This window comes from Parafrankia colletiae, assembly GCF_001854655.1.
GTDB lineage: Bacteria > Actinomycetota > Actinomycetes > Frankiales > Frankiaceae > Parafrankia > Parafrankia colletiae.
Genome location: NZ_MBLM01000159.1, coordinates 1 through 48780, shown reverse-complemented (window position 1 = coordinate 48780; position 48780 = coordinate 1). Strand labels below are relative to the sequence as shown.

Here is a 48780-nt window from a genome sequence, read left to right as displayed (position 1 = left end):
CGGCGCATGACGGTGTTGCGACAGTCCGGCTCGAAGACGATGCGACGGCAGCGAGGATCCAGCTCGAAGACACTGCGAATCAACTGCGGTAGCAGTCGTGGGCCCACACCCTTGTTCACCATCGACGTCACCGCGATCGCGGCGTGCATGCCGATGTCGTGCGCGTCCGCGTCATACGTACCGGCGATCTGGTCCTTGGTCGTACGGTAGATCTCCAGGTAGGCAACCGGCGTGCCGTGGAACTCGGCGATGTGGGGGGCGGGGTTGAGTCGCGTGGCCGGGTCGGGACCCCTCCCGGACTCATGAGTGCACCCTGGAACCGGCACTGATGGCCCTGGGAGCGGACGGYGGCGCCGCTATGACTCGGATACCCGCTGTACCGACAGTCGAACTATCAGTACCGGCAGTCGAACTATCGGCCGCGAAACACAGGCTCCTGCAGTGGCCGCGGAACTGCCAGACATTTGTAGGTACGCAGCGCCGGGTTCTGCTCCATAGCCGCAATGATTCTTTCGTGTGATGCTGTGCGCATGGCCGATCTGCCGTTCCCAGGTTCCCAGCCCGGCAGTCCAGAAGCCGCCCGCAGGCAGCAGGACAGCAACCCTTTCCGTAGCACCGCCCGCGGCCGCGGGACGTCGGCCCCCGCTCACCTGCACGAATCTCACGAACACGATCACGGAAATTACCATCACGCCGATCACAGTCACGCTCACCCCGAACCCGCTCACCACCAACACAGGTCTGACGCCGGTAGTACAGGCCGCGTCCGGTGGCTGACAACACGGATGGCGCACCTGCTCCGCCCGCACTCGCATGACGTCGCCGATCGAGTCGACTCCGAGATGGAAGCCTCCGCGGAAGGAATGCGCGCACTCTGGATCTCGCTCGTTGTCCTCGGGCTCACAGCGCTCTTCCAGACCGTCGTCGTGGTCGCCTCGGGATCCGTCGCCCTGCTCGGCGACACGATCCACAACCTCGCCGACGCGCTGACCGCCGTCCCCCTGGCCATCGCCTTTCTCCTCGGCCGCCGCCCAGCCACCCGTCGCTTCACCTACGGATATGGCCGGGCAGAAGACCTCGCCGGAATCGCCGTCGTGCTCGTCATCGCCGCGTCAGCGGGTGTGACGGCCTACGAGGCGGTCGAGCGGCTGATCCATCCACGGGACGTGTCGCACCTTCCCACTGTGGCGATCGCGGGCCTCGTCGGCTTCGTCGGCAACGAATGGGTTGCCCGCTACCGCATCCGCACAGGCCGCAGAATAGGGTCAGCCGCCCTCGTCGCCGACGGCCTGCACGCCCGAACAGACGGCTTCACCTCACTCGCCGTCCTGGCCGGCGCCGGCGGCGTCGCCGCCGGCTGGCGGATCGCGGACCCTCTCATCGGCCTCGTGATCACAGCGGCGATCCTCGCTGTCCTCCGCCACGCGATCCGAGAGATCTACCAGCGGCTGATGGACGCGGTCGACCCGCGCCTGGTCGACGCGGCGGAGGCAGCCCTGGCCGCAACGGCCGGAGTCCGCGAAGTCGGAGCCATACGGCTCCGATGGATCGGCCACCAACTCCGCGCGGAAGCAGACATCGTGGTAACCGCCGACCTCACCATCGTCCAGGCACACGCCATCGCCGTCGATGCCGAACACGCACTGATCCACGCAGTCCCGCGACTGATCGCCGCGACGGTCCACACCGACCACGCCCCCACACTCGCAACCAGCGCACACAAGGCACTGGCCCACCACTCCACCTAGTCGGTGGTGGCCAGGGCAGGCGGACGAACCGAGGGCGCTCTCGGCTGGGAGCCCGACCAGCCGGACCGGGGCCGGGGACTCACCCATGTGCAGGGGGTCGGCGACCTTCGGCGCGGCCCGCGCGATCAGAGGGAATCTGGTTCGAATAAATCTGTAGGTCCGAGTGTCAGATGTCCATCGGCGAAGTCGCGACCAGGGCGTTGACGTCTTTATCGTGGATCTGTCCGCATCTTGTTTCTCGCAGATCTGTCCATTTCCTCGGCTGGCCTGGCCGCGTGGACGGCTGTCGGTGCTGGTTGGCCGGGTCTGCCGCACCGCGCCGGTCGCTGGCGCCTGCCTGTTGATCATGCTGGGCCCCGCTCGAAACGGGTCGACGGCACCACGCGGCGCGTGCTACCAATGACCACACAGGCATCGCCACCCGGTCGGAGTCGGGTGGGACGCGACCGACCGGACAGAGGAGAGCGTGAACCTCAGCCTAGGTGTATTCGACATCTTCGCCTACTCCGTTCCCGGCTCGCTGTATCTCGCGCTACTGCTGTACGTCCTGGACCGGGCGTCGTGGATCGATCTCGGGCTGGTCGGCGACCTCAACTCCACCGTGCTGATAGCGGGCGGGATCGTCGCCAGCTACCTGCTCGGCCATCTGACCTACGCCCCGCGCCGGTTCCTGGGACGACGGATGCCGCTGTGGCTGCGCCCAGGACGCGGCGCTCGTCGGGAGTTTCTCGACCGCTTTCCCCGCGCCCAGTCGATGGCGTTCGTCCGGGTCGACCCGGCGGTCGTCTTCGCGGCCATCGAGGTCAAGGCGCCCGACTCGGCGGTGGAGATAAGCCGGCTGCGAGCCAGCGGAATAGCGCTGCGCAACGCTGGGCTTGCCCTCCTCCTGTCGGCGGGCGTCGCAGCCATAGAGCTAGTCCTCGGCCACGAACGGGGTTTGGCGGCGTTCTGTGCGGGCGCCTTCCTCGCGGGTTTCGCCGGTGCGACGCGGGCCGGGCACGAGCTGTCCCGGTGGGCCGCCCTCAAAACCCTCGAAGTGGCGTTCTGGCTGCCCGACATCGAAGCAGCGCTGGCCACGACACCGCCGTCTCCTCCGGAACCACCGCCCGAGCCGCCGGCCCCGGCCGGAACGTCGTAGCACGTCCGTCCCGGTGGCCGCTCTCCCACCGACCTGTCCGATGGGAAAGGCCGAGGACACCATCTGTGGGAAATGGCCGTCACATGAGAACCTACAAAAATCTTACTTTCCTGGTCTCGTGGCCCCGAGATAGTCGTCACCCGTCCACCTGTATGGGGCTGTCTTCACCACTTTATTGCGTCCCGGGGCGGTGATCATCTACCCGTTTACGATGTAGATCGCGACACGGTGGATGTTGGTGGCGGTGCCGTAGTAGACGAGGTCGCCGATCTGGAGTGGTTCCCGGGCGCGACCACGGGCCCGGCTTCGTATCTACAAGTGGCGTGCCRGTCCCTTTGTCAACGACACATGTCCCACACATGTCCCACACGTGTCCAGCACGTGTCCCGACCGGCAACCCTCGCRACCAGCGCTGATCCGACAGACGGGGCGAACCTGTCAATCCTCGAACACGCCGAAGCCCTGCCTCGGCCGGGGTCTGGTTATTTCGCGTGTGCTCGATAGGTCGATGACCAGTCCGCGCCACCACCTCGTTTCCTCGGCAAATACCTGCCGGATTCAGAACCCGGCCCTCGAAGCATCTCGACGCGGGTGYCCTGCCGCGCCGCGGGGTTCGCGGCGTCGTGCTGCCCGTCCGCATCCGCGACGTCGTCGGGACCATCATCGCCTCCGGTCTGCGGATCACCGGCGCGTGGTCGGCGTATCCAGACCGCGTGCTACCGCGAGTCCGGAGCCGCCGTGACAACGCGACAGAGGTTCGCCCGGTGTCCGGGTGGCGACAGGGCGAGTCGATGAACGGGCGCAGAGACAGCCTCTGAACAGGCTTTCTTGTCCGCTGGCAGATGGACCGACACAGTGCGGTCAGCTTGCGTGTGGACGAGGCCAGGCCGGGGAGCAGCCGAACCTCGTAGCCACAAAAGAGAATGTGTGTTCCAATAGGAACGGCTGTGGAACGAAGGAGTTCCGGACCGGTGCAATGATGACGACGGGATCCGGTGTCCGGCGGAGGGATCTTTTTAGTGGACGCGCACCGTTCTCATCCCACCCACGAGATCGCCTGGAGTGAGGTCGCCGATGACTTCGTCACGGAGTGCAGCAGGCGGGTGCTGATGTCGCTACCGCGCCGTGACCAGCGAGAACGCGGCGAACTCTATGTTTCTGGGCTGCTGTCGCTCACCGGACGCAAGTCGATGCGGTCGATAGCGTCGATCACCGGAGGTGGTGCGGCCGAGCAACGGCTGCACCACTTCATCAGCAAGTCGTCGTGGGACTGGGTTCCCGTACGCAAGGCGCTGGCCTCCCATCTGGACCGAGCGCTCGATCCGCGTGCATGGGTAGTGAAGCCGATGGTCGTGCGGAAGGCGGGAAGACACACCGTCGGTGTCGCCGAGTCGTTTGTCCCGCACCTCGGGCAGGTCGTCAACAACCAGCGCTCCTACGGGGTGTGGCTCGCGAACGACGGGCACAGCGCACCGGTGAACTGGAGGCTCCTGCTGCCCGGGGACTGGCTGGGCGACGCCCGCCGCAGGCGGCGCGCGGAGATACCGGAGTCAGTCGGTGTCGGTGACCGGGCCTCCTTGCCCGCGGCGACGGCGACGGCGACGGCCCTTGAGATCGCGCGGGGGTGGGGGCTGCGGCGCCGGCCGATCGTCATGGACGCGCGAGACGAGAACGCGGTGGCGCTGGCAGGAAGCCTGTCTGCCGCCGACGTCCCGTTCGTCCTGCGCATCAGCGGGGCGACGCGGCTGATCGGCGTGGACGCAGCGCGGGCTGGCGGCAGAGTTCAGCTGGCCACGGCGCAGCGCCTGGCCGAGGCGGCCGGCCGGGCCGGGCAGGCAATGCAGTGGATGCACCGCGCCGGCCCCGGGATGCCCCCCACCCAGGTCGTCCGAGCAGAGGTCATGCTGCCGCCCGGGGCCGGCGTCTGCGGCCCGCTTCTGATAATCGGGGCGTTGCCTCCGGGTGAGCCCCGGTCGCAGGAGCTCTGGCTGTCCAACATGACGAAGGTGCCGGCGACGGTCGTCCTGCGCCTCGGCGGCCTCGTCGAACGCGTCAACCGGGACTTCTCCGAGATCAGCACCCGGGTGGGGGCGATGGATTTCGAAGGCCGGACGTTCGGCGGCTGGCACCGCCACATCACGCTCAGCTCGGTGGCGCAGGGCATCGTGACCCTCTCGGCCGTCCGCAACAAGGCCGGCGATCCGGCCCTCGGCGATCTCCAGCTCGCCTGACCGCCCGCGCGAGAGCCCGGATCTCGCCGGAACACGGACGAAAGGACCCCGAGCCATCGTGGACGCAGGCTGGGCAGGCGACCCGGTAGCGGATCCCGACGTCGTGATCGTCGGCGGAGGGCCGGTCGGGATGTTGCTGGCCGCCGAGCTGGCCCTGCACGGGATTCGGACGACGGTGCTGGAGAAGGAGCGCGTTCCGTCAGACGAGTCGAAAGCCGGCACCCTGCACGCCAGGACCGCCCAGTCGTTGCACCGGCGCGGTCTGCTGGAGGCTGTGCAGCCGGGCGGATATGTCGCGAGCCGCGCTCCACAGGCACACACACGTTTCCATTTCGGTGGTCTTTTCGACCTCGATCTGGCACCGGTGGTCGAGGAGTTTCCCGCGATTGTCGGTAGTCCGCAGGCGTTCGCGGAGGCCGTCTTCGCCGATCGCGCGCTGGCGCTCGGCGCCACGGTGCTGCGGGGCGCCGAGGTGATGGACGTCCGCGAAGCCCTGGAGCATGTCGAGGTGACGATCCGTCGACCCGGCGGCCGGCCCGCGTCCCTGCGGGCGAGCTGGGCTGTCGGCTGCGACGGGGCCCGCAGCGTGACGCGGGCGAAGTCCGGGATCGCCTTCGCCGGAACGCCGCCCACCATGTCGTGCCTCATGGGCGAGGTCCGCCTGTCCGACCCGCCGTCCATTGCCGCCGGCTGGCAGCGGACCGCCCGTGGCTGGACCATCGCCTGGGTTGATCCGGGTGGCCACAGCCGCATCGGGACGTACGACTTCCGGGGCTCGCATCCCGACCGCACCGCGCCCGTGACCTTCGAGGAGTTCCGGTCGGAGGTCGAGCGCATCACCGGCCGTACCGTACCGATGCGCTCCGCTCGGCACCTTTCGCGGTTCAGCGACGCGGCATTCCAGGCCGAGCGGTACCGGTCGGGGCGTGTTCTGCTGGCGGGGGACGCGGCCCATGTGCACTTTCCCGCTGGTGGGCAGGGCCTCAACACCGGCCTCCAGGACGCACTGAACCTGGGCTGGAAACTTGCCGCCTGCGTCCGTGGCCAGGCCCCGGAAGGCCTGCTCGACAGCTACCACAGCGAGCGGCACCCGGTCGGGGAACGTGTGCTCGCCAATGTGAGCGTGCAGGTTGCTCTGATGAACCCGGACCCGTCCAGCGACGGACTACGCTGTCTGTTCGCCGACCTCCTACGGATGGATCAGGTCAACGCCTATCTGGCCGGCATGGTCAGCGGGACGGACATCGTCTACGACTGCGGGCGGCCCAATGATCCGTTCGCCGGGAGGTTCGTCCCGGAGACGCGGCTGCGGACGGCGGGAGGTGCGGTGAGTCTGGCGGCCCTGCTGCACGCGGGGCGCCCGGTGTTGCTGGACCTCGCCGGCCGGGCGGAGCTGCGACAGGCCGCCGCGCCGTGGGCGGACCGGGTGGACGTCGTGCAGGCCCGGGCGCAGGAGCGGCTCACCGCGGAGGCGCTGCTGCTGCGTCCGGACGGCTACGCGGCCTGGGGCGCCCTGGGCGGGGCACGCGACGTCGAGGACCTGCGTGCGGCACTGGGACGCTGGTTCGGGGACCCCGCCGAGGTGGGCCTGCCGGAATGACCGCCAGCCGGGGGCGGGTGCGGATCGGCTCCGGGCCCGGCCCGACGCCCTGCCACGAGGAGGGTCAGTCCAGCACGGCCAGGGCGAGCCGGGCGGCGGCCTGGAGCCGATCCGCATCCGGTGCCGCCCGCGCTACGACACGGACGCCCTGCATCACCACGAGCAGGAAGTTGGCGATCTCGTGCGCGTCCCTGTCGGCGGCCAGCTCGCCCTGGGCCTGGGCCCGCAGCAGAGAGGACAACAGCGCCGTCTCCACCACGGTCCAGCTGACGGCCACCTGGCGGGCGACCTCGGGGTCGCGTGGGGCGAGCTCGACGGCGGCGTTCACCACCAGGCACCCTCGCTGGTCCGGGTCGGCGAGGGCTTCGCTGACCCAGCTCTGGACGAACGCGCGTACGGCCGACAGGGCGGGGCCGGGCTGGGCGAGGGCGCTGACGAAGCCCGCCTCGCTCCCGCGCAGATAGCGCCGCATGGCAGCCAGATACAGATCGTGCTTGCTGCCAAACGTACCGTAAAGGCTGGCCCGGCCGATCCCCAGATGCTCGACGAGGTCCGCCATGGAGGTGGCTTCGAAGCCTCGTTCCCAGAAGAGGTCCATCGCGCGCTCGAGCATCACATCGGGATCGAATTCCTTGGTCCTGCCCATGACCTTGAGGCTAACAAGACCGGGCAATCAAGAAAAGTCCGTTGCGACAGGGGTGGGGACTGGTTTGTTCGGTCGACTCGGTTATGGGTTGCCTGGGCAGCGCCGGGCACCGCGAGCCCCGGACACCGCGCGGCGCGGACGGCTGTGACGCGGGCCCTCGCGGCGCGGGCGGGATGTCACGTGGGCCCTCGCAGCGGGGGGGGGAACGGGTCGCTCAGCGCCCCGGCGGGCGGATGGACTGGCTGTGCCGGAAGAAGTCGCGCGGATCCCAGGCCGCCTTCACCCGCTGCAGGCGCGGATAGTTCTCCCCGTAGTACAGCGTGGTCCAGGGCACTCCCGACCGGTTGCGGCGTGGATCGCTGAGATCGATGTCGGGGTAGTTGACATAGCAGCCGTCAGTGATCTCGCCGGCTACCGGTACGCCGCCGGTGTCGGCGTACACCGCTTCGTAGATCTCCCGCAACCAGGCGATGTTGGCGGCATCCTCGGCAGCCGAGTGCCAGTACGTCTGGTAGAGCAGCTTGAACGCCGAGTCACGGTGCACCGAGGCGGTGGCTGTTCGCGACAGTGCGTTCACCGCCGCGCCGTAGGAGCTCAGCAGCACCATGGCGGCTGGGTTGGCGAAGTCGGTGCGGGTCAGATGGTGGTAGATGGTGGCGATCTGCCGCTCCGGCATCGAGCGGCGCAGGTAGGCCGACTTGTAGTCTCCGCGAAGTGTCGGGTCGACCAGCACCTGGTTGGTGACACCGAGGTAGCGCGTCGCCTGCAGCCAGGGAAGCCGCTGCGGCGTGCTGAACTCGGGCATCGGCCCGTGCTCCCCCATGGCGTTGGTGACCGGCCCCCGCGGTACGCCCACCCCGTCCGAAACGGCGCGCAGGAAGGCGTCGAGCAGGCCCTCCGCGCCCGGGACGGTCGCGTCCATCTGGGTCAGCAGGCCGATCTGGCCGTTCGACCGGTGGTTGAGGTTCAGGTTGGCAGCCAGCCCGTCATACGGACCACCGGCGGCGGCGTGGGCTTCGTGCCAGCCGCCGTAGTTGCGGACGAGGCGGATGAAGGCCCGCTCGGTCATGGCCTCCCAGGGCCAGGAGACCGCGCTGAGCAGCACCTCGGCCGGCGGCCTGGGCAGCTGCGCGCCGGGGGCACGGCCCGAGGTGCCGCGGGAGCGGAACCAGTACCGCGTCACCACGCCGAAGTTGCCACCGCCGCCACCGGTGTGGGCCCACCACAGCTCGTGGTTGGGGCCGCCGTCGTCGCTGGTGGCGATTACCGTCCGTGCCCCGCCGTGCGCGTCGACCACGACGACCTCGACGGCGTACAGGTGGTCCACGATCAGGCCGTGCCGGCGGCAGAGCAGGCCCCAGCCCCCGCCGCTGACGTGACCGCCCACCCCGACCGAGTAGCAGACGCCACCGGGGACCACGACCCCCCACACCCTGTACAGCCGCTCGTAGACGTCCATGAGGATGGCGCCGGCCTCCACCTCGAAGGCCGAGCGTTCCGGGTCGTAACGCACCCCGGTCATCTCGGAGAGATCGATGACCGTCTCGACCTCGCTGTTGAAGACGAAGTCCTCGTAACAGTGGCCGCCGCCGCGTAYGGTGACCCGGCTGCCCGCATCGACCGCCTGCTGGACGGCGTTGCGCACCTGGTCCGCGGTGGCGACCAGACGGACGGAACCAGGCCGCGCGGTCCAGCGCTGGTTCATGCCGCGTACCAGGTCGGGGTAGCGGGCGTCGCCCGGGCGCACGGATACCGCAGGGAACGGGCTCGCGCCCACCGAAGCCGTAGCGGTAGCCGCGGTCATCCCGGTGGCTGCGGCTGCTCCGCCCGGCACAGCGGCCGCGGCGAGCGCGGCGGCGCCGGTCACGACGCGGCGGCGCGACCAGCCGCTGGCCGGGTCCTCCGGCCGGTCTCCTACGCCGGGAGTGGTGCCAGGGGTCATGGTCGCGCCGCCTGAATCGACAGAGAGTGGGCGAAGAGGTTCTTCGGGTCCCACTGGGCCTTCGCGGCCTGCAGCTTCGGGTAGCCGGCCTTGAAGTACAGCTCGTGCCAGGGGGTTCCGGAGGTGTTGTGGACCGGGTCGGCGAGATCCGCGTCGGCGTAGTTGATGAAGCAGCCGTCGGTGTCGGGGCCGGGAGCGGGTACGCCGCCGGTCGCCGCGTACACGTCGCGGTACAGGGAGCGCACCCAGTTCAGGTGCGCCGCGTCCTCGGCGGGATCGGTCCAGAAACTCACGTAGTGGAGCTTGAGAACCGAGTCGCGCTGCGGCACCGCGGTGTCCGCGGCGGGCACGGTGTTGATCCGGCCGCCGTAGGAGGTGATCATCACGAGTGAGGCGGGATGCGCGTAGTCGGTCCGCGTCATGTGCTGGTAGAACGCCCTGAGGTTGGCGTCGCTGAAGCCGCGTCTCATGTACGCCGACTTGCCTTTGAACCGTGTCGTGGTGTCTGTGCCGGTGAAGCCCGGCCACTGGGTGGCCGCATGCAGCCACGAGATCGTGCGGCGGTCGTCGACGCGGTAGCGGACCCCCGTCCCCTCGTTGACGGCGGCGAGATAGGAGTCGAGCAGAGCGCCGGCCCGCGGCACCGACGCGTCGATCTGCGTCGTCATCGAGAAGGAACCGGCGGTAGCGTGTTGAGGCTTGAGCTGGCTGAACAGCGTGGCGTACGGCGAGTCGGGGGAGCTGTTGGCCTCGTACCATCTGCCGAAGTTGCGCAGGATGCGGCTGAAGGACGCCTCGTTCAGGTCACTCCACGACCAGGTGACGGTCGCGACGATGACCTCCGCCGGAGGCCTGGGTAGCTGGTCGGCCGGGCTGGTGCCGGTGGCGCCGGGCGACCGGAACAGATATCGGGTGACGACGCCGAAGTTGCCTCCGCCGCCACCGGTGTGCGCCCACCACAGGGCTCGGTTCGGGTCGTCGCGCTCCCGGGTGGCGACCACGGCGGACGCCCGGCCGGCTCGGTCCACGACCACCACCTCCACGCCCCACAGGTGGTCGACGATCAGGCCGTGGCGCCGCGACAATGGACCGTAGCCACCGCCGGCGATGTGGCCGCCGGCGCCGACGGTCGGGCAGCTTCCTCCGGGCAGGGTGACGCCCCACTGCCGGTACAGCGTCCGGTAGATGTCGCCGAGGCGGGCACCGGGCTCGACGGTGAACACCCGACGGGCCTCGTCGAAGCCGACCCTGTTCAGCCCGGACAGGTCGAGGACGGTGCGGACCCGCCGGTTCGAGACGAAGTCCTCGTAACAGTGGCCGCCGCTGCGGACCGCGAAGGCCGTGCCACTGTCGACGGCGCGCTGGACCGCGGCCTGGGCCTGCTCCGCGTCGCTGATCAGCTGGATGGTCTCCGGAGAGCCCACCCAGCGTTGGTTACTGCCCCAGTTCAGGTCCGGGAACTGATGATCGCCGGGCCTGATCACGACCGCCGCGCCCCCGGGTGCCGGCGGCGCGGCGGCCGCCGGGCGGGTCGTGGCGGCAGGCAGAACTGCCACCGCGCCACCAGCGAGCGCGACACCTCGGAGAAAAGCGCGACGGGAGTCGCCTGGCATCGTGGGGTACTCCCTCATCGGGTTTCGGCTCATCGGGTTTCGGGTGATCGACTGGTGCGTGCGCCGGCGATCAGCGGGTGCAGCGCTGGACGAGGCCCTCGACGATGAATCGGAGGGCATCCGAGAAGTAGCGCTCCGTCTCGTGGCGGAAATAGCGGGTCTGTTCCGCCTTCTCCACCCCGGCCGGGCTGAGGGTGACGCGGAGGCTCAGGGTGGGAAGGCCCTCGTCGTCCCGGCCGAGCTCGTTGACGATCTTGGCGATGCACGGGTCGTTGAGCGGCTGGAAGACCACCCGCCTGTGATCCTCGAAGGTCACGCGCTCCCGCACCCGCTCCGTGTCGCGGACGGTGATCTCCCGGAGGAAGCCGTCCGAGTAGCGTTCCAGAACGCGGCAGGCGGTCACCGCGGGCACGTACGGGCTCGGGTGCTCCGACTTGTGAACCAGCCCTTCCCAGACCTGGTCGGCGTCCGGCCTGAACGGGTCGTCACCCGGTCCGGCGACGGCGAGTGTCCAACTGAGCGTGGCCATGCGGCCCTGCCTTCCTGCTCTCCCAGTGACGTCAGGAGTCTTTCGCGGCCGGCAGGGCCGGCACATCGCATGAACATGCGATGCCGGTGGTCCGCCCGCCAGGCAGGATGCGGGCGGATGGGGCCCTGTCGCGACAGGCCCGCATGGCTCTCTAGACCGATCGTTATAGATCGTGATAGCTTGCGATCACCGTCGCCCCAGGGAGACCGCACCGCATCGCGGCCCCATAGTGGAATGGATGGTCTACTATGGAAACCCTCACCGCGGACGCCTCATCCGGCACGGCTCCACCGAGTACCTCGCGACCCAGGCTGTGCTTCGTGATCCTTGGCGCCGTTCAGATCGTCCTGATCGCGACCATCACCGTCATCACCGTGGCGCTCCCGGCGATCCAGCACGATCTGCGCCTGAGTGACACCGACCTGGTGTTCGCCACCTCCGCCTACAGCCTCTCGTTCGGTGGGCTGCTGGTCCTCGRCGGCCGGCTGGCCGATCTTCTCGGGCACCGGGCGGTGTTCATCGCCGGAGTGATCGCCTTCGGCGCCGCCTCACTCGTCGCCGCGGCCGCCACCACGCTGTGGGTCCTGGCAGCCGCGCGCTTCGCGCAGGGCGGTGGTGCCGCCCTCGCCGCGCCGTCCGCCATGGCACTGCTCAGCTCCGTCTTCCCGGACCAGGCCCGCCGGACCCGGGCCCTGGCGGTCTGGGGTGTTCTCGCGAGCATCGGCGCGAGCTCGGGCACCGTCCTCTCCGGGGTGATCCTCTCCTGGGTGCACTGGCGCTGGGTGTTCGTCGCGCCGGCCGTCGTCTCCGCGGTGATCGTGCTCTGCGCGCCGTTGCTGCCGGCCGGCCAGAAACGGCAGGGTGGTCGGCTGGACGTGCGTGGTGCTCTGCTCATCACCGCCGGGCTGACCTCGTTCATCTTCGGCCTCGGTGAACGGGAGTGGCTCTGGATCGGTATCGGCGCAGCCGTGCTCTCCGTGTTCGCGGTGACCCAGGCGCGGTCACCCCACCCGCTCGTTCCCCCCGTGCTGCTGGCCTCGACCCGGCGGCTGACTGCGCTGCTCGCCATCTGTCTGACCGCCGCCGCGATGGCTTCCTACTTTTTCATCCTGGCGTTGTTCTTCCAGCGGACGCTGGGCTATTCACCACTGCGCACCTCGGCGGCGTTCATCCCGCCCGTTCTCGCGGTGCTGTTCACCGCGGCGACCGGCGGCTGGGCCGCACGCCGGTGGGGGACGGACACCCTGACGGCCGTCGGGCTTGCCCTGGCGGCTGCCGGGATGGGCCTGCTGAGCCGGCTGGAGGAGACCTCCTCCTACGCGGGCCTGCTGGCAGTCGGCATGACGCTCATGCCGGTCGGCGCGGGCTTCGCCTTCTCCGGCGCGACCGTCTGGGCCGTGTCGGGGACGTCGGCGCGGGAGGCAGGCCTGGCGGGAGGCATTGTGAACACCGCCATGGAGATCGGCCCGCCGATCGGGCTGGCGGTCCTCGTACCGCTGGCCGCCGCGCATGCGGCCGGAACCGGCGGTGGTGCGAGCGCTCGTGGCTACGGCTTCGCCTTCGGCGTCGCGGCGATCACACTGCTCGTCGCCTCCGGGCTTGTCCTGCTCCGGCGCAGGACCGTCGCGGCCGGAATCAGCTTACCCGGCTGAATCCACCAGCACCGAATCCGTGTCACCTGCCTCCTTTATCACCTGCCTCCTTTATCACCTGCCCGTTTTTTTCGTCAGCCCTACCAAGAAGGAGTTGCGCCATGGCCGCACGTTTCACCGACAAGGTAGTTCTTGTCACCGGTGCCGGCGGGGTACTGGGCCGGACCGCCGCCCTGTCGTTCGCGAACGAGGGCGCGACCGTCGCCGTCGCCGACGTCAACGAGAGCTCCGCGAAGGAGACCGTCAGGCTGATCGATGCCGGCGGCGGGAAGGCCTCCGGCATCGTCGTCGATGTCACCAGCTCCGAGAGCGTGCAGGCCATGGTGGACACAGCGGTCGCCCGCCACGGTCGCCTGGACGTCGCGTTCAACAACGCCGGCATTCTCGGCGGCGGCACACCGGTCGGCGAGCACGACGAGGACGTGTGGAACCGGGTTCTTGCGGTCAATCTGACCGGCATCTTCCTCGCCCTGAAGTACGAGACCGCGTACCTGGCCGCCAACGGCGGTGGCACCATCGTCAACACCGCCTCCAACCTGGGCGCCCACTGGCGCCTGGCCGGGATGAGCGCCTACTCGACCTCCAAGGCGGGAGTCAGCTTCCTGACCCGCACCGCCGCGCTGGAGTACATCGGGCAGGGGGTGCGTATCAACTCGATCAGCCCCGGCCCGATCGACACCCCGATGTCCTACCTGCCGGGCGAGAACCGCGAGCAGCGTGACGCCCGCCTCGCGCCGACCGTGCCGCTCGGTCGGGTCGCCGACCCACAGGAGATCGCCAACGCCGTGCTGTGGCTGGCCTCGGACGAATCGAGCTACGTCGTCGGTCATGACCACGTGATTGACGGTGGCGCCACCGCCTGATCGCCCGGTCGGCCTCGTGCCGACCCACCTGGCAGGTCAGCCGCCCTACCGGCTGGACAGAGGGGACCCGGATGGCCGGGGTCCCCTCTTTTCGTCTGCCCGCCCGGCCCCGACCCGGGCCTGCCTCACCGCCGGGAAACCTGACGAGGTCCACCCCGGGTGACATTCTCCGCCGGCGTCCAGAAAATCCGGGCGGAGCGCCGACAACCCCCTGCTCCGGACGCGGTCCAGCACAGCCGGCCTTCTTTCGTGGAGATAGTGATTCTTCCGACAGCTGATGTTGTCGGAAGGTCCTGACCTTGTCTGCCGGCCCTGACTAGGTCGGCCCTTCGGTTTTGCCGTCGCGCCGACCGCAGGGCTAGCATTTCGGTAGCGGTACGAAATAGACGAAAAACCTACCGTAAGAGCCGGAACAGTGGTCTGACCTTGTATCTCCTGAAGAAGGAAAGCGGCTCCATGCAGAAATTCAGGGCGGCCCGACGAACACATCCGAACCAGCCTCGGTCAGGCTGGGGCTCTCTGACGCCAGCCGAACTGCAGGTGGCGCGTCTGGTCGCGCTTGGAATGAGTAACCGCGCCGTAGCCGAGGAACTGGCGATCTCGCCACACACCGTGAACACGCATGTACGCAACGCGTTCRCCAAGCTCGATGTCTCCAGTCGTGTCCAGCTGACCCGGCATGTGCTGCTCCACGACGAAGCGCCTCCTCTGACCGTCCGCCTGCGTTGAGCGAAAGGACCTGATTCCTATGTGYGGCCTTGCCGGCTGGGTGAGTTACGGACGGGATCTGACCGGCGCGACTGTCCTGGCCTGGGCRATGACCGAGACGATGGTCTGCCGCGGTCCCGACGCGGGCGGCCTGTGGACGTCGAGGCACGCGCTGCTCGGCCACCGGCGGCTCGCAGTCATCGACCCGGCGGGCGGAYGGCAGCCGATGGCAGCCGCCGACGATGGCGGGCAGCCGGTCATCACCTACACCGGTGAGGTCTACAACTTTCGGGAGCTGCGGGACCAGTTGCGTTCCCGGGGCCACCTGTTCCACACGTCCAGYGATACCGAGGTGGTGCTGCGTTCCTACCTCGAGTGGGGTGCTGCCTTCGCCGAACGGCTCAACGGCATCTACGCGCTCGCGATCTGGGATCCGCGCATCGAGGAACTGCTGCTGGTCCGCGACCGCATGGGCGTCAAACCGCTTTACTACTATCCCACCGCCGACGGAGTGATCTTCGGTTCCGAGCCGAAGGTGATCCTGGCCCACGACGAGGTCGAGGCCGTCGTGGATGTCGACGGCCTGCGAGAGATCTTCAGTATCGTCAAGACGCCCGGGCAGGCGGTGTTCCGCGGTATGCACGAGGTGCTGCCGGCCACGGTGCTTCGTTTCTCCCGCGCGGGCAGCAGCGCGCAGGCCTACTGGACGCTTGAGGCGCGAGCACATACCGACGACCTGGACACCACGGTGACGCGGGTGCGGTCACTGCTGGAGGACATCGTCGAACGGCAGCTCGTCGYCGACGTCACCGTCGGCACGCTGCTCTCCGGAGGCCTGGACTCCAGCGCCGTCACCGCTCTCGCCGCGGCGGCCCGCGCCAGGCGCGGCATCACGGAGCCCCTCCAGGCCTACTCCGTGGACTTCGTCGGGCACGAGCAACGCTTCGAGTCGAATGTGCAGTGGGAGGATCCGGACACCCCGTTCGCCGTCGAGGTGGCCGCGAAGGTCGGCGCCGAGCACGTCATCGTCGAGCTGCACAACGAGGACATCCTCGCGCCCGAGGTCCGCGCCGCGGTGCTGCGCGCCCAGGACCTGCCCGTGTCCACCGGCGACATGGAGTACTCCCTGCTACTGCTGTGCCGCGCGCTCCGAGAGCGCATGACGGTGGCGCTGTCGGGTGAGGCGGCCGACGAGCTCTTCGGCGGTTACACCTGGTTCCACGATCGCGAGGCCGTCGAGCTCGACAGCTTCCCCTGGCATCACCCCTTCGAGCAGGCGGGTGGCATCGGCGCGCTGCGCGAACTCGGGCTGTGGGACCGGCTGGACCTCACCAACTACGTCAAGCTGCGCTACACCGATGCGCTGGAGGAGGTGCCCCGGCTGCCCGGAGAGACCGGACTCGAGGCCCGGATGCGGGAGCTCAGCTATCTCAACATAACGCGCTGGGAGAATTTCCTCCTCGACCGCAAGGACCGGATCAGCATGGCGGCCAGCCTGGAGGTCCGGGTGCCGTTCACCGATCACCGGCTGGTCGAATACGTCTACAACGTGCCCTGGTCGATGAAGACCTTCGACGGGCGGGAGAAGAGCCTGCTGCGCGCGGCGATGCGCGGAATCCTGCCCGAATCGGTTCTGGACCGCAAGAAGAATCCCTACCCCTCTACCCAGGACCGGAACTACGAACTGGCCCTTCGCCAGAAGGCCGAGGCGATTCTCCGCCCCGGCGCCCCCGTGCTGGGCATTGTTTCCGAGCGCGAGGTGCGCAGGCTGCTCGACCGACCCGTCGGCTCGTACGCGATGGGAGGTCCCTGGGGCGCGCGCGCCGTGCTCGAGCGGCTGATCGAGTTCAACACCTGGGTGACCGAATACGGCGTCCGGATCGCCTTCTGAGAGATCGGGCCGACCGCCGGGCGTAATGGAGGAACAGCCAATGGAGGACAGGAGCGCCCTGGTCACCGGTGCGGCCGGAGGCATCGGCGAAGCCGTCGTGCGCACCTTGGCGGAACGCGGCGTCCGGGTGGCCGCGCTGGACGTGAACACCGCCCGGCTGTCGGAGTCCGTGGGGAGGCTGCGGGCCGAGGGACTACGGGTGACCGGCGTGTCTGTCGACGTCACGTCGAGCGCCGATGTCGAGCGGGCCGTCCCGGAGGCCGAGGAGAGYGTCGGCCCGCTGGACTACCTGGTCAACGCCGCGGGTGTGTTGCGGCTGGGGGAGGCCCGCAAGCTCACCGACGAGGACTGGGCCGAGACCTTCAGGGTCAACGCCACCGGCGTCTTCTACATGTCCCGCGCGGTGGTCAACCGGATGGTGCCACGGGGCGGCGGTGCGGTGGTCACGATCGCCTCGAACGCGGCGGGCACCGCCCGTGCCGAGATGGCCGCGTATGCGGCATCCAAGGCGGCGGTGAGTGCTTTCACCAGGTGCCTCGGCCTGGAGGTCGCCCAGTTCGGTATCCGATGCAATCTCGTCGCCCCGGGATCCACCGACACGCCGATGCTGCATGGCATGCATGACGGCGACATGGCCGTGCGCGCATCGGTCACCGGCACCCCCTCGGCCTTCCGCGTCGGAATCCCCCTCGGCAAGGTCGCCCGGCCCCACGACGTCGCCGACGCCGTCGCCTTCCTGCTGTCCGACGAGGCCAGCCACATCACCCTGCACAGCCTGACCGTGGACGGTGGGGCGACGCTCGGTGTCCACTGAGGAGAATCCGGTGAAGAACAGCACCCGAGGCATCCCGCCCATCGACGCCTATCCGATGCCGACCGAAGGCGACCTCCCACCGGTCGCGGTCTCCTGGGTTCCCGACCGACGGCGTGCCGTGCTGCTGGTGCATGACATGCAGCGCTACTTCCTGCGACCGTTCGCGCGTACCGAGTCACCCGGGGGGCCGCTGGTGCGCAACGCGGCTCTGCTGCGCGAACGGTGCGTCGCGGCCGGGATCCCCGTGGCCTACAGCGCCCAGCCCGGCGGCATGAGCGAYGAACAGCGTGGCCTGCTGCGTGACTTCTGGGGATCRGGCATGCAGACGTCGCCCGAGGACCGGCAGGTGGTGGACGAGCTTGCGCCCGCCTCGCTGGACTGGATGCTCACCAAGTGGCGCTACAGCGCGTTCCTCCGTACCGATCTCCTGACCCGGATGCGCGCTGCCGGTCGTGACCAGCTCATCGTCTGTGGCGTCTACGCCCACGTCGGGGTCCTGATGACCGCGGTGGACGCCTTCAGCCATGATGTCCAGCCCTTCCTGGCCGCTGACGCGGTCGCGGACTTCTCCGCCGACTACCACCGGATGACGCTGCGCTACGCGGCCGAACGTTGCGCCCGGGTGGCGACGACCAAGGAACTACTCATGGGCATCGAGGCCGACCGGTGATCGGCCGGGCGCCGGGCGCCGTCGCGGACACCGGGCTGCTGGACAGGATGCTTGCCGAGCGACCGCCTGCCTTCGCGCTGCTGTACCGGCCGGACACCACCGGCCCCGGTGAGGTGGACCTGCTGATCGGGGAGGTCTCCGAGTGCGACTCGCTGGTCGGCATACCGCTGGTGGACGAGGCTTACCGGGGGGTGGGTACTCGGCATGAGGTACTCGTCCTCGTGCCCTACCGGCAGATTGCCGAACGCGGGTTCACCGCCATCGATGACGGCGAGTCACTGCTGATCCTCCGGGTACGCGAGCAGGGTGTACTCCCGCTCGCCGAGATCCGGCGCCGGTTGCCCGATATGCCGGTGTCCTTCTCCGGGGGCCGTTTCGACACGGACGACGAGGCCTACGCCTCGGTGGTGCGCCGGGTTGTCGCCGACGAGATCGGCACCGGCAAGGGCGCCAACTTCGTCATCAAACGGTCGTTCACCGCGGACATCACTGATTTCACCCCTGCCGCGGGCCTGGCGTTCTTTCGGCGCCTGCTGGAACGTGAGGTCGGTGCCTACTGGACCTTCCTCGTCCACACCGGCGCCCGCACCTTTGTCGGGGCGACCCCCGAGCGGCATGTGAGCCTGCGCGACGGTACCGCCGTGATGAACCCGATCAGCGGCACCTACCGCTATCCGGCCAGCGGCCCGACGCTGGCCGGAGTACTGAGCTTCCTCAACGACCCCAAAGAGACCGATGAGCTCTACATGGTCGTCGACGAGGAACTGAAGATGATGTCCCGGATCTGCGAGGCGGGTGGCCGGGTGACCGGCCCCCACCTCAAGGAGATGGCGCGCCTCGCCCACACCGAGTACTTCATCGAAGGCCGCACGACGCGCGATGTGCGCGACATTCTGCGGGAGACCATGTTCGCGCCCACCGTCACCGGCTCCCCGCTGGAGAGCGCGGCGAAGGTGATCAGCCGGTACGAGTCGGCCGGCCGGGGCTACTACAGCGGTGTCGCGGCCCTGATCGGCCGCGACGAGGCAGGGTCCCGCTCCCTCGATTCGGCGATCCTGATCCGTACTGCCGACATCGACCGCTCCGGGCGGATGCGGATCAGCGTCGGTGCCACGCTGGTGCGCCACTCCCATCCGGATCACGAGGTCGCCGAGACCCGGGCGAAGGCGGCCGGGCTGCTCTCGGCGCTGGACGATGCCGGATCGCCCGGYTTTGCCACGTCACCGCAGGTTCTCAGCGCGCTCGCGCAACGCAACGAGTCCATAGCGCACTTCTGGCTGCGGGATGCCGGACGCCCCCGCGAGCGAACCGTCGACGAGCTGGCCGGGCGCAACGTGCTCGTCGTGGACGCCCAGGACACCTTCACCTCGATGATCGCGCACCAGCTCTCCTCACTGGGCATGCGGGTGACCGTGCGTCGGTTCGACGAGCCGTACGACATCGAGGCCCACGACCTGGTGGTGATGGGCCCCGGTCCCGGCGATCCCCGCGTGGCGGACGACCCGAAGATCGCCCATCTGCGTGACACGATCGACCGTCTGCTGGCCGCAAGACAGCCGTTCCTCGCGGTGTGCCTGAGCCATCAGATTCTCGCCACCCTGCTCGGACTGCCACTGGTCCGCCGCGATGTGCCCAACCAGGGAGTGCAGCGCGAGATCGACTTCTTCGGGCGGCGGGAACGGGTCGGCTTCTACAACACGTTCGCCGCGCGGTCCGACGCCGACAAGATCGAGCATCCGTCCCGCGGAATCGTCGAGATCTGCCGTGACCCGGAGACCGGCGAGGTGCACGCAATGCGCAGCAACGGCCTTGCATCTCTGCAGTTCCACGCGGAGTCGCTGTTGTCCCGCAACGGGGTGGACATCACTGCTTCGCTGGCCATCGAGGTGCTGCGTTCATGCACGCGGTGATCGTGTGGTGGGATCTCGCCGGCTCCGGCCAGACAGTGGAATCCCTGCGGACCTACCTGCGGGATGAGGCGGTGGATCGGTTCAGCCGTGTTTCGGGACTGCGGCTGAAGATCTGGATCTCGGACACGGCGCGGCAGCGCTGGGGCGCGGTGCTCCTGTGGGAGACCGCCGAGGCCGCCGCGGCGCCGCTCACGCCGCGGGCCGCTGAACTCATCGGCTTCCCCGCGACCTTCGGTGGTGCCTTCGACGTCGAAGCAACGGTGGAAGGCCCGCACCCGCTGGCATCCCTCCCGGGACGCGGGCTCGCTCTGGAAGGTTGAACCAGGAATTTGCCCGCGGAAAACACGAAAGGGACTTCTAGCACACCATGACGAGGATCATCGTCGCCGGCGGCGGCATCGGTGGGTTGGCCGCCGCGCTGAGCATCGCGCGCAACGGCCACCAGGTTGTCGTCCTCGAACGTCAACCGGCCTTCGAAGAGCTGGGCGCAGGCATTCAGCTGGCACCCAATGCGTTCCGGGCACTGGATTCTCTCGGCGTGGGATCAGCGGTCCGCGCCAGTGCCGTCTACATCGACGAGCTGCGTTTCATGGACGGTACGACCGGCGAGTGTGTCGCCCGCATGCCGCTCACCGAGGCGTACCGCGCCCGGTTCGGGAATCCATACACGGTGGTTCACCGCGGTGACCTGTACGAGGCCCTCCTACGCGCCTGCCGGGCCGCGCAGCAGGTCGAACTGGTATCCGGTGCGGCGGTGACCGGCTACGCCCAGAGCCTGTCCCAGGTCACGGTCAGAACACAGGATGGTTCCCCCATCACCGGCGACGCGCTGATCGGCGCGGATGGCATCCGCTCGGTGATCCGAGCGCGGCTTGTCGGCGACGGCGAGCCCCGGGTGTCCGGTCACACCATCTACCGCTCCGTGATCCCCATGGCGAAGGTGCCCGAGGATCTGCGCTGGAACGCTGTGACGCTGTGGGCCGGTCCCAGGTGGCACTTCATCCACTACGCGATCGGAGGCGGGAAGTACCTGAACCTGGCCGCCGTCCGCGATGACGGTGCAACCCAGGTCGTGTCCGGTGAGCCGGCCGAACGTTCGCAGGTCCTGGGGGAGTTCCCCGGTCTGGGCAGAACGAGCCGCCGGCTGCTGGAGCTCGGGCAGGACTGGAGAACCTGGGTTCTGTGCGACCGTGATCCGGTGAGCACCTGGACCGACGGCCGGGTGGCCCTGCTTGGCGACGCCGCCCACCCCATGCTGCAGTACGCGGCTCAGGGCGCCTGCATGGCTCTGGAGGACGCCGTCATCCTGGGCGCGTTCCTCGACTGCGACGGTGAGAACATCGGCCCACSCCTGGAGAAGTACGCCGCCGAGCGCCGTGACCGCACAGCCAGGGCGCAGCTCGTCGCACGCGAGATGGGCACCCGCCTGTACCACCCGGCTGGAGACGAGGCTCGCGCCCGCAACGCCGTCCTCTCCTCCTTGTCCGTCGCCGACCTGTACGACCGGGTCGACTGGTTGCATGGCTTCTCTCCGCAGTCAAGCCGATAAAGAAGTTCAAGCCGATAAAGAAGTTCAAGGCTCGCCGTGTATGCGCGGATCCGGGCGGCGGGCTTGCGTTCGCGTTCGCGGCGCTTGCCTCAGGCTCGGCGGCAGACCAACGAAACGATGCCACCGCCGAACAGACCGATCGTGCCCAGCAAGATCCCGAAGGCGGTGCTGCGGAGGGTTCGGTGCCCGGGATCGTCCTCGCTGCGGTGTCGCTGGTGGTGATGCCCTTCCTGTCCGCCGCCCAGCGCCGCGCCGGCCGGGAACTCGGTTCCGCGTCGGCGGTGGCGGATTCGAAGCAGACGCTGCTGTGTACCTGTCTCTCCGCGGTCCTGCTCGCGGGTCTACTCCTCAACGCCACTCTCAGCTGGTCGATGACCTGGGCCRCCACCGAATGCGCGCCGGGGCCGATGTTGAGCCTGAAGAACGGAAGGTCGAAGGTTCGCCCCCGCCTCGACCTGTGCAGCAGAGCCCCCGGATAACGGCGTCGGCCATGCCGCGTTCGCCACGTTCGTTGGGGTGGACGGAGGCGGCGGGGTTGAGGGGAAGCAGCGGCTCAATCCAGCGGGTGTTCCTCGCCGAGCAGGCCTCGTGGCCGACGGAGGGGGTGTAGGTGTCGATGTACCGGGCACCGGCCGTGTCCGCCTGCCGTTGCAGCATCGTGTTGAGCTCCAGCTCCTTCTGTCGCAGGTAAGTGATGTCACCGTTCGCGAGTCCCATGGTGCGTGCACAACCGAGGCCGTCGGCAGGGAGGATCGCTGGATATCCCACGAGGTAGACGTCGGCGTGCGGCGCCCGGCGTGGGATCTCATCGAGTGCGACGGCCAGCTTCTGCCCGGCTGCCCGGATCTGCTCGCGCACCCTGTCGGTTCCGGAGGCGACGTACCTCCTCTTGCAGGGCGCGTCGTTCGAGACACCGCCGGCGAGCGCGTTGAAGAGCACGCCAGCCCGGACACACTGCTTGATCAGCGACGTGAATCCGATGTCGTTGCCGCCGATACCGATCGTGACCAGTCGCGTTTCGGCGGAAAGGGCAGTGAACTGGGCCGGGTTGACACCGTCCCTGGTGGTCTGAGGTGAGGACAGGTCGGCGATTGTTGCCCCGGAACAGCTCACATCTGCGAAGTCGCCTTTACTGATATCCAGTTGCTCGGCGATCAGCGCCGGGTAGTTGCGGTCCGAGCGATCGCAGCCGCCGGGTTCGCCGATCTGACTAGGAATTCGAGGGCCGGCGGTGTAGGAGTCGCCCATGGCGACGTATGCCCCAGCTGCCAGAGCTCGAGCCGGTGTCCGAGTCGACACTGCCGGCGTTGTCGCCTCCGGATCCGCTGCCGTCGTTTCCTCCGATAGCGCCGCGGCTCCCGCTATGGGATCTGAACTGTCGTTGTAGTGGCCGGGGCTGACCGCGGCGATCAGGGTGCCGCACGCGAGTACGCAGACCACACCGGCACGCAGAAGAACGTTCATCATTGCCTCTTTCCTTCGTCCCACAAAGATCTTCTCGGAATTGGATCGTGGGGATCCCAGGATGGCTGGAGAATTCGAGTCCAGTTCGCCGTCTGCGGCGTCGACGGCATCGGAATGATGATTCTGGCCGCGCACGAACGGATGCGTCGGCATGAGTCAAAGCGAGAAGGTGAACCAGCAGGACCGGATCAGATGTCGTTCTCGTTGCGTCACGCGACGGCAACGACCCGCACAGGTGATCGAGAGGATGGTCATGAATGACGGGATGCGGGCCGGAAGGAAGGCCGATCCCAGGAGGGCCTCACGGGTGTTTGCGGGAAATGGCCGGCCGATCGAGCGCGCGGTGGCGGAAAACCGGTGCGAGACTCTGCGGCAGTCAGTCTGGCGGGGTGCGTTGTAGCAGGCCGGACTGGTAGGCGATGACGACCAGTTGCGCCCGGTCACGGGCATCGAGCTTTGCCATGGCCCGGTGGACGTGGGTGCGGGCAGTCAGTGGGCTGATCACCAGGTGACGGGCAATGTCCTGATTCGAGTAGCCTTCGGCGACCAGCACCAGGATCTCGCGCTCCCGAGCAGTGAGCGTCGCAAGGGCAGCGGGGATGGCCCGGGCGGTCGCTGTGGGTGCGGGGAGGGCGAGGAACCGGGTGATGAGCGCGCGGGTGGCCGTGGGGGAAAGGAGAGCGTCACCTTCGGCGACGGTTCGGATGGCAGCGAGGAGTTCGTCCGCCCCGACGTCCTTGCCGAGGAAGCCGCTGGCCCCGGCGTGAAGTGCCCGGGCGACATACTCGTCGATCTCGAATGTGGTGAGGATGAGGACGCGGGTGGCAGCCAGGGCCTCGTCGCCGCAGATGGTGGCGGTGGCGGCGAGTCCGTCAGTGCCGGGCATCCGGATGTCCATGACCACGACATCCGGACGATGCTCGCGGGTCGCGGCAACGGCATCCGCCCCGTCCGCCGCCTCGGCTATGACCTTCATGTCGGCGCATGAGTCGATCAGCATCCGGAAGGTCGCCCGTAGCAGGGTCTGGTCGTCGGCGAGCAGGACGCGGATAGTCATGAGCCTTCCACGCCAATCGCGTTTCTGGGATGTAGTGGCAGGACAGCGGTGACGTGGAAGCCGACTTCGGGATGGTATCCGGCTTCGAGATGCCCGCCGATGGACAGTGCCCGCGCACGCATGTTGATCAGGCCGAATCCACTGTTCGAGGACGGTATCGAGCTCATGACGTCCCGTCGGCCGCCGCCGTGCGCAGGCCCTTTCCCCTCGACATCATTGATGACCATCAGGGTCACGCTGTTGGGTGCGTAGGTGATGTCGACACATGCGTTGTCGGTGGTGGAGTACTTCGCGGCGTTGGTGAGTGCTTCCTGCGCGATCCGGTAGGCCGTGAGGTCGACGCCCGGGGAGAGAACGGGTCGGTCGCCCCGGATGTTGACGGTGACGGTGAGTCCGGCGGCGGTGAACGCGCGGGCAAGGCCGGGGAGCTGGGCGAGTGAGGGGGCTGGCTCCAGAGGGGCATCGCCCCCGTCCCCGTCGCGGAGGAGCCCGACGGTGRCATTGAGGTCGCGCAGGGCTGTCGAGGTCGTGGTGGTGATGTCGGCGAGAATCTGTTGGGTCTGGTCGGGGCGCGTGCGGGCGAGGTGTGCGGCGGTGCCGGCCTGGGCGTGGGCGAGGGTGATGTGGTGGGCGACGACGTCGTGGAGTTCGCGGGCGATGCGGGTGCGTTCGGCGGCCACCTGGCGGTGGGCTTCGGCCTCGCGGGTGCGGTCGGCGTACTCCGCGCGGGTCTGGACGGCGTCGAGATAGTCCTGCTTGATCCGTCGTGCGCCGCCGAGTGACGCGGCCATCAGTATCCAGGCGGTCGGGCCGATGGTCTTGAGCTCCACGGGGTATTCGTCGGGATCGGCGATCAGCGCCGTTGCGACCATCAGCACACAGGTCGGGATGACGAAGGTCAGGGTGGTTCTGCGGTCGGTCTGGACGGACAGCCAGTAGACAGCCACCATCGCCGGGGCGATCATCAGCGAGGTGAGGAGATAACCCAGGCCAGCGAGGACAAGGGTGCAGGCGATAGCCACCGCGGCGGTGGCGCGGGGGTGGCGTTCGTGCCAGAACAGCGCCGTGCAGGCAACGGCGGCGAGGATCACCTCGGGCCACGGGACAGTGTCATGGCGCACGTATCGCGGATTGAGTACACCGGCGGGACCGGCGGCGAGAAAGGCCAGGAAAGCAATCACCACGGTGCGTGTGCGGTGGTGATTCTGGATCTGCCGCCAGCGGCTGGCGATCGCCATAACGGGCTCCTATCGGACGCCGGGCCGTGGCGCCCCCGCTACGGGCCCTGCCCAGAGGGTCGCGGTGTCGCGCAAGGATGATCTTCGGAAGGAAGTGCTCACCTTACGGTGCGGATTCCAGGGCGGCGCGGCCCGCAGGGCTGGCGGCTGTAGAGGGGGCCGGCTGGCGCAGTTTTTCGCCTTCGACGTCGATGTGGGGCAGTACCCGGTCGAGGCGGCGCGGAATCCACCAGGCCCGGTCGCCGAGCAGGGCGAGGACAGCGGGGACGAGGGTCATGCGGACGACGAACGCGTCGAGGAGTACCGCGGTGGCAAGGCCGAATCCGATCATTTTGATCATGGGTTCGCTGGCGCCGATGAAACCGGAGAAGACCGCCATCATGATCAGCGCGGCGGCGGCCACGACGCGCGCGCTGTACCCGAACCCGGAGATGATCGCGTCCTCGGCGTTCTCACCGTGGACGTAGGCCTCGCGTATCCGGGCGACGAGGAAGACCTCGTAGTCCATCGCGAGTCCGAAGACGATGCCTACCATGAAGATCGGCATCAGGCTCATGATCGGCCCGGTCTGGTTGAGGCCGATGAGGTCCGAGAACCAGCCCCACTGGAAGACCGCGACCACTGCTCCGAGGGCGGCGAGGACCGAGAGCAGGAATCCGGAGGCGGCCTTGAGGGGGACGAGGACCGAGCGGAACAACACGAGCAGAAGCAGGAACGCCAGGCCCACCACGACCGCGAGGTAGGGGACGAGCGCGTCCTGCACCTTCTKGGCGACGTCGATGTTCACCGCGGTGGAGCCGGTGACCTGGAAGGTTGCGCCGGTCGCGGAGGTGCTCGCGGCGCGTCCGGCACGGATGGTGTGGACGAGGTCCTTGGTCGCCGCCTCGCTCGGGCCGGTAGCGGGTACGGCGGTGAACACCGCGGTGTCACCTGGGCTGTTGAACYGGGCGGCCGAGACGGAGACGACACCCGGGGTGGCGCCGATCTGCTGGGCGATCGTCGTGACCGCCGCCTGCGGGTCGGTGGAGCCTGCCGCGTCGACCACGATGGTCAACGGGCCGTTGAAACCCGGCCCGAAGCCGCGGGCGAGGTCGTCGTAGGCGCGGCGCTCGGTGGTGGAGGTGGGTTTCGCCTCGTCACCGGCGGTGCCCAGACGCAGGTCCAGGACCGGCAGAGCGATCGCGCCCAGGGCGAGTACGGACAGGATGAGGACGGGCACGGGGCGGCGTAGGACGAACCGCGCCCAGCGGGTGCCCAGGTTCGGCCCGCGGCGCGAGACCCGCGCGCGCCCCGTGCGGACAGACCGCGGCAGGACGGCACGCTGGAAGAAGCCGAGCAGCGCCGGGACCAGGGTCAACGCGACCAGGACGGCGATGCCCACCGTGCCGGCGGCGGCCAGGCCCATCTTGGTCAGCGTCGGTACCCCGACGATGAACAACCCGGCCAGGGCGATCACCACGGTGAGGCCGGCGAACACCACCGATGACCCGGCGGTGCCGGTCGCGATCGCCGCAGCCTCGTCGGGCCACCTCCCTCGGGCGCGCTCCTCGCGGTAGCGGGAGACGATGAACACGGCGTAGTCGATACCGACGGCGAGGCCGAGCATCATCGCGAGCGTGCTGGTGGTCGAGGACAGACCGAGCGTGCTGGCCAGGGCCATGATCGAGGCGATGCCGACACCGACACTGACGATGGCCGTCAGCAGCGGCAGGCCGGCTGCGGCCAGGGAACCGAAGGTCAGCAGCAGGACGAGCGCGGCGACCGCGATCCCGACGACCTCGGTCGCTCCGCCTGCCCCGGGCCGGGTCGTCAACGCGTCTCCGCCGAGCTCGACCGTCAGGCCCGCGGCCTGCCCATCCGCAACCGCGTCCCGCAGGCTGACCTTGGTGGCGTCGGTGAGATCGTCACTGGCCGCCGTATAGGACACCGTTGCGTACGCGGTCGCCGCGTCCTCGCTGACCGCCCCGTCCTGGAAGGGGCTGGCGACGCTGGCGACCTGCGGGCTGGTGGTTGCCTCGGTGACGACCTTCTCGACCGCCGCGCGGTTCTCGGGCGTGGTCAGCGTCTGCCCCGGTGGGGCGACCAGCACGATACGGGCGACCGCCCCATCCACCCCGGTGCCCGGAAAGCGCTGATCCAGCAGGTCGAACGCGCGTTGGGATTCGGTGCCCGGGATGGAGAACGCGTCGTCCGGAGCGGCTGGAGCCCTGGYCGCGCCGAAACCGACAGCGGCCAGCACCCCCACCCAGAGCAGGAGAACATAGCGGCGCCGTTGAAAGGAGATCCGGCCCAGTCGATAAAGAAAAGTCGCCACGGATGGTTCTCCACATCTTCTCGGGTACCCGAGAAGACTGCGCGAGCCCGGTGGGTCCCGTCGTCGTCCGCATGCCGGCACTTCCGGCTACGAAGAACGCAGTACTGCGGGCCCGTCTCCTGCAGTCAGGGAAGCAGGCCCGGCGCGCCGCAGCCCATCCGGCGACCCTGAGGACGAAGTGAGCGCACTGAGTGACGACCATTCGCAGTAGGCGGAGGTCGTCCTACTGAATCTGCAGTAGCTCGGACTGCCGGCCTCCGGCCGATGCGGGTACCGCGCTCATCGGCAGGACGCGCGGGCGGTCACCCCAACGGCGCCTGAGGCGACGCAGTCCTGGCTGCTRCGGGTGGCGGCAACAGATGGCAACAGCTTGCGGTGCGGCTGTGCTGACGGCCGAATGGGTTCGGCATTGTCGGCCGTCCCGTCGGTGTTCACGGATCGGCTTCCGATCCGATGTCGACCGGTGTCGACGATGGCCAGGTTGCGCCGGAAGTTCTCGCCGGTGAACCGCGGGTTGGTCCTGCGCCAGTCGTCATCGGCGAAGTCCTCGACGGAGCGGATCTGCCCGGTCAGCAGGCCGTGGCCGAGCGGCGAGTAGGGCACGAAGCCGATCCCGAGCTCGCGCAGCAGTGGAAGGATCTCCGCCTCCACGTCGCGGGTCCACAGCGAGTACTCCGTTTGCAGCGCCGACACCGGCTGCACAGCGTGCGCACGCCGGATCGTCGTCGGCGACGCTTCGGAGAGCCCGAAGTGCCCCACCTTGCCTTGGGCGATCAGGTCGGCGACCGCCTGCGCGGTCTCCTCGATCGGCGTGCCGCGATCCACTCTGCGCGAGACCGGCGCGGACATGAAGGACAAGTACAAGGAGACCTCCCGCGGCGGCCTCGCCGTGAACTTCATCGAATGCTGACGCGCCCGATCAGACGGCGCCGCCCGCGTGAGACGGCGCCGTCCGTTCAGCTACGTCATCCGATCATCAGTGTCACTTGCACTGGCCGGAGCGCGGGCCGGCCACGGTGTTCCCGACCTGCTGCAACGTCGGTTCGTTCCCGCTGCAGCTGAGCGGGCCGGTGATCTGGTTGTAGCTGAAGCCGGGCACGGCGTCGCCCGGCAGCAGGCCGCTGCCGCTGTTGTCGGTGACCTTCGCGGGTCCGCCGACCGTGTTGCCCGAGGCCTCCAGGCCGCCGGAGTTCCCGGTCAGGGTCAGTGGTCCGCTGACGGTGTTGCCGGCGCAGGGGACGGCATCGCCCGGGCCGGCGCCGAAGAGCACGAAGCCGCTGCTGTTCCTGATCGTCACCGGGCCGCTGATCGCCGTCTGGCAGATGGAGACGGCGAGCGCGCCATCCGCGGTCACCGGCCCGGCGAGGGTGGCGCCGGAGAGGGCCAATGCTCCGCCGGCCTTCACGGTCACCGGCCCGCTCTGCCGGCCGCCGGGGCCGAAGCACAGGGCCTGGCCGGCCGCGACCGTCAGCGGGCCGCTGCGTGCCGTCGTGACGCACGRCTGGCTGAAGCCGACGGTGGCAGTCGTCGGAGCCGTGGTGAGGCTCGCCGCGTGCGCCTCATCGCCGCTGTAGCTGGCGGTGATCGTGTGCGTGCCGGGTTGGAGCCCGCGCAGGCTGACACCGGCGGTCCCGTCGACCAGCGTTGCCGTTCCGAGAGTGACGTCCCCGTCCAGGAAGGTGACCGTTCCGGTGGGGGTGCCGGCGTCCGCGGGCGTCGACGCCACGGTGGCGGTCAGGTCCACGGCCTGCCCGAACAGCGGTGTGGACGTGCTGGCGCCGAGCGAGACCGACGACCCGTGGCGGAACGAGACGGTGGCGTGCCCGTTGCCGTGGTTGACACCCGACACGAGGGAGACGTCCGTCAGCGTCGGCGTGGCGTACGCGCTGCCTCCGCCGCCGCCCGCGCCGTAGAGGTTGCCCGGGTTGCCGCCGCCGGAGCCACCGCCACCACCGCGGTAACCGCCTCCGCCGCCGCCACCGCCGTTGCCGCCGGCGCCGCCGTTGCCGCCGGTGCCGCCACTGCCCGGGTTGACCTGACTGGTGAAGGGGTCAAGGTCGCCGCCCGCGCCGCCGGGGGCGCCGATGGTGGAGTTCCGGCTACCGGCGTCGCCGTGCGTGGTCTGGGTGGCGCCCTTGCCGGCCAGCCCGGAGCCGACGGGGCCGCCGCCCTCGCCGCCGTCCGCGCCGGCCAGGCCGCCGCCGTCACCGCCGTGCAGCAGGGGGCCACCGTTGCCGGCGCCGCCCCCACCGCCGGCCACCATGATGCGGTCGTTCGGGCCGAAGGCCCCGACGCGCACGTCCGAGCCGCCGCCGCCGGACCCGCCGCCACCGTGGGCCCCGCCGCCGCCCCTTCCGTGCCCGATCCCGCCGTCGCGGGCGAACTCGCCGCGCCGGGACGACCCGGGCACACCGGCCGCGCCGACCGTGATCTGCAGTACCTGCCTCGGGCTCACGGCCACGGTCGCACGGGTCTGCCCGCCGAGGCCGCCCGGTGCACCGGCGTTCACCGGGTTCGGGGTGACGTACCCGGCCGCGCTTCCGCCCTCGGCGCCGTACAGGTCGATGGTCACGCTGGTGACGCCGTCGGGGACGGTGAACGTGTCGGTGCCGATGCCGGTGTAGACGCACGCCGGCGCCTGCACCGTGGTGAGAGCACCCGTCGTGCCGCAGGCGGCCAGACCGCTACCGGTCTCGGCCGCCGAGGCGACGGCAAGGGGAAGTACGAGTGGAACCGCCGCGGCCGCCGCGACGACGCCGATCAGAGCACCGGCTGTGCCGGTGGTTCGGCGCCTGCGAATGAGTGGACCACGCTTCAAGGAAGTGCACCGCCTTTTCGGGCCCGGGCACTGTCGCCTGGGCCCGTGAAACCGCAGATAACAAAGGGACGAACAGACACCGGGTCAGGGGCGTGGAAGAGGTGTCAGACGCCGTCGTCGGCGCACAGGGCCCAGGCCTCGGTATAGGTGTTCGGCGAGCTCGCGCCGCCGGTGTGGCTGTACGCCGTCCAGTAGGCCGCGGTCGTGGTGCCGTCGGAGACGGCCGCCCCGCCGGAGTTGCTCGGGTAGCTGCCGTTGAGGTGCGTCCCGCCCGAGCCGGGCCCGGTGAAGGCCGTGGTCGTCACGCTGCCGCCGCTGACGGCGGCGCCACCGCTGATCAGCTTGCCGTCCTCACCGCCGCAGCCGACTGTGGCGGTCTGGCCGGAGGTCGCGGACGTCGGACCGCTCACCTCGCTGTACCGGACGGTCACGGTGACTCCGCTGACATCGATCTCGTCACCGCTGCAGATCGCGTAGGCGAAGGTCGTGTTGCCGCTGTTGCCCCCGCCGCCGTTCCACCCGACCGCCGTCCAGGCGTTCGGATTGGTCTCTCCGTTGCCTGCCGCGATCTGGCCATAGCTGTGGGTGGAATCATTGAAGGTCGGGAAGCTGGCGATCGGCTTGAGGCTGCCGATGCTCGCCGGGGTGGCACGCGCGCCACCCCCGAGCAGGATCGTGTCCTGTGGGCAGACCGCCGTCACGARGCCCACCGTGGACGCGCTGGCCGGGCCGGCGACCTTGTTCATGACCACCTGGGTGTGATCGATCAGGTCGCTGGTCACACACATCGCGTACGGCGTGCTGGAGAACGCGGCGTCGAACGCGCCGCCCGTTCCGCCGATACCGAGCCAGTGCGTCACATCGGTCCCGACGACTCCGGTCGAGCCGGTGTACTCGGTGCTGCCGTCGGGACTCGGCGAGGTGCCGTTGACGTGGTTGCCGTTCGACACCATGCCGGTGCCGATGGCCTGGTTGATTCCGCCGCCGAAGGCCAGGCCGCTGGCGCAGTCCGCATGCGTGGAGATCTCGGCGAAGGCGGCCCCGGGGCCGCTGGTGGCCCCTGGCGTCTTCACCGTGACGCCGACGGTGTTGGCGTGTGCCGCCGCAGGGAACGCCACGGCGAGCGCGGCACCGAGGGCCAGTACCGCACCGCCGGCCTTGTACAGGGGCAGGTCAAACAGCCTTGTCATGGTTTTCTTCATGGCCTTCGCATCAGGGGTGCGCGAGCGAGCGGCTGTGCCCGTCCACACCGGCGATCGACTTCTGTGCGTGAAACGCAGGGTGTGCGACGCTGCACCAGTCCGCGAGTGCGGAGAGATTGATGACTATAGACCGTATCTACGGGACTTGTACCCCCTTGTGTCGACTCCGCAGCAAGGACGAACGAGAGTCAGCCCGACACACCGACACACCGACACACCGACACACCGACACACCGACGCGCTGAATCGGCGGGTCAGGCGGTAGCGCCGCGGCGCAGGGCGCGGTACAGCAGCCCCGGATCATCCAGCCGGCGGCGCAGCGTTCGTTCCAGGCCGGCGATGGGGTAGAGGTTCTGCGGGGCGCGGGCGTCCTTGAACTCCTGGGACGCGAACCGGAGCAGGGTGGCCTGGCTCAGGTCGGCGAGCTCCACGGCGTGGGTGACCGTCGTGCCGGAACCACACTCGACCCGCACGATGCCCGCCCAGGGCGCGCCGGGCGGCAGGGGAGGCGCAGGTACCAGCTCGGGCGGTCCCAGCTGCGTCCCACCGTGAAGACCGGGGTGCGTTCCCCCGGCCCGAGCTGCCCGACGACGGCGAGCGGCGGGCCTTCCAGGTAGGACGAGTGATGGGGTTAAAGATCAAGCTAGTGCATCTCTCGCCCCGGGAGGTGACGAACCCGTGCAGGGTGCGGGACCGGGTTCATCGCGCGCAGGACTGCCGTCGCCTGAACCGGACGCGTGATGCGGTTGCGGTGACTCTTCGGGTGAGGAAGTACTGACCCAACTAGCCCACCAAGTGCATTGAGTAGCAAGTTGACTACCTTGGTGTGCCCCCAACGGGATTCGAACCCGTGCTACCGCCTTGAAAGGGCGACGTCCTGGGCCGCTAGACGATGGGGGCCACGAACCGGGGATGAGGTGGGTGACCACCGCAGCGCCCAGCATCAGAACACCGGTAAGCATAGGCGATCGGCCGTGCCGCCGACAAACGCCGCCGGCGGCACGGATCAGCCCGGCTCAGCGACGGCGGAGGATCTCCCAGCCCGGGGTGAGCGCGGGCCGCGGGTCGGCGCGGYGGTAGCGGGAGCGGAAGAACGCACGGACGGGACGTCCACCGATCGCGATCGTGTGATCGATGCGCAGCGGCGCGGCGGCGTCTGCCGAGCCGAGGACGTCGAAGGACAGCGTGACGTCGTCCGCGGCGGGCCGCGGGGTGTTCGGGTCGTAGACCCGTAGGGTGACCCGAACACCCCGCTGCTCGTAGCCGTAGGCGAGGACCTGGTGGTTCAGACCGAGCCGCATCGGGTCGGCCGATCGGGTGGTGATGATGCCGAGCGGGCTGAGCAGGCCGCGGTCCAGGTCGTGGCGGATCAGCGGCCACTCCTTCGCCACGCTGGTCGACGAGGCGCCGGGCAGCCGCAGCCGGCCGCGGGCGAGCTCGGTGTCGGTGTCGGCGGCGCTCATCAGGCGGTAGTAGCGGTAGACCCCGCGGGGGCCGTCGAAGCTGTCGAACAGCCGCCTTACGAGGTAGCGGTACAGCGGTGTCTCGGCGGCGGGCGGGCTGGACGCCGGCGGGGGTGCGAGGCCGAACTCGAACAGGTCCCGCACGGTATAGATCATTCCGCCGCACAGGCCTCGGCTCGCGTCCCCGATCGGGATCGAGCCCAGGCCGGCCACCGGGATCCGCAGGACCGGCTGGCGGGGGAACGCATTGACAAACTCGAAGGCGTGGATGCTGGGCACGAAGTTGGACACGGCTGCGCGCGTCAGTGCGCTCCCGTTGTTCACACCTCCATTCTCATGCCTTCCGCACCGTCCGCGGAGGCGAAACGGCGCCCTCTGTGAGGAGCGGCGAAGTTTGTCCGGATGGGAAGAGGCCACCGAAAGCCCATTGACTACGCGCCGCGCCTGGCTCGTCGCTCCTTGTGTCGTCCTGGTGGTGTGCCGGGTGGGCGGATCGGTGGAATCCGGGCGGAGGAGAAGCCCGCCGCCGGTCCTGGCTGGAAGTGGCTGCCTGACCGGCGGCCGTCCGGCGGGTTCCGCGGGTCCGAATGGTCCGGCGGATCGCGGCGGTCGAGTGCGTTCAGTGGGTCCGGAGCGTCGAGCGCCACGCGGACGGCCTCCGCCAGGGCGTCGGGGGTGAACGGCTTGGGCAGGTAGTCGACTCCGAGGCTGGCGCCGTGGCCGGCGAGCACGCCGCGGCTGTAGGCGGACGTGAACACGACCGGTAGGCCGGGGAACATCCTGGTCAGCTCCTCGGCGAGCTGGCGGCCGTTGCGGCCGGGCAGGATGACGTCGGTGACCAGCAGGTCGACGGAGGTCAGGCCGCGGGCCAGATCGATCGCCATCCGGCCGTCCGCGGCGCACACCACGAGGTGGCCGGCGGCCCGCAGGACCCGTTCGGCGAGTTCGCGTACGGCGTCGTCGTCCTCGGCGAGCAGGATGGTCGCCCGTCGGCGACCGGGCGGGCGGTCGTCACGGGGCAGCGGCCACGTCGGCGTGATCTCCCGCGGGTGAGCCGGCCGCCGGCTGGCGACGCTGCCCTCCGACGCCCCCGCGGCCAGCTGACCGGCAGCTCCGACGACCCTCCCGGAAACGCCGGCGTCGGAAGTCTCCGGGGCGTCGGAAGCGCCGCCGGTAGCTCCGACAGCCCCGACGGTTCCGACAGCTCTGGCGGTCCCGCCGACTCCGGTGAGTTCGATGGTGCCGGTGCCGGTGCCGGTGCCGGTGCCGGGCGGGCCGCCGGCAGGGCTGTCCGGGCGGGTGTGGGACGACGCCGGCAGGTCGACGCGGAAGGTGGCGCCGAGTCCCGGCACGGAGTCGACGCCGACGGTGCCCTCGGCCTGCCGCACGATCCCGTACACGGTCGCGAGCCCCAGCCCGGTGCCGCTGCCCGGTGGCTTGGTGGTGAAGAACGGCTCGAAGATGCGGGCACGGACGTCGTCCGGCATGCCGTGCCCGGTGTCGGCGACGGTGAGGCGCACGAACGGCTGGGTGAGTGTGCCGCGGCGCGTGGTGAAGCCGTGCGCCGGTGTGGTCTCGTCGACAAGGTCGACCCGGATGAGCAGCCGGCCGCCCTCCGGCATCGCATCGCGGCTGTTGACGACCAGGTTGACCAGTACCTGCTCCAGCTTGCCCCGGTCGATCCGGACGACGGCCGGCCGTGGCGAGGGGATGACCACGAGGTCGATGTCCTCGCGGATGAGCCGGCGCAGCATGGCCTCCAGCCCGCGGACCAGGTCGTTCAGGTCGACCGGCCCGGGCCGGATGTCGCTCGTCCGCGAGAAGGCGAGGAGCTGGCTGGTCAGCCCGGTGGCGCGCGCGGCGGCGTCGCGGACGGCTGTCAGGTCCTGGCGGACGCCCCCGTCGAGGTCGTTGCGGGCGAGCACGAGGGTGGCGTACCCGTCGATGACGGTGAGCAGGTTGTTGAAGTCGTGCGCGACGCCGCCGGCGAGCTGCCCGAGGGCGTCCAGCCGCTGTGCCTGGCGCAGCTGGGCCTCGATGTTCTTCTGCTCGGTGACGTCGGTGACGATCACCAGCGTCCCGTCGACGGCGCCCGAGGGGCTGACCCGGGCGGTCAGCGCCACCTGGGCGCAGACCTTCCGTGCCTCACTGTGTCTCAGCCACACCTCCAGCCGGCGGGCCGCGCCGCCGCGGATGGCGTCGAGCGCGTCGAGAGCCTCGGCCCGGTCGACGTCCAGAACGAGGTCGACGAACGGAGTGCCGGGAGCGGGCCGCCCGACGAGTGCGGCGAACTGGGTGTTGCAGTAGGTGATCTCACCGGTGGCGCTCAGGAGGACGACGCCGTCCGAGGTCGTCTCGACGATCTCGCGGTAGCGCTCCTCGCTTTCGCGCAGTGTCCGTTGGGTGGCCTCTCGGAGCCGGAGATCCTCGAACAGGGCGGCGCCACGGACGAGCGCCGGGAACCTGCCGCGTAACGTCCAGTACCAGATGCCCACCGTGGYGGTCAGGACGTCCCAGCTGGTGGCGAGGAAGTGGATGTCGATCAGGCTCGGTTCGGCCGCCACCCCGGTTCCGGTGGACGTGCCGGTTCCGGTGGACGTGGCGGTTCCGCCGAGGCCGGTTCCGCCGGCGATGCCGTGCCCGCCGTGGCTGGTGCCGTGCGGGTCGTGAAAGATGTGCGAGCCGTGGCCGATCGCGCACGTGAAGAAGATCGCGGCTGTCGCCAGGCCGAGYGGGTTGTTACGCCACTGACCCGAGTGCCGCAGGCCGCGGGCGATCGACAGGCAGATCGCGAGATACGCGAGGGTCGTTGCGGCGTTCGCCAGCGTCGCCGTCGCCGAGCCGCTCATGGGTCGGCGCCTCGCCCCGGAGTGAGCTGCGTACGCGAGTAGGCACTTCTGGTGACGGAATCCCCCACGAGGCCCATCCTGCTCCGTTCCGTGTTCGGACGGAATACAGACCACTGTGGTCCCAGCTGTGGTCTTCTGTGTCAGACGGATGGCGTCAGGCGTTCAGGCTGGTGGGGGCGATGACGGTGCGATGACGGTGATCCGGCGCCGGCCCGGCTGGGCGATGAACAGCCGGCCGTCCGGCGCGGCGGCCACCTGTCTGGGATCCCGCACCGGCACCGGCACCGGCACGGGGCCGGGCGACGGCGCCGGGCCGGGTGCGCTCGCCACCACGCGCACGGTTCCGTCCACGCGGATCGCCAGGACCCGATGGCCGGACGGGTCGGCCAGGTAGACGGTCCCGTCGCCGGCGAGCGCGACACCTGTCGGGGTACCGATGTCGGTGCTGGCCGCGGCGGCCCCTTCGGTAGCGGGCCGGCCTCCGTAGTCGGTGCCGGCGAACGTCCGGATGCGCCCGTCCGGCTCGACGCAGCGCACCCGCCGGTGCTCCGGGTCGGCGAGAAACAGGCGTCCCTGCCGGTCCGCCGCGAGCGCTGCGGGACGTCCGATCGCCGTGTGCCGCTCCAGCCGCAGGTGGCGGGCCTCGTACACCACCTGCGAAGCCGCCCGACCCGAGGACGCCGAGCACCTGGTAGCCGGGCAGCGCCGCCTCGACTCGCCGACGGCGGCGGTCAGTCACATGGCGGATCGTAGGACAGATCCGGGACGAACTGGCGCCACTCGGACTCGGTGATGCCCACCCCGGCCCGCTCGCAGATCCGGGCCTGGACCCGGTCGAGGTCGAGATCCCAGACCACACCCGGCTCGGTGTAGACGACACCCACCAGACGCTCCCCGTCCCGGGCGAACGCGATCGCGCCGACCCCGGCCTCCGCCCCGGACGACCGGGCCAGCCGCTCGACCAGCGCCGAGCCGCCCCTGTCCCCGGCAACCAGGAACTGACCGTCCGGGGCGAACTCCAGCGCCACCACCGGCGCCAGGTGCAGGTACAGCTCACCGACCTTCGCCGGACGTCCCAGGTCCGAGACGTCGAACAGGTAGGCGGTGTCCCCGTAGCCACCGACGGCCAGACGGTCGGCCACCGGGTCGAACGCCAGCCCGTACACCTCGACATCCGCCTCACGGCCGGGCACCCGGGATGCCATGAACTCACCCGCTTCTCGGCGAACAGATCGAAATCACGTAATCGTGACCGATTGTTCTCTGTACGCACCGATCTTCGAACGGCAGTCACCTGGCCGACAGGATCCGATCGTTACGGTCAGCAGTGTCGCCGGATCCGTCCACCCTCGCGAGGAAGGGGGCCCACTACGAAGATCGCGGACGTCTCGTTCCTCTCGCGGCTCGCGGAGCTCCGGCCGACCCGGCGGCGCAGGCGCCGACCGCCTCTCGACACGGAGCGGATCACCGCGGGCTCGTGCCACGTCGCCAAAACTTCCTGGCCCCCAGCGCCCGGATGGGGCGCGGCGTCCTGTAGCATGACCTCCAGTTCGACAGCAGCCAACCTGGTCCGCCAGGGAAGTCGCTTGGAGCAAAGCCGCTCGATCCTCTAGGATGGGCGGCGGACAACTGAAGACAAACATGGTCCCGTGGTGAAGTCTGGAGTTCACGCCGCCCTGTCAAGGCGGAGGTCGCGGGTTCGAATCCCGTCGGGACCGCGTTGTACGTGAGTGTCACAAAGTAGGACATGGGCAGGTAGCTCAGTCGGTACGAGCGTCCGCCTGAAAAGTGGAAGGTCGGCGGTTCGACCCCGCCCCTGCCCACCCACACCAGCAGGTAAAACGAAGCCCGCCGAGATCATCGGCGGGCTTCGTGGTCTCAGTCCTGGTCTCGTTTGTACCTGTTACCCCGTCGGCGCGAGCACCCCGGACGGCCCGCCGTCGCCGTCGTCACGCTCGTGCTGGACGGCCTGCCAGAGCAGTCCGCCGACCAGATCGGCGATGCCGGTCAGGACCTCGGTGGGCTCTCCGGTGGGGTTCAGGAGCGCGAGTGGACTCTCCTCTGCGATGCAGACGACATGATCAACGGCGTACTGTAGTGACGTGGACTCGTTRCACGCCTTCCGGACCGTTGACGACGCCGCAGCGGTCGCGGTTGGCATGGTCGCGGCCGAGTCCCGCCTGCAGGACATCTGGCGGCACGCAGTTATACAGATGCTCGACGACTACACCAGCGTGCTGCGCCACCAGGGCGCTGAAGCAGCGAGCGCGATGTGGGTGGACCGCCCACGACCGTCCGGCGACCGCCGAGTGGATGCGGCGCTCGCCGCGCTTGGAGAGCACCTCGCCCGTCGAGACGGCTGGCAGACCCCCCCATGGGTGCGCGACCCGGCACTCGAGGCAGTGCCCTGGTGGTTCGTCACCACGCTGAAGGGCCTCCATCCTCGGGCCTTGGTCGAGTCCCCGCTGTCATTCCGCAAACGGGGCGTGTTCATCACCGGCGGCGCGCTCCAGCGGGCGTGACATGACCAGCCCGGGTCTCGGCCGTGAGTCGATCACCAGTCTGCTCCAGGAACTCAACGACGAACTGGGCCGGCGCGGCGCAAAGGCCGACCTTTTCTCGTCGTCGGCGCCGCCCTCGCCCTCGTCCTCGTCTACGACGTGACCCGATCCACCCGCGATCTTGATGCCGTTTTCCTGCCAACCGACGTCGTCCGCGCCGCGGCCTCCGCGCTCGCTGAGCGCCATGCTCTTCCGGCCGACTGGCTCAACGACGCGGTGAAAGGCTTCCTGCCCGGCCCGGATCCGGCCGCGACCAGGTACTTCGAGGCCAACCACCTCGCCGTTGACGTTGCCTCCGCCGAGTACCTGCTCGCGATGAAGCTGTTCGCAGCCCGCGTCGAAGCCGACGCCGAGGACATCGCGTTCCTTTATCGCAAGCTCGGCTACACCACCGTCAGCGAAGGCCTCGACCTCGTCCAGTCCGTCTACCGCGGCCGCCCGATCGATGCAAAGGTCCAGTTCCTCCTCGAAGAGATCGTCGATTCGCTCCACGACGACAGCGACGACAGCGACGACACAGCCCAGGGCGGAGACTCCGCCTGACCTGGCCCAAGCGGCCGCGACTTCTACGTCCGCCAGTTGCAGAACTGGAAGGGCATCGCGCTGCCTGAACGCATGGCCCCCGACGGCCTCGCCCTGTTCACGTGGCTGTGCGCAGTCGGGCGGGCACCGAAACCGCGCGGTGGCTTTCGGGACAGATGGCGCGGTTCGGCGGCGGAGGACCTGGCCCGCCAGCTGCGGGAGAGCGACCTGATAATCGGTGCGATGACACTCGCCGCGCTCATCCTGATGCTGTTCTTTCCGTGCCGGTACCACCGCCACCGGGGGGTCTCACCGGCACGGTCGCGGGCGAGGTATGCCAGGGTCTGATTGCCACTGCCGCGATGGGACTCCTGCTCTGGAGCGGTACCTGGGTTCTCGTCCGCGGTCGGATGGGCTGGCGGGACATCCTGCCCGCAGCCGTGTTCACCACGGTCGGCCTGACCGGCCTCGGGATGGCGAGCCGGCTGCTCTTCTCGGCGTCGATCGTCGAGAAGGAGCGGAACTACGGTGAGATCGGAGTAGATTTCACGTTTCTTTCGCAGCTGATCGGAATCGGGGTCTTTTTTGCCGGAAGGTCGACCGTCGGCAGTTGGTAAAACGAACAGGACCTATCCGTCATCCGCACGGTAGGGTAACTTTTGAGATCTTTGTTCAGGTGATTTTCCATAGCTGCCCGGGGCCCGCCGAACGTGCCGGCGATGCTCGTTGATCCACGTCAGCGCTGTGGCAGATTCTCCTTCTTTCCGCCGTCAGAGCCGCGAACCGTGTGATGGCGCGCAGTTCGGGTAGGTCTCTCTCGAGAGTCATCGTTGAGATCTGATGTCGGCCTGTGTAAGGGGGATTCGTCATGGATTATTCGCTTCTGTCGGCCTTCTGGACGATGCTGCTGTTCTTCGGGCTTCTCCTGTGGCTTTACCTGCTCTTCGTTATTATCTCGGACATTTTTCGCAGTCGCGACCTCTCCGGCTGGGGGAAGGCTGGATGGTTGGCTGCCGTTATCATCCTCCCGCTTCTGGGTGTTCTGGCGTACACCATATTCCGTGGCGATTCGATGGGCGAGCGGGCAGTTGAGGACCGGCAGCGGCAGCAGGCCTTTTACCAAGCGTTCCAGCCGTCCGCGGTGCAGTCTCAGGGGGTTGCCGATGAAATGGCGAAGCTGGTCAATCTCCGGAGGAACGGAGAGATCAGCGAGGAGGAATTCGAGCGGGCGAAGTCCCGCGTTCTGACCTGAGTCTCGAAGTGAGATCAGTCAGTCGTGCGGGCGGCTGACATCGGGCCGGCCGCCATCGGGCGTGTCGGCCCTGGAGGCGGTCCGGGACATCAACGCGGCGGCGACCAGGCCGAGGACGCCGATGACGGCGAGTGTGGCCATGGCGGTGGCGTAGGCGTTCGTGGTCAGGCCGGCGACGAGGATGGTTCCGGCGATGGCGGTGCCGAAGGAGGAGCCGAGGTTCGAGATGCTGCGGGAGAGGCCGGAGATCTCGCCTTGGCGTTGTTCGGAGAAGGAGGACTGGACGACGTTGACCGAGGGGGTGAGCATCACGCCGAGGCCGAGACCGATCAGTAACAGCCCGGGAGCGAACGCCCACGGGTTGCGTGATCCGGCGACCAGGCCGATCAGGAGGATGATTCCGGTGATGGTCAGGGCGAACCCGGTCGTGATCAGGGTGCCCTGGGAGCGACGTTTCGCGAGCCGCTCAGCGGCAAGCGACGAGGCGAGCAGACCGACAGTGGCCGCGGTGAAGATGAGGCCGGTCTTGATGGCGTCGTAGCCGCGTACCACCTGGAGGAACGCGGCGACGGTGAAAGACGAGCCCATGAGCAGCAACCACTGGATGTTCTGGGTGACCAGGCCGAGGTTCGAGTCGCGGTTGCGGAACAGACTGGTGGASAGYAGGGGCTCCCGGCYGGCTCGCTCCTCGAGGCGCACCCAGTGYAGGAACCCGGCCAGCACGAGCATGCCTGCGGCCAGGAGGGCGGCCGCCAGAGCCAGGTTGTTGTCGGTGGCGAGGATGCCCATGACAATCAGGGTGAGGCCGCCTGCGGAARGGACCGCGCCGGGGATGTCGAAGTGACGGTGCGGGTCCGGCGGGAGCGGGTCGGTGATGGACCGGCTCAGCACGATAATGAGTGCGATGACCAGGGCCTGAAAAGCGARTGCCGCGCGCCAGCTGATCGCGGAGGTGATCAGGCCGCCGATGAGCGGGCCCGCCGCCGCCCCGAGTCCGCCAGCGGCCATGATGACTCCGAAGGCGCGGGCGCGTGCGGCGAGGTCGGTGAACAGCAACGTGGTGAGAATGTAGACCGGGGGGATCAGCAGGGCGGTACCGACACCTTCCAGGATCGAGTTGCCGAGAATCAGTACGCCCAGGCCCGGCGCGGCGGCGCTGAGCACGGCACCCGTCCCGTACACCGCGAGCCCGGCCAGGAAGCAGCGTTTGCGGCCGAATCGGTCGGTCAGCTTGCCGCCGGGGATCATCAACGCGGCCATGACCAGGAGGAACACGGTGATGGCGACCTGAACGCCCTGGACGGTCGTGTCGAGGTCGCGGCTGATGTCGTTGATCATCACATTCATGTTCGACCCGGCGAAGCTGCAGATGAACTGCGCGAGCGCGAGCGGTGCCAGGACTCGTCGGTCGGTGCCGGCCGGCCGCGGCGGGGTGTGGGTGTGGGTACCTGCGTCGGGTGTCTGTTCGGTCATGGCCGCCGCCTACCTCGTTTTCCGTCGTGCCGCCGGCGGTCAGCGAGCCAGGTGCTCGGCGCGGTCGAGCTCCTCGTCGAGGGYGATCGCGGCGTCGATGAGTGCGAGGTGGGTGAAGGCCTGGGGGAAGTTGCCGAGCTGTTCGCCGGACGGTCCGATCTCCTCGGCGAACAGGCCGACGTGGTTGGCGTAGGTGAGCATCTTGTCGAAGGCGTAGCGGGCCTGGTCGAGGCGGCCGGCGCGGGCGAGGGCCTGCACGTAGAGGAAGGTGCAGAGGTTGAAGGTGCCTTCGGAGCCCCGTAGGCCGTCGGGGGATGCGGTGGGGTTGTAGCGGTAGACGAGACTGTCACTGACGAGTTCGTCGTTCATGGCGTCGAGAGTGCTCAGCCAGTCGGGGTCGTTCGGGGCGAGGAAGCCGACGCGGGGCATGARCAGCAGGGAGGCGTCGACGACGTCGGTGTCGTAGTGCTGGACGAAGGCACGGCGCTTGTCGTTCCAGCCGCGGTCGATGATCTGCCGGAAGACGGTGTCGCGGGCCGTCTGCCAGCGGGTGAGGTCGGCGGGACGGGAATGGGCGGTCGCGAACGTGATGGCTCTGTCAAAGGCGACCCAGGTCATGAGGCGGCTGTAGGTGAAGTTCTGCCGGCCACCGCGGGTTTCCCAGATGCCTTCGTCCGGGCGGTCCCAGTGGTCGGCGAGCCAGTCGATGACGGCGGTGAAGGCGTTCCAGCCGCGGATTCCGCCGATGTCCCTCGCCTCGGCGAGGGCGTAGGCGGCCTCGCCGTAGATGTCGAGCTGAATCTGGTCGGCGGCGGCGTTGCCGGCTCTGACCGGCGCGGAGCGGCGGTAGCCCTCCAGATGGTCGAGGATCTCCTCGGTCAGGTGGGGTTCCCCGTCGACGCGGTACATGATCTGAAGCGGTTCGCCGGACGCGGTCCAGCCTGCGTCGAGGCGTTCGCGTAGCCAGCGGCGGTAGGCGTCCGCTTCGCGGGTGAAGCCGAGCGTGGTCAGGGCGTGGACAGACAGGGAAGCGTCGCGGATCCAGGTGTAGCGGTAGTCCCAGTTGCGTTCGCCGCCGATCTGCTCCGGCAGACCCATCGTGGCGGCGGCGATGGGAGCGCCGGTGGGTGCGTAGGTGAGCAGTTTCAGGGTGATCGCCGAGCGGGTGACCATCTCGTGCCACCGGCCTCGGTAGCGGGAGGCGCGCAGCCAGGTCAGCCAGAAGGCACGGCAGGCGTCGAACGCAGCGATGATCGCCTGCACGGTGGGTGGCGGACCGCCGGGACGCCCGTCGCGGGCGGCGGCGTCACCACTCTCGCTGGTGAGGACAACCGCGGCCATCTCGCCGGCGTCGAGGGTGAAGCGGGCGGAGACGTCGTGGCCGTCCGGATGGAGCGCGATCGGGGCGGTCGCCTGCACGTGAAGATCCGTGTCAGGGCCGTGGAACAGCACCGATCCGTCGTCGAGATGGCGCAGCGTGTGGGACGCGCGACCATAGTCGAACCGTGGCCGACACAGCAGCTCGAAGGGCAGACTGCCGCGAACCACCCGGGCGACCCGGATCAGCCGATGCCGCGCCGACGGGGTGGTCGAGGGGTCGGGCTCCATGAAGTCGAGCACCTCGCCCACCCCGCCCGGGGCCATGAACCGGGTGACGAGCACGGCGGTATCGGTCAGGTAAAGCTGCCGGACAGAGACCTCGCCGGCCCCACCGGCCTCGCCGAGGTCAGCGGCCAGGCGGCAGTGACCGCCACGATCGCTGTCGAGCAACGAGGCGAACAGGCTCGGTGAGTCGAACCGCGGGGTGCACCACCAGTCCAGGGTCCCGTCGGCGGCGATCAGCGCCGCGGTCTGCAGGTCGCCCACGAGACCGTGATCCGCGATCGGTGGGTAGTCGTTCACGGTGGTTCCTCCCGCAGTCGTCGCGGACCATGAGCATGCCGGCGGCCCGAGCCCACGGCATGCCCCAGCCCTGGTTGCCCGCGACGCGCGAGGGCGGCGACATGATCCTGCAGCACTCAGGAACACGCCCGCGGAAACCCTCGCTGCGTCGACGAGTGAAATGCGTAGTTGAAGGATCTCCAGCCCAGAAGGTCCCTACCGCAATCTTGAGCTCGTAACTGTCGAACTCTCCCCTGCTGCCGGCAGGCCCGACAGGCCCCAACGTCCATCCTCCGTCCCGTGGACCAGCACCGCACCTTCACCGCAGGTGACAGGGACGGCCGCCGCGACAGCCGTCGGATGGTATGTCACAACCTGTACGTCACCACAGATTCCGCGTCCTATTTGAGTAATCTCGTTTCCGTGGACAGGCGTGTCGCAGCGAGAGAAAGACGGCGCCACCGAGAAACCGGGGCAGCTTCACGCTTCTTACACAGGAGACTGCGGATGGAAGGGGCGCTGGTGTGGCGTGTCGGTGACGACGAGTGCCGTGGATGGGGGTATCTCCCGCCACACCCCGGGTAGCTCGCTCAGCGGTTCCGACAGGACTGCGCGGGCGTCGGCGGGTATGCGCCGCAGGCGTTCGTGCTCGGGGTAGAGCATCCGGATTGCGTCGACGCCCTCGCTCATGTACAAAGTGTTGACCACCGGTCCGCTGGCGTATCTGGCCGCGAACAATGTTTCGCCGTCGGCCAGCCCGACCGTCATCTGCAAGGGCTCGGCAACACCCGCGGCGGTTCCGGTGCTCTCGACGAAACCGGCCATTCGTTCCAACCCCCCAATGGGGTCTTCCTCCAGCCCGAACGTCAGGGCAAGGTGGAACATTACCTCGGAATCCGTCGAGCCTTTTATGTTACTGAACAGGTCAGGGCGCACGGCCATCAGCAGGTCGCGGCGAATCAAGTCGAAGCCGTCGATGTATCCGTTGTGCACGAAAAGCCATTTCTGATAGCGGAACGGATGGCAGTTCGTCTTCTGTACCGGTGTTCCGGTACCCGCCCGCACGTGCGCGAGGAACATCGGGGAGTAGATCTCGTCGGCCAGTTCCCGAAAATTCTCATCACCCCACGCGGGTGAGTCGCTGCGAAAGATGGCCGGGATCCTGCGCCGACTGTACCAGCCCAGACCGGTCCCGTCGCCGTTCGGTTCGAGCAGGTCCGGCCCATGTCTGACGCTCTGGGCAATCAGTGATCTCTCAGGATCGTACAACAACACGCGTGGGACGATCGGCTCGCCCCGGTACCCCATCCACCTGCACATGTCACCCTCCGGTCTGCTACAGCAAGGGTGCCCACACGGCCTCGAGACAACCGCGGCTTTCCCGCCAGTACAGATCTTCAATGGTCAGGGTCTGGCTACAGGGGTCTGGATCGAGGGTCAGGCCGGTTTCGCCGAGGAAGTAGGCGATGATGCCGGGTCGGTGCTGAATACGTTTGAGTAGGGCCCTGATCGTCCTGCGGCCCTGCTCGAACGCTTACACGATGGTCATGAAGTGGTCGCCGGAAAAGGATAATCCGCCATCTCGCCTCAGCCCGGGACCGTCGTACCCTGGCCGTCGCCTCAGGATGTCTTTGGCATCAAACCCCGGCGCCGCGGGTGTGACGCAGCCGTTGTCGAGGTTTCCCGGCCGTCTGCCCTCTCCTCTGGTCAACTGGGCGGGYCCATACGAGGCAGGAGTACAGCAATATGGACTCCGCGGTCGCGGTCGTGGCCTGCCCAGGCACCGCTGCCAACCCGCCTCGCCCGTCTCTGTCCAAGGGCCGAGAATTTGATCACGGAGACTGACCTGACAACGATGGCTCCTGTGGAACCGAGGGCGGGAGGATGCGTCGCAACAGCGGTCACCGTCGACCTCTCGCCGGTCTGTCGATGAGAACCACCCTATTCCCTTCCTGGAGGGGCGGGTGTCGAGGCATCCCCCCGCGCGGCCTCGGCAGCCGTGTCGCCCAGAAACGGACGCAGCCACTGGGCCCCGGGATCGGCGTCGATGAGCAGGGCCTTGGCCAGCAGGGTCATCGGAACCGCCAGCAGCGCCCCAAGCGGGCCCAGAACGAACGCCCAGAACACCAGCGACAAGAAGGTCAGCGTAGCGGAAAGTCCTACCACGTTGCCGACGACCTTCGGCTGGATGAACGATTGCGCGATCATATTGATCGCCGAGTAGACCGCTACGACCCAGAGCATGCGGGCCACGCCCCCTTCGAGCAGGCCAAGTAGAGCGGGTGGTATCAGGCCAACTACGAACCCGATGTTGGGGATGTAGTTGGTGATGAACGACAGCAACCCCCACAACAGCGGTAGCGGAATCTCCAGCAAGTGCAACGCAAAGACGTCGAACGCGGCAACGATCAGGCCGAAGAGTGAGGAGACAGCCACATATCGGCGCGTGTTGAGGGAAAACTCTCGCAATGCTCCGACCTGGAGCGGCCGTGACCCGGCGGCGACGTCGAGCCGGCGGGAGAACGAATCCCCGTCGATTGTCAGGAAAAAGACCAGCGTGACGAGGAAAACCAGATTTGACCCCGCCGAGGCCAACCCGGAAAGGAGGTGCTGCAGCGCACCGGACAGTTCGGACAGGTCGAGCCGGCTGACCATGGCGCTGGCTTGTTCGGGCTGGACGCCGAGGCCCTCCAGCCACTGGGCAGCCTGGTTGCGCAGGTTGTCGGACTGCACCCCGTAGTCGGGCAGCAGCGTGATCAGCCGAGCGGTCGACGCGACCAGGGCAACCACCAGGCCGACCAGGATCGTATATATCGTCGCCATCACCGCGATGATGCCGACCCATCCGGGAGCCCCGCGCCTGCGCAGACGCACTTGCAGCGGGTGCACCGTGACGACGAGGACCAACGCCAGAAATGTCGGGCCCAGCGTGTCCCGGAATGCCCGAATTCCGGCTGCGGCTACAACTATGGACGCCAGTCCCAACAGAATGACGATTGGGCGCGCCAGAAAACCTGTAGGGGCACCAGTTGACGAAATCCGCACCGATTTTCCGACCCTTCGCGCTCGCGTAGCAGGCTCGGCAAAATGATCATTTGACTCTGGCTGTGGCCGGTGCGAACCTCGCGAAGAAATATCAATCGGACGCGAGAGGCCCCACGATGCCATTAACGAGGAAGTATAGCCCGCTCGCCGCGGAAATCAGAAGGACGGTATCTCATCCGCGACGCCTCGTCCACGCGTTGTACGTGGCAGGAATCCGCGCAGTCCGTCGCGGCGCGAACATTGTGAGAAGGATTGGCAATTCGGTCATGGGCAGCACGAGTGACGCGCACACGAACAGGGGCAGGACGGTGAAACCCGGGCCGAGATCGGCATCGACAAGATTATTCGGGGCGGCGGCATGGAACGCGAAGGTCAGATATGTGACTGCCCCGAGGAAGAAGATGGTCCGGGCTCGTGCAACATCCCTGCTGACGAAGATGTCTTCCGGTGATTGGTCGCGTACCGCGTCCGACCCGTCCGCTTCTGGTGAGGGTGCGATGCGTCGGGACGTCCGGGGAGCGCCCACCCAGACCCGCCGGCACCATGGCGGAGCAGCAAGTAGTTGAACTGACAATGGTCAGCACCCCCGAACGGCACCGGCCACGCTCTCCTACACCCAGCCCCTGTCACCGGCCCGCGCCCCTCCCGCGGCGCGTGGCCGACACCGCGAACTCCCCAGAGAGCACCTCCCGGCACCGCCGCCGTAGCCGCCACCGACCCGCACACCGCCGGTCGTCAGGGTGAGGCTCATTCGCCACCACCTCCAGTCGCTGCTCCCTGAAGCGCGCTCCCCACAGAGTCGAAATCAGATGATGGGTCGAGGTGCGGTCGTTCCGCTGGCGCCGGTGTCGGAGCTCGCCGGGTTCCGGTTCCAGCCGACGGTGATGGTCCCGGCGGTCCGGTGATGCCTGCGATTCGGGTCTTCAGGACGATGCTCGACTGGGCTGGTACCGCAGGGCGACCGCCCCCGACCGGAACTCCTGGCGCTCCACGAGCTTCAGCTCGAGCCGCTCGCTCAGGCCGGCGAACAACGTCGGTCCGTGGCCCGCCACGACGGGTTGCACGACGAACTCGTACTCATCGATCAAACCCAGATCCGCCAGGGCCAGCGGGAGGGTCACGCCTCCCACGAAGAGGCCTCTGCCAGGCTCCCGCTTGAGCTGCGCAACGGCTTTCCCCAGGTCACCCTGCACGAGCTCCGCGTTCCAGTCGACCCGGTCCAGGGTGCCCGACACGACGTACTTCTTTGCCTTGTCGATCGTCCGGGCGAAGGGGACCATCCAGTCGGCCATCCAGTCAGGCCACGTTCCCGTCGTCGGCTGCCGCCACGCCGCCTCCATCATCTCGTAGGTCACCCGACCGAAGAGAAGGGCATCGGCTCGTTCCAGGCTGGCGGCCCAATAGCGATGCGACTCGTCGTCCGGGATCATCCCTACCCGGTGGTCGCAGCAGCCGTCGAGGGTGATGTTGATCGAGTATCGGAGCGGTCTCACGGGTTGCTCTCCCCTGCTGTGGTCGTGGGCATCCGGCGGTCAGTGATCAGACCGGCGCCGCCGTCCTTTCTCATCGGTCCCCCGTTCGGATCTGCTGAGAGGGCTCGAGGATCGGGCGACCGTGGCCTCGAAGGTCTGCCGAGGGGTGCTCACCGTCACCGACTCTGGTTCTCCCCGGACGTGGCCCATGGCCAGCGTCCGACCGTCGGGTGTCTCGGCCGGACCGAGTACGACCTTGTCATGTGCGAGGTCGTGCCAGCCGAACCGGTAGACCGGGTCGGCTGGGCTCAGTGTCGCGTGGGTACCGTTCAGGTAGCCGATCATGAGGTCGCCGTCGGCCCGCCAGGCTGTCACCTGGTCGCCCATGTCGACGCGGTCGTCCGTTACCTGGGTTACGCCCGAGCCGCTCGACAGCGTCAGTCCGTCACCGACGAGGCGGAACTGACCGTCGTTCAGGCCGGCCAGAGCGAGGGCGGCCGCAACTGCGACGACCACGACGCCGAGGCCGCCGCCTCGGAGCAGGCGGCGGCGTGCTCGTGTTCTGCGGCCGGCTGTCAACGCCGCGGTGACAGGAACCGTGCCGATCGGTGGATGGGCGCGTAGCGCGAGCGACATCGCGTTCGGACATGTCCTCGCAGTAACGG

Annotated in this window: 39 protein-coding genes, 3 tRNA genes and 3 pseudogenes; 21 read left to right on the top strand and 24 right to left on the bottom strand. The window is 68.6% G+C overall.

What is annotated here, in order from left to right; genetic code table 11:
• On the bottom strand, nucleotides 1-326 hold a 326-nt coding region (locus CC117_RS29465), incomplete at its 3' end, for a GNAT family N-acetyltransferase (protein WP_131803156.1).
• A 459-nt stretch (nucleotides 327-785) separates the two neighbouring features.
• Here CC117_RS29465 and CC117_RS29460 point away from each other — a divergent pair.
• From CC117_RS29460 to CC117_RS29440, 4 genes are all read left to right on the top strand, one after another.
• Nucleotides 786-1748, top strand: a complete 963-nt coding sequence (locus CC117_RS29460) for a cation diffusion facilitator family transporter (protein ID WP_071090239.1) — start codon at nucleotides 786-788, stop codon at nucleotides 1746-1748.
• 466 nt (nucleotides 1749-2214) lie between these two features.
• Nucleotides 2215-2886, top strand: a complete 672-nt coding sequence (locus tag CC117_RS29455; RefSeq protein ID WP_071090235.1) for a hypothetical protein — start codon at nucleotides 2215-2217, stop codon at nucleotides 2884-2886.
• Nucleotides 2887-3905: 1019 nt separating this feature from the next.
• Nucleotides 3906-5117, top strand: coding sequence for an IS701 family transposase (locus tag CC117_RS29445; RefSeq protein ID WP_198542031.1), 1212 nt, complete (start codon nucleotides 3906-3908; stop codon nucleotides 5115-5117).
• A gap of 58 nt (nucleotides 5118-5175) precedes the next feature.
• The gene (locus CC117_RS29440; protein WP_071090229.1) at nucleotides 5176-6717 is read left to right on the top strand and encodes an FAD-dependent oxidoreductase; all 1542 of its coding nucleotides are present in this window, start codon (nucleotides 5176-5178) and stop codon (nucleotides 6715-6717) included.
• Nucleotides 6718-6781: 64 nt separating this feature from the next.
• Here CC117_RS29440 and CC117_RS29435 read toward each other — a convergent pair whose 3' ends face one another.
• The 4 genes from CC117_RS29435 to CC117_RS29420 form a co-directional block, all read right to left on the bottom strand.
• Nucleotides 6782-7363: a TetR/AcrR family transcriptional regulator gene (locus CC117_RS29435; RefSeq protein WP_071090226.1), complete on the bottom strand. Its 582-nt coding sequence runs from the start codon at nucleotides 7361-7363 to the stop codon at nucleotides 6782-6784.
• A 214-nt stretch (nucleotides 7364-7577) separates the two neighbouring features.
• Nucleotides 7578-9305, bottom strand: a complete 1728-nt coding sequence (locus CC117_RS29430; RefSeq protein ID WP_084132998.1) for an FAD-binding oxidoreductase — start codon at nucleotides 9303-9305, stop codon at nucleotides 7578-7580.
• Nucleotides 9302-10918: an FAD-binding oxidoreductase gene (locus CC117_RS29425; protein WP_071090252.1), complete on the bottom strand. Its 1617-nt coding sequence runs from the start codon at nucleotides 10916-10918 to the stop codon at nucleotides 9302-9304. Before CC117_RS29425 ends, CC117_RS29430 begins: the two co-directional genes overlap by 4 nt.
• A 70-nt stretch (nucleotides 10919-10988) precedes the next feature.
• Nucleotides 10989-11447: an AtaL-like protein gene (locus CC117_RS29420; protein WP_071090221.1), complete on the bottom strand. Its 459-nt coding sequence runs from the start codon at nucleotides 11445-11447 to the stop codon at nucleotides 10989-10991.
• 320 nt (nucleotides 11448-11767) lie between these two features.
• Between CC117_RS29420 and CC117_RS29415 the strand changes: the two genes are divergently transcribed.
• The 10 genes and pseudogenes from CC117_RS29415 to CC117_RS40735 form a co-directional block, all read left to right on the top strand.
• Nucleotides 11768-13099, top strand: a complete 1332-nt coding sequence (locus CC117_RS29415) for an MFS transporter (RefSeq protein WP_198542030.1) — start codon at nucleotides 11768-11770, stop codon at nucleotides 13097-13099.
• Between the two features lie 101 nt (nucleotides 13100-13200).
• The gene (locus CC117_RS29410) at nucleotides 13201-13962 is read left to right on the top strand and encodes an SDR family NAD(P)-dependent oxidoreductase (RefSeq protein ID WP_071090218.1); all 762 of its coding nucleotides are present in this window, start codon (nucleotides 13201-13203) and stop codon (nucleotides 13960-13962) included.
• A gap of 426 nt (nucleotides 13963-14388) precedes the next feature.
• On the top strand, nucleotides 14389-14691 hold the full coding sequence (locus CC117_RS29405; RefSeq protein ID WP_198542029.1) for a response regulator transcription factor: 303 nt from the start codon (nucleotides 14389-14391) through the stop codon (nucleotides 14689-14691).
• 19 nt (nucleotides 14692-14710) lie between these two features.
• The gene (asnB, locus tag CC117_RS29400; protein ID WP_071090207.1) at nucleotides 14711-16561 is read left to right on the top strand and encodes an asparagine synthase (glutamine-hydrolyzing); all 1851 of its coding nucleotides are present in this window, start codon (nucleotides 14711-14713) and stop codon (nucleotides 16559-16561) included.
• A gap of 40 nt (nucleotides 16562-16601) precedes the next feature.
• Complete coding sequence (locus CC117_RS29395) at nucleotides 16602-17375, top strand: 2,3-dihydro-2,3-dihydroxybenzoate dehydrogenase (RefSeq protein WP_071090204.1); 774 nt, start codon at nucleotides 16602-16604, stop codon at nucleotides 17373-17375.
• A gap of 55 nt (nucleotides 17376-17430) precedes the next feature.
• Complete coding sequence (locus CC117_RS29390; protein WP_071090245.1) at nucleotides 17431-18045, top strand: isochorismatase family protein; 615 nt, start codon at nucleotides 17431-17433, stop codon at nucleotides 18043-18045.
• Nucleotides 18046-18092: 47 nt separating this feature from the next.
• The gene (locus tag CC117_RS29385) at nucleotides 18093-19955 is read left to right on the top strand and encodes an anthranilate synthase family protein (protein WP_071090242.1); all 1863 of its coding nucleotides are present in this window, start codon (nucleotides 18093-18095) and stop codon (nucleotides 19953-19955) included.
• Entirely contained in the window at nucleotides 19943-20275 is a 333-nt protein-coding gene (locus CC117_RS29380) for a hypothetical protein (protein WP_071090200.1), read from the top strand. The genes CC117_RS29385 and CC117_RS29380 overlap by 13 nt, the downstream gene beginning before the upstream one ends.
• Nucleotides 20276-20322: 47 nt before the next feature.
• Nucleotides 20323-21504: a 3-hydroxybenzoate 6-monooxygenase gene (locus CC117_RS29375; RefSeq protein WP_071090197.1), complete on the top strand. Its 1182-nt coding sequence runs from the start codon at nucleotides 20323-20325 to the stop codon at nucleotides 21502-21504.
• Nucleotides 21505-21668: 164 nt separating this feature from the next.
• Nucleotides 21669-21983: pseudogene (locus CC117_RS40735) on the top strand (cation transporter); the annotation flags it as partial.
• On the opposite strand, the gene CC117_RS29370 reads toward CC117_RS40735, so the two are convergent.
• From CC117_RS29370 to CC117_RS29315, 13 genes and pseudogenes are all read right to left on the bottom strand, one after another.
• Nucleotides 21865-23121, bottom strand: coding sequence for an SGNH/GDSL hydrolase family protein (locus tag CC117_RS29370; RefSeq protein ID WP_198542028.1), 1257 nt, complete (start codon nucleotides 23119-23121; stop codon nucleotides 21865-21867). The pseudogene CC117_RS40735 and the gene CC117_RS29370 overlap by 119 nt on opposite strands.
• Before the next feature lie 223 nt (nucleotides 23122-23344).
• On the bottom strand, nucleotides 23345-24025 hold the full coding sequence (locus CC117_RS29365; protein WP_071090189.1) for a response regulator: 681 nt from the start codon (nucleotides 24023-24025) through the stop codon (nucleotides 23345-23347).
• A complete protein-coding gene (locus CC117_RS29360; RefSeq protein ID WP_071090186.1) occupies nucleotides 24022-25263 on the bottom strand; it encodes a sensor histidine kinase in 1242 nt (413 codons plus the stop codon). Before CC117_RS29360 ends, CC117_RS29365 begins: the two co-directional genes overlap by 4 nt.
• Before the next feature lie 103 nt (nucleotides 25264-25366).
• Complete coding sequence (locus tag CC117_RS29355; RefSeq protein ID WP_071090183.1) at nucleotides 25367-27577, bottom strand: MMPL family transporter; 2211 nt, start codon at nucleotides 27575-27577, stop codon at nucleotides 25367-25369.
• 465 nt (nucleotides 27578-28042) lie between these two features.
• Nucleotides 28043-28405: pseudogene (locus tag CC117_RS29350) on the bottom strand (aldo/keto reductase); the annotation flags it as partial.
• 154 nt (nucleotides 28406-28559) lie between these two features.
• Complete coding sequence (locus tag CC117_RS29345; protein WP_071090180.1) at nucleotides 28560-30395, bottom strand: Ig-like domain-containing protein; 1836 nt, start codon at nucleotides 30393-30395, stop codon at nucleotides 28560-28562.
• 104 nt (nucleotides 30396-30499) lie between these two features.
• Complete coding sequence (locus tag CC117_RS29340) at nucleotides 30500-31585, bottom strand: hypothetical protein (RefSeq protein ID WP_071090177.1); 1086 nt, start codon at nucleotides 31583-31585, stop codon at nucleotides 30500-30502.
• A gap of 266 nt (nucleotides 31586-31851) precedes the next feature.
• Nucleotides 31852-32222: pseudogene (locus tag CC117_RS40730) on the bottom strand (hypothetical protein); the annotation flags it as partial.
• A gap of 202 nt (nucleotides 32223-32424) precedes the next feature.
• Nucleotides 32425-32497, bottom strand: a tRNA-Glu gene (locus tag CC117_RS29335).
• Nucleotides 32498-32613: 116 nt separating this feature from the next.
• Complete coding sequence (locus tag CC117_RS29330) at nucleotides 32614-33384, bottom strand: hypothetical protein (protein WP_071090173.1); 771 nt, start codon at nucleotides 33382-33384, stop codon at nucleotides 32614-32616.
• A 107-nt stretch (nucleotides 33385-33491) separates the two neighbouring features.
• Entirely contained in the window at nucleotides 33492-35909 is a 2418-nt protein-coding gene (locus tag CC117_RS29325; protein WP_071090169.1) for a hybrid sensor histidine kinase/response regulator, read from the bottom strand.
• A 162-nt stretch (nucleotides 35910-36071) separates the two neighbouring features.
• Complete coding sequence (locus CC117_RS29320) at nucleotides 36072-36563, bottom strand: NHL repeat-containing protein (protein WP_071090166.1); 492 nt, start codon at nucleotides 36561-36563, stop codon at nucleotides 36072-36074.
• A gap of 77 nt (nucleotides 36564-36640) precedes the next feature.
• Complete coding sequence (locus CC117_RS29315) at nucleotides 36641-37114, bottom strand: WD40 repeat domain-containing protein (protein ID WP_071090163.1); 474 nt, start codon at nucleotides 37112-37114, stop codon at nucleotides 36641-36643.
• A gap of 438 nt (nucleotides 37115-37552) precedes the next feature.
• Here CC117_RS29315 and CC117_RS29310 point away from each other — a divergent pair.
• From CC117_RS29310 to CC117_RS29275, 7 genes are all read left to right on the top strand, one after another.
• Nucleotides 37553-37627, top strand: a tRNA-Asp gene (locus CC117_RS29310).
• 31 nt (nucleotides 37628-37658) lie between these two features.
• Nucleotides 37659-37732, top strand: a tRNA-Phe gene (locus CC117_RS29305).
• Nucleotides 37733-37803: 71 nt separating this feature from the next.
• Complete coding sequence (locus tag CC117_RS37115) at nucleotides 37804-38007, top strand: hypothetical protein (protein ID WP_131803155.1); 204 nt, start codon at nucleotides 37804-37806, stop codon at nucleotides 38005-38007.
• A gap of 4 nt (nucleotides 38008-38011) precedes the next feature.
• Nucleotides 38012-38431 carry a hypothetical protein gene (locus CC117_RS29295; RefSeq protein ID WP_241830537.1) on the top strand — a complete coding sequence of 140 codons (420 nt, stop codon included), beginning with the start codon at nucleotides 38012-38014 and terminating at the stop codon, nucleotides 38429-38431.
• 138 nt (nucleotides 38432-38569) lie between these two features.
• The gene (locus tag CC117_RS29290) at nucleotides 38570-39013 is read left to right on the top strand and encodes a hypothetical protein (RefSeq protein WP_241830536.1); all 444 of its coding nucleotides are present in this window, start codon (nucleotides 38570-38572) and stop codon (nucleotides 39011-39013) included.
• A 260-nt stretch (nucleotides 39014-39273) separates the two neighbouring features.
• Nucleotides 39274-39609 carry a hypothetical protein gene (locus CC117_RS39495; protein ID WP_241830535.1) on the top strand — a complete coding sequence of 112 codons (336 nt, stop codon included), beginning with the start codon at nucleotides 39274-39276 and terminating at the stop codon, nucleotides 39607-39609.
• A gap of 251 nt (nucleotides 39610-39860) precedes the next feature.
• A complete protein-coding gene (locus CC117_RS29275; RefSeq protein WP_071090148.1) occupies nucleotides 39861-40244 on the top strand; it encodes an SHOCT domain-containing protein in 384 nt (127 codons plus the stop codon).
• An 18-nt stretch (nucleotides 40245-40262) separates the two neighbouring features.
• On the opposite strand, the gene CC117_RS29270 is transcribed toward CC117_RS29275, so the two are convergent.
• The 6 genes from CC117_RS29270 to CC117_RS29245 all read right to left on the bottom strand — a co-directional run.
• Entirely contained in the window at nucleotides 40263-41717 is a 1455-nt protein-coding gene (locus tag CC117_RS29270) for an MFS transporter (RefSeq protein ID WP_071090145.1), read from the bottom strand.
• Between the two features lie 39 nt (nucleotides 41718-41756).
• Nucleotides 41757-43619, bottom strand: a complete 1863-nt coding sequence (locus CC117_RS29265; RefSeq protein ID WP_071090142.1) for a glycoside hydrolase family 15 protein — start codon at nucleotides 43617-43619, stop codon at nucleotides 41757-41759.
• Nucleotides 43620-44087: 468 nt separating this feature from the next.
• The gene (locus tag CC117_RS29260) at nucleotides 44088-44918 is read right to left on the bottom strand and encodes a class II glutamine amidotransferase (protein WP_071090139.1); all 831 of its coding nucleotides are present in this window, start codon (nucleotides 44916-44918) and stop codon (nucleotides 44088-44090) included.
• A 621-nt stretch (nucleotides 44919-45539) separates the two neighbouring features.
• Nucleotides 45540-46643 carry an AI-2E family transporter gene (locus tag CC117_RS29255; protein ID WP_071090136.1) on the bottom strand — a complete coding sequence of 368 codons (1104 nt, stop codon included), beginning with the start codon at nucleotides 46641-46643 and terminating at the stop codon, nucleotides 45540-45542.
• A gap of 923 nt (nucleotides 46644-47566) precedes the next feature.
• On the bottom strand, nucleotides 47567-48136 hold the full coding sequence (locus CC117_RS29250; protein ID WP_071084862.1) for a dihydrofolate reductase family protein: 570 nt from the start codon (nucleotides 48134-48136) through the stop codon (nucleotides 47567-47569).
• Nucleotides 48137-48175: 39 nt separating this feature from the next.
• Nucleotides 48176-48780: hypothetical protein (locus CC117_RS29245; protein WP_206744825.1), on the bottom strand; the 605-nt coding region annotated here is incomplete at its 5' end.

What these genes read in the sequence shown, in the direction of transcription:
- CC117_RS29460 (WP_071090239.1), top strand. Translation starts at nt 786, where the DNA reads ATGGCGCACCTGCTCCGCCCGCACTCGCATGACGTCGCCGATCGAGTC.
- CC117_RS29435 (WP_071090226.1), bottom strand. Translation starts at nt 7,363, where the DNA reads ATGGGCAGGACCAAGGAATTCGATCCCGATGTGATGCTCGAGCGCGCG.
- CC117_RS29425 (WP_071090252.1), bottom strand. Translation starts at nt 10,918, where the DNA reads ATGCCAGGCGACTCCCGTCGCGCTTTTCTCCGAGGTGTCGCGCTCGCT.
- CC117_RS29420 (WP_071090221.1), bottom strand. Translation starts at nt 11,447, where the DNA reads ATGGCCACGCTCAGTTGGACACTCGCCGTCGCCGGACCGGGTGACGAC.
- CC117_RS29410 (WP_071090218.1), top strand. Translation starts at nt 13,201, where the DNA reads ATGGCCGCACGTTTCACCGACAAGGTAGTTCTTGTCACCGGTGCCGGC.
- CC117_RS29380 (WP_071090200.1), top strand. Translation starts at nt 19,943, where the DNA reads ATGCACGCGGTGATCGTGTGGTGGGATCTCGCCGGCTCCGGCCAGACA.
- CC117_RS29365 (WP_071090189.1), bottom strand. Translation starts at nt 24,025, where the DNA reads ATGACTATCCGCGTCCTGCTCGCCGACGACCAGACCCTGCTACGGGCG.
- CC117_RS29315 (WP_071090163.1), bottom strand. Translation starts at nt 37,114, where the DNA reads ATGGCATCCCGGGTGCCCGGCCGTGAGGCGGATGTCGAGGTGTACGGG.
- CC117_RS29275 (WP_071090148.1), top strand. Translation starts at nt 39,861, where the DNA reads ATGGATTATTCGCTTCTGTCGGCCTTCTGGACGATGCTGCTGTTCTTC.
- CC117_RS29260 (WP_071090139.1), bottom strand. Translation starts at nt 44,918, where the DNA reads ATGTGCAGGTGGATGGGGTACCGGGGCGAGCCGATCGTCCCACGCGTG.